The organism is Lacrimispora sphenoides (assembly GCF_900105215.1).
Classification (GTDB): Bacteria; Bacillota; Clostridia; order Lachnospirales; family Lachnospiraceae; genus Lacrimispora; species Lacrimispora sphenoides_A.
In genome coordinates this window covers 1153432-1211102 of sequence record NZ_FOIP01000002.1, presented here as the reverse complement: position 1 = coordinate 1211102, position 57671 = coordinate 1153432, and the positions used below count along the sequence as shown (strand labels likewise).

Genomic DNA, 57671 nt, shown 5'->3' with positions numbered 1-57671 from the left:
CATCACAAGTGGCGCAAACCGGTTTTCCAAACTGCTCACCCAGGCTTACGATCCTTTTGTTGATGTCGATTAAATCCTGTTCCGACTTTATTGAACTTTTCTCATCTCGAAGCATAAATGCATTATTTCCCAAAGGCTGTATTTCCAAATAGTCATAATAGTGAACCAGCTTTGCAACCTCTGCGTCGGAAACTCCCCGAAGGAGGGCCTGATACAATTCCCCTGCCTCACAGGCGGAGCCTATTATCAGTCCTTCCCGGTATTTATTAAGAACACTTTTGGGAATCCTGGGCCTTCTTGCATAGTAATTAATGTGGGAATAAGAGATCAAACGGTAAAGATTTACCCTCCCCACATCGTTGGCAGCCAATATGATCACATGATAGGTAGGAAGCTTTTTAATCATATCCGCCGTCATGGCGCTTAGACCATTAAGCTCGTCGAGAGTTTCCACGCCCCGTTCCCGGATCATTTTCACAAATGCCACGAATATTTCAGCTGTACAACCTGCATCGTCTACCGCTCTGTGATGGTTCTCCAGAGAAATATTAAGCGCCTTTGCAACTGTATCCAGCTTATAACGGTTAAGTTTCGGAAGGAGAAGCCTTGCAAGCGCCACCGTGTCAATGACTGTAGGATCAAAGGCCAGGTTAAGCCTGGATGCATTATAGGCGATAAAGCCCACATCAAAGGATGCATTATGAGCTACCAGGACGGAATCCCCGCAAAACTCAAGAAACTGCGGCAGTATTTCATCGATTTTGGGGTAAGGAAGAACCATATTGTCATTGATGCCTGTAAGCTGCTCGATCTCAAAAGGAATGGGCACGTCCGGATTCACAAAGGTGCTGAATTTATCCGTAATGATCCCATTAATTACCTTTACCGCTCCGATTTCGATGATCCGGTTCCTGGAAGAACTGAACCCAGTTGTCTCGATATCAAATACTACATAGGAGTCCGACAGGCCCTGGTTTCTGGATTTTTCCACAAGCTGCTTTAAATCATCTACCAGATACCCTTCCACGCCATAGATCAGTTTAAAGGAATCTCCCTTATCCAGAGCATGATTTGCATCCGGGAACGCCTGGACACATCCGTGATCGGTTATGGCAATCGCAGGCATTCCCCATCTCTTTGCCCGTTTTACGATATCCTTGACCTCTGATACGCCATCCATATCGCTCATCTTTGTATGGCAATGGAGCTCCACCCGCTTTTCAAGGCTGTTATCCACCCGCTTACCGGTAAAATCCTCGGATTTCTTGATTCCAACCACTGATCCGAGAGTCAGCTCACCGTCAAATTTATCAATGGTGGTAACGCCCTTGATGCGTATAAAGCTTCCCTGCACCACTGCAGCTTTTAAATCGTCAATCTGCTCTTCCCTGGCAAACATTTTCACCGTGATCGTATCTGTAAAATCCGTCACATCGAAGATCATAATGGTCTTCTGGCTCCTCAGCTCTCTGCTGTCCACAGTTAAAATCTTGCCTCTGATGGCAACTTCCCCGATCTCACCATCAATCTTTTCAATTTCTATGATTTCCTCGTCAAAGTCACGGCCGTATAATACATCCGGGTTATCTGAACGGCGTCCGTAGGAGCCGCCGCCCTTTTTATAATCCTTCCACTCCTTTTTCCCGGAATTTAAATCTCCGGTCTTAGCAGCTTCCTTCTTCCCTCCCATACGCAGTGCAGGCGCAGGAGCCTGGGAAGCCTGGCCTGCAGGAGCGAAAGCCGTATATTCTGCAGTCATAGCATCCAAAGAAATGCCATCTGCCATGGATGGACCGCCATCTCCCCCGCCGGACCCGGCACCATACTCTATCCGGTCTTCATCATTCTGTATCGCAAAGGAGGTACGGCTTACAATTTCCGCTACCTCCCGCTGCATCTGAAGCTCTTTTTGCTTTGCCAGCTCATTTTCCTTGGGTTCCACATATTCGTACTGGACTTCTACCGGCATGTTGCACCGTTCATGGAAAATCTTTTCCAGAACTCGTTTTAAGTCTCCGGCCTTTTCATGGGTAACTATGGTATCCTCCACCGTCATCTTAAGAAGATCCGGTTCAGGAAACTGGAATTCCGCCTTTCGGAACATGTTGTATTCAATAATGCTGTAATTTTTAAGTTCCATTAAAAGACTGTCCTTATAGGCCTTTAACAGCTTCTGTGGCGTGTACTGGCCCGATAAACGGAACCGTTCGATAATCTTTATGGTAATCCGCTTCGAGGGAAACAGCTGGTCCTTGATCCCCTTTTCCAGCCCGTAAATATTTTGTTTATGTATGAGCCTCGGGCTCATAAGGTAAATACGAATAGAGCTTCTATCCCTGCCTAAAGTGACCTTCTCCACTTCCACCAGATTTAAAAGCTCCCGTAATTCCTCTGTAATATGTAAACTTGGAAATACCTCCAAAAATCTTTTTGACATTCTATCACCTATTGCATCTTCATAAGCTCTTCCTTTAGGGCCTGAAGCAGTTCATCTTCCGGAACCTTACGGATAATCTCTCCTTTTTTCATCAAGAGGCCTTCTCCGATTCCTCCCGCAATTCCAAGATCCGCTTCCCTGGCTTCTCCAGGTCCATTTACCACGCAGCCCATAACAGCTACCTTAATATCCAGATGGTCGAATTCTGAAACCAGTTTTTCCACCTGGTTTGCCAAAGAGATCAGATCGATCCTGGTCCTTCCGCAGGTCGGGCAGGATACCACTTCTACACCGCCCTTTCTTAAACCAAGTGTCTTTAAAATCAGCTTTGCGGTCTTCACTTCCTCAACCGGGTCTCCTGTTAAAGATACACGGATGGTATCTCCGATTCCTTCATGAAGAATGATTCCCAGACCTACCGAGGATTTGATTGTCCCGGAGACATAAGTGCCTGCTTCGGTTATTCCCACATGTAGAGGATAATCAGACTGCCTGGCAATCAGTTCATGGGCTTTGACGCACATGAGCACATTGGAGGATTTAATGCTGATGACAAGATTTTCATATCCCAGTTCCTCAATCATCCGTACTTTTTGAAGTGCGCTTTCCACAATACCTTCTGCAGTCACCCCGCCGTATTTCTCTATCAGATTCTTTTCAAGGGAACCGCTGTTTACACCTACCCGGATGGGAATATCATACTCTCTGGCCTTTTCCACAACCGCCCGGACCCGGTCGGCCGATCCGATATTCCCTGGGTTAATCCGGATCTTATCCGCTCCGGATTCTATGGAAGCGATGGCCAGCCGGTAATCAAAATGAATATCCGCTACCAGTGGAATGGAGATCTGCTTCTTTATCTGCTTTAAGGCAGCCGCCGCTTCCATGTCCGGCACCGCAACCCGGATGATATCGCAGCCAGCCTCTGTCAGGGCTTTAATCTGACTTACTGTCGCATCCACATCCTGTGTTTTTGTATTGCACATAGACTGGATCAGGACCGGATTTCCTCCGCCGATTACCCTGTCTCCGATGCGGATTACTCTTGTTTTCTCTCTGCTCATACGTTCCTCCATTCTGCATATACCTCAAAACCGGAAGCAACCCACTGCGCGAGTTCCATCCGGTTATTGCGGCAGAAGTCAAGGGAACATGCATGCATATTCCTTTGACCCGCCGCCTGAGTAATTATGGTTTTCTCACGTAAACCTGCTGATATCATTAAACACCACAAAAATCATGAGGGCCATAAGGGCGGCCATGCTGATTAAATTAACCAGGCCCTCCTTCTCCGGATCCATACGCTTGCCTCTGATGGCTTCAATAATCAGAAACAATAGCCTCCCTCCATCAAGGGCAGGGATCGGAAGAAGATTCATAACGCCTAAGTTTGCGCTCAGAAGGATACACATGCTGATTACATTCATAAGTGCCGCTACAACACTGACCGTAAGTCCAGCCTTAACAGAATCATCAATCATAACTACAATGCCTACAGGGCCGCTTAAATCATTGACACTTGCCTTGCCGGTAAAGAGCATGCCAAGGCTTTTTACTGTCAGCTTTACATCGTATTCCATTTCCATGTAACCGTATTTAACCAGCTCGCCAATAGAGGCAGCCTTTTTATTCTCAGGAGCAATGATAATACCAATCAGATATTTCCCGCTTTCCTTTGAATACTGTGGATTAACAGAAACAGAATGAATGCTTTCAGTTCCGGTCGTTGGATCCATTCTGGAATATTCCACAAGATTCATCTTCTCTTCAGGCTTTAAAAGCTTATAAAGAATATAATCCCGATACATGGATACACTCTCCCCATTGATCCGGAGCAGCTTATCTCCAGGCTGGATCCCTGCCTCATAAGCAGGCGAATTTTCTGTTACTTCCTTTATATAGGTCGTATCATATCCGTTCATCCCTACCAGAAGTACAGCCAGGAAAAAAGCTAAAATAAAATTAAAGATAGGACCGGCTGCAATTACTGACATTCTGGCCGGAATCGATTTATTCTGGAACGCCCGCTCATCGGGATTTTCCTCATCTTCTCCCAGCATCATACAGGAACCGCCCAAGGGCAGCGCCTTTATGGAATAAATAGTCTCACCTTTCTTAAAACGGACCAATCTTGGTCCCATGCCGATTGAAAACTCAATCACCGCGATTCCGTTCATTTTTGCGAATAAAAAATGCCCTAATTCATGAATTAATACGATCAGCCCAAAAACCAGAATCGCTACGATAACGCTGGACAATTTACCACCTGCTTTCTATATATTCATAAGCTGCAGCCTCTGCTTCAAGAATTTCCTCTACTGTTGGATTCTCTTTTACAGTATGCCCGTTCATAGCTCCCTCTATCATATCAGTTATGGTTGGATATGAAATTTCTCTGTTCAAAAATTTGGCAACTGCCCGTTCATTGGCAGCATTGAATACTGTTGGAAGTGTTCCGCCTTCTTTCCCGGCAATATATGCCAATTTTAAACCAGGAAAATTTACCATATCCGGTTTTTCAAAAGTTATTTGATTAATGGTCCAGAAATCCAGACGATCTCCGGGAAGATATCTCCTCTCCGGATAGAAAAGTGCATACTGGATCGGAAGCTTCATATCCGGCGTTCCAAGCTGGGCCATGACTGCTCCATCCTCAAACTCCACCATGGAATGAATCACGCTCTTAGGCTGGATTACCACTTCTACCTGGTCCATTTCTACTCCAAAAAGCCATTTTGCTTCCATCACTTCAAGGCCTTTATTGACCATAGTGGAGGAATCTATGGTAATTTTCCTGCCCATAGACCAGTTGGGATGATTTAACGCATCCTCCACCTGGACTGACTCCATCTCTTTTCTGGTTTTTCCACGGAAAGGACCACCGGACGCTGTCAAAAGGATCTTATGTATGGCTTTTTTATCTTCTCCGTTTAAGCACTGATAAATGGCGCTGTGCTCGCTGTCCACAGGGAGAATCTTCACTCCCCGTTCCTTTGCTAAAGGCATAATGATGTGCCCGGCAGTTACAAGGGTTTCCTTGTTGGCAAGAGCAATGTCCTTTCCAGCCTCAATAGCTGCGATGGTAGGACGGATTCCAATCATACCAACGATGGCAGTGACCACAATTTCTGCAGAGCTTTCTGTGGCAGCTTCCATAAGGCCTTCCATTCCGGAAACAATGCGGACCGGCAAATCCTTTACCGATGCCGCCAGCTCCCTGGCCTTATCTTCACTCCATACACATGCGATCTTTGGATGAAATTTTCTTATTTGCTCCTCTAACAGGCGGATGTTACTGCCTGCCGCCAAGGCGGTCACTTCTATATCTTTTTGATTTTCAGCCACCTCCAGAGTTTGTTTCCCGACGGATCCCGTTGAACCCAGGATTGCTATTTTCCTCATCTTATGCTGCTAACTCCTTTTCTTTTCCAATTTACCAATTTTTAAGCCAAATAATCTTTTAACGTAAAAATGTTACTGCAAAATAAATGGCAGGTGCCGTAAAGAGCATGCTGTCAAAACGGTCCAGAATTCCCCCATGGCCCGGAATCAATTTTCCATAATCCTTTACCTGATGATTGCGTTTGATAGCAGATGCTGCCAGATCCCCAACCTGGGAGATTACCGCTCCAATGGCACAAGCCAGTCCACAGGCTGCCTGGGGATTGCGGATCTCTGTCATGGATCCTCCAAAAAGAGTTGCATAAAGAATACCCAGAAGAGCTGCGCCGGCCACTCCGCCGATTGCCCCTTCTATAGACTTTTTAGGACTGAGTACAGGAGCCAGCCTGTGCTTTCCTATAAGCATACCCACGCAATAAGCACAGGTATCACACCCCCATGAACTTAAAAATACCAGCCACACCAGATATTTCCCGTCTGCCATGGCACGGACCTGATAAAGATAAGACAACATGACTGTAACATAAAAAACTCCAAAAAAAGCCACCGTCACCTCTTCCATCTGATACCTTGGAAAGGCAAATACATAAATACTCATAAGGATCATCAAAAATGCAATGAACATGAGCATCATAAACTGCTCTCCATGAAACCACAGCAGCCCATAATAGGACAGGGCCGTTAAATATCCCATAAATCCCAACGGGTTTTTCTGTATCTTCATCACGCGATACAACTCAAACAAACCAATCATAGATATGGAAAGGGTTGTTGCAAAAAGCAATACTCCCCCGCTTCCAACTGTAAAAAGAGCTATGATAACGAGAATGACTCCGCTTATCAGTCTGGTTGTAAACATGGTGTTTCCTCCCTCCGAATCACTTCACTCCCCCAAATCTTCGTTCCCTACTATTGTACGCTGCAATTGCCTTTTTCATTTCTTCCATATTAAAATCAGGCCAAAGGCAATCCGTAACATAGAGTTCCGTATAGGCCAGCTGCCACAGCAGATAATTGGAAAGCCGCAACTCACCGCTGGTACGTATAAGAAGATCCGGGTCCGGAAGTCCTTCTGTATCCAGATAAGAAGAAAAAACTTCTTCCGTCATATCCTCCGGCAAAAGCTTTCCTTCTGCCGAATCCTTCATGAGTTTCCTGGTAGCACGAACAATCTCATCACGGCCGCCGTAATTAACAGCAATGATAAAGGTAAGACCTGTATTATCTTTCGTCTCTTCCACCAGTTTACCGATTCCCTCTATAATATCCTTGTCAAACCGATCCCTATCACCGATCATCTTTACACGCACATTATTGGCTTTGGCGATCTTCAAAAGCCTGACCATATAATAGCGGAAAAGCTGCATTAAGGCTCCAACTTCATCTGAAGTACGTTTCCAGTTTTCCGTTGAAAAACCATAAACTGTCAGATACTTAATTCCAAGCCTTGCTGCATCCTCTACCGTTCTTTCTACGGTCACGCATCCTTCCTTGTGGCCCACGCTTCTTGGAAGCCCACGCTTTTTTGCCCATCTGCCATTGCCATCCAATATAATAGCAACATGCTCCGGAATCACCATATTCTCATTCCTTTTGTCCATATAATGCCGCTCCTTTTAAAACAGAATAAAGAGTCTGCAAAGCAGACTCTTGCGCCGGAGCGCGGTTTCTTTAGCAACCATACTTCCTTAGCGCAGAGTGCGCATCCTAACGGAGCGCTGTTTTATAAACCTGGGAATTCCAATTCCAGATATATAAAACAGGACAGGCAAAATGCCTGCCCTTATTCAAGATTTTTATACTGTAAGAAGATCCTTTGACTTTTCTTCAATCATTTTGTCTACCTGGGCGATCATCTTGTCTGTCAGCTTCTGAATCTTGTCTTCAGCCTCTGCCTGCTCATCTTCAGAAATTTCCTCTGACTTTAACTGCTTTTTAAATAAGTCATTGGCATCACGGCGGATGTTACGGATAGCGACCTTGGAAGCCTCTCCTTTTTTCTTAACATCTTTAACCAGATCTTTTCTGCGTTCCTCAGTAAGCTCCGGAAATACAAGGCGGATTACATTGCCGTCATTGGTGGGGTTGATTCCCAGTTCAGAAGTGAGAATTGCCTTTTCAATTGCCTTTAACAGGCCCTTCTCCCATGGCTGGATCACAATCATACGGGCTTCCGGAATAGAAATGTTGCCGACCTGCTGGATAGGAGTCGGTGTACCATAATAATCCACTCTTATTTTATCCAGCACATGCGGGTTGGCACGTCCTGCGCGGATGGTCATATAGTCATTCTCCAGCGCTTTTAATGTCTTGTTCATCTTGTCTTCGTAAACCTGTAAACTCTCCTGCATATCGTCCTCCTGGTTTATGCGGTAACTATGGTACCGTTTATTTTTCCCTGCATTGCATTAGCAATGCCATCTTTTTCATTTAAGCTAAATACCGCAAGGGGCATTTTATTTTCCATACACATAATGGAAGCCGTTAAATCAATGACACCAAGCTGCTTCTCGATGACCTCCTGAATGGAAATCTCCTCATATTTAACAGCATTGGGATTTGTCTTCGGATCACTGTCATATACGCCGTCAATGGATTTTGCCAGTAAAATATAATCTGCCTCCATTTCAATGGCGCGAAGCGCAATGCCTGTATCGGTTGAAAAATAAGGATGGCCTGTTCCCCCGGCAAAAAATACAACTTTACCCTCATCAAAATACCGGTTAGCTCTGTCCTTGGAAAAAAGTTCTGTCATGGAACCACACTCAAACGGGGTCAGTATCTGTGTACTCATCCCGGCATTACGGAAAATCTCTGAAACATAAATGCAGTTCATTATTGTAGCAAGCATGCCAATCTGATCCGCCTTAGGGCGGTCAATGGCATCGCTGGTTCTGCCTCTCCAGAAGTTACCTCCGCCAATAACAATGCCTACTTCGACACCTGCATCCACGGATATTTTAACCTGCCGCGCGACCTCTTTAACAGTCGCTTCGTCAAAGCCCGTCTTATTCGCACCAGCAAGAGCTTCGCCACTGAGCTTTAATAATACACGTCTTGGATTCATAGCCTTAACTCTCCTGTACTTTTGTATTGTCTTAGGAGATTATAACATACTTTCCTAGGGTTGGAAAGAGGAAGTTTGCAGGCAGGGAATAAAGACCCGGCAAAAGCAAAGCACCCGGAAAATAATTCCCGGATGCTTTCTAAAAATTCAGATAATCCTTACTATTCCATGGTAGCATACTGGAAGAACCAGTATCCATATGGTGAATACCATGTACCCTTTAACTTAGGATCCTGTAACCATGGCTGGCTGTAATAAGCAACCGGAGCTATAGCGGAATCCTCTAAAATCATGTTCTCTGCTTCGTGCAACAATGCATAGTGCTTTGCAACATCAGAAGTGGAGTTTGCTTCATCAAGCTTCTTATCAACTTCAGGGTTATTGTACTTACCATCGTTATTACCGCTGGTGGACTTAAATAAGTTCAGCATATTGGATGGGTCGTCATAGTCTAATAACCAGCCGTTACGTGCGATCTGGAAATCTCCTGCACGACGGGTAGGTGTAAAGGTAGACCATTCAACGATCTTAATGTCCATATTAACTCCCAGTGCTTCCTTCCAGCAGCTCTGTAAATACTCAGCTAATGGTTTATGGAACAACTGGTCATTCGTCATGTATTCAATGGTTGGAAATCCCTGACCATCTGGATATCCGGCTTTTGCAAGAAGTTCTTTTGCCTTAGCAATATCAGCTTCATGATCAGCAACATTAAAGAAATCGCCGCCATTATTTTTACGAGTCACATCTTCAAAGGAAGAACCATTTTCAGCATCAGAGATGCCAGGTCCAACGAAATTTGTTGACGGAGCATAAATTCCCTGCATAACAGTATTGGCAACATAATCACGGTCAATGGCAAGGCTCAACGCTTTACGCACATCCGGGTTATTAAAAGGTTCCTTCTGGGTCTGGAAGCTTATATAATATGTACCCATGGTGGATCCTATCTGGAAATCATCGGTAGTTCTAAGGGTTGGAATTTCTTCCGTAGGAAGGGTTTTAATCATGGATACTTCACCAGCCTGGTATGCGCTGTAAGCTGCATTGGCATCTTCCATCAGGACGAATTTTAAGGTATTTAAAGTAACTTTGCTTGCATTCCAGTAATTTTCATTCTTACCAAAGGTAATATGAGAACCTGGTACCCATTCAACCATCTTTAAAGGACCATTGCTCACATAGGTCTCCGGCTTTAAGGTCCACTGGTCACCATTTGCCTCAATCGTAGCCTTCTGTACAGGAACCATGGATGCATGAGTGATCAGCTTTGAGAAATATACACAGGGAACAGACAGCTCAACCACAAAGGTTTTATCATCAGGTGCGGAAACAGCCAGAGCATCCAGATTGCCTGATGCTGCGTCTTCATATCCCTTTACATAGCCAAGCATATCTCCTGCATACGGAGCTGCCGTATTAGGATCAGCAAGTCTCTTCCATGAATATACAAAATCCTCGGCTGTCAGCGGTGTGCCATCGCTCCACTTTAAGCCATCACGAAGATGGAAGGTATAGGTAAGGCCATCCTCAGATACATCAAAAGATTCAGCCTGACCGCCCACAATCTTGTTCTCTGGATCAACGATCATCAGAGGTTCATACGCATGAACAATAATATTAGCACCATCTGCAGCGCTGTTCAGTGCCGGATCAATGGTCTCGGGATTTGGACCAACCTGCACTGCAAGATCAAGTGCTGTAGAAGTCCCATCCGCGGGTGCTGCAGTTTCGCCGTTAGCTGCCGCAGTTGTGTTTGTGTCAGAACCTGCTTTCGTGCCAGCGGTATTATTTCCGCCGCAAGCGGAAAGAATCATACCGGAGGTCATAACAGCAGCCAACACAAGTGACATTTTTTTCATAAACCGTCCTCCTAATAAAATTATATTCTATCAACGCAATAACGCTTTAATCAGTTACTGCAGCGACTTATTCTTTAATATAACATAAAAATAGTAAAATAGCAATGATAAAATGGTATATTAGAAAAGAATAAATGAAGGGTAAAAAAACACCCAGGAAATATTCCTGGGTGCAATTTATAAATAACAGTTTATTAGTCCATGGTAGCAAACTGGAAGAACCAGTATCCATATGGAGAATACCATGTTCCCTTTAACTTAGGATCCTGTAACCAGAATTCATTCCGGTAATTAAGCGGTGCAATGGCTGCATCGTTAAGGATCATGTTTTCTGCCTCATGAAGCTTCTCATAGTGCTCTTTAACATCAGCAGTGGAGTTGGCCTCATTGAGAAGCTTGTCAAGCTCCGGATTTTTGTACAAAGCATTATTATTGCCGCTTGTAGACATCATCAGGTTTAAAAGATTGGAAGGATCATCATAATCAAAACTCCAGGCATCGCGGGCAATCTGATAATCTCCTGCACGGCGGGTAGGTGTAAAGGTAGCCCACTCAAGGATCTTAATGTCTACGCTAATGCCAAGGTTTTCTTTCCAGCAGCTCTGCAGGTATTCTGCTACCGCTTTGTTATAGCCAGCATCATTGGTCATATACTCAGTAACAGGGAAGCCTTTTCCGTCAGGATATCCTGCCTTTGCAAGAAGCTCTTTCGCCTTTGCAATATCTGCTTCATGATCTTCAATATTAAAGAAGTCACCACCGTTATTCTTGCGTGTTACATCCTCAAAGAAGGTTCCGCCTTCTGCATCAGATACACCACGTGGAACAAAGTTAGCCGCAGGAGCGCCAATACCCTGCATAACGGTATTAGCCAGATAATCACGGTCAATGGCAAGACTTAAAGCTTTACGAACATCCGGATTGTTAAATGGCTCCTTCTGGTTCTGGAAATCTATATAGGAAATACCCATACCTGGCTCAACATGGAACTCTTCTTTGCCCTTAAGCGCCGGGATCTCCTCTGTAGGTACATCCTTAATCATGGATACTTCTCCGGTCTGATAAGCGCTGTAAGCCGCATTAGCATCTTCCATCAGGACGAATTTTAAAGTATTTAAAGTGATCTTATCTGCGTTCCAATAATTTTCATTTTTGGCAAAAGTAATATGAGAGCCTGGTACCCACTCAATCATCTTTAAAGGTCCGTTAGAGATATAGGTGTCAGGTTTTAAGCACCACTGATCTCCAGCTGCATCTACAACTGTCTGCTGCACCGGAACCATGGAGGCATGAGTAACCAGCTTTGAAAAATACACGCAGGGAGCGGATAATTCTACTACAAGAGTCTTGTCATCGGAAGCTGAAACACCAAGGGCATCCGGATCTCCAGCAGCTGCCTCTTCATAGCCCTTTACATAACCCAGCATGTCTGCCCCATAAGGAGCTGCTGTATTAGGATCAGCCAGTCTCCTCCATGAATACACAAAGTCATTGGCTGTCAGAGGAGTACCATCACTCCACTTCAAACCATCACGAAGGTGGAAGGTATAGGTAAGTCCATCATCAGATACATCGTAGGTTTCTGCCTGACCGCCTACAATCTTGTTCTCTGAATTTACGATCAGTAAAGGCTCAAAGGCATGTACGATCACGTTTGCACCATCAGCCGCACTATTTAAAGCGGGATCAATGGTTTCCGGGTTTGGACCGACCTGAACTGCAAGGTCAAGACCTCCAGATGATTCTCCTCCTGGGGTAGTTGCTTCCCCATTCGCTGCATTGGTAGTACCGCCTGCAGATGGACCAGCCGATTTATTACCGCCGCAAGCGGAAAGGATCATGCCGGTTGCCATAACAGCAGCCAATACAAGTGACATTTTTTTCATAAATTCCCTCCTATAGAATATATTTAAATCGGCACAGCAATACGTCCGACGTCTGTTGTGCCGATTTATTCTCAGCATAGCATAAAAACTATAAAATGGCAATGAAAATCAGTTTACCTTGTCCAGATGGTGACATGCAGCAAAATGACCGGAAGAAACCTCTCTCCACTCCGGTTCCTGGGCAGCACAAAGTTCATCCGCATAAGGACACCGTGTACGGAAACGGCAGCCGGATGGCGGATTTACCGGGCTTGGTACATCCCCTTCCAGAACAATTCTCTTAGATTTACGGCTGGTTTCGGGATCCGCAATCGGGATGGCAGAAATCAGGCTCTTGGTATATGGGTGCACGCTGTGGAAAGTCAGTTCATAGCTGTCTGCAAGCTCTACCATTTTTCCTAAGTACATAACTCCGATCCGGTTGGAAATATGCTTCACAATAGAAAGGTCATGGGCTATAAACAGATAGGTCAGTCCCAGTTCCTCCTGAAGCTGTTCAAACATATTGACAACCTGCGCCTGAATGGAAACATCCAGAGCCGATACCGGCTCGTCACAGACGATGAACTGAGGGTTCACTGCCAGAGCGCGGGCAATACCCACACGCTGACGCTGTCCGCCGGAAAATTCATGAGGGTAACGGTTTGCGTGCTCTGAATTAAGTCCTACTGTTGACAGAACAGAAATGATCTGGTCCTGTCGATCCTTTTTATTAGAAGCAAGATGATGGATGTCGATCGCTTCACCGATAATATCCCCAACGGTCATACGGGGATCCAGGCTGGCATAAGGATCCTGGAACACGATCTGCATCTTTCGGCGGTAAGGCAGCATGTTTACCTTGGTAATATCTTCTCCGTCAAAGAAAATCTTTCCTGCGGTAGGTTCATAAAGACGGAGCAAAGTACGGCCTGTGGTGGTTTTTCCGCAGCCGGATTCTCCAACCAGTCCCAGAGTCTCGCCCTTTTTTATTCCAAAAGAAACGTTATCTACTGCTTTTACGACCTTTTTCTCAAATAACTTGCCTCCGGCAACAGGGAAATACTGCTGTAAATTCTGCACCTCTACAAGATTTTTATTTTCCATCATGCATCTCCCTTCTGTGCCTGTTCATACTCCTGCTTCTGAAGCAGCCAGCAAGCACTATAATGAATATCGGATAAATCCGTATACGGCGGCATTTCACGCAGGCAAATCTTCATGCAGGCGCGGCATCTGGGCGCAAAAGGACATCCAGCCGGCGGATTTAACATATCCACAGGGCTTCCTTCAATAGGAACCAGCTTGTTGTGCTCTTTTTCCGTAAGCTTAGGAATGCTCCGGATCAGGCCTTTTGTATATTCATGGCTTGGATTATAAAAAATATCATCCGTATTGCCGTATTCTACTACTTTTCCTGCATACATAACTGCAATTCGGTCGCACATGTTTGCAACCACACCCAGGTCATGAGTGATCATGATGATCGCCATCCCAAGCTTTTCTTTCAGTTCCATCATCAGTTCCAGAATCTGTGCCTGAATGGTTACATCCAGAGCGGTAGTCGGCTCATCAGCGATCAAAAGCTTTGGCTCACATGCAAGAGCAATGGCAATCATGATGCGCTGACGCATACCACCGGACAGCTCGTGAGGATACTGCTTTAAACGCTTATCAGGCTCATTGATCCCTACAAGGGTCAGAAGCTCCCTTGCTCTTTCATTCGCCTGCTTTTTATTTTTATTTGTATGAAGCATGATCACTTCAGTGATCTGGTTTCCAACTGTGTAAACCGGATTTAAGCTGGTCATGGGATCCTGGAAAATAATAGAAATTTCATTTCCGCGGATCTTTCTCATTTCCTTCTCTGTCATCTTCTCAATCTGGTGGCCGTTAAACTGAAGGGATCCGCCAATCATGCGTCCAGGATAAGCTGTAAGTCCCATAAGGCTGTAGGCTGTTACTGACTTACCGGAACCGGACTCACCTACAATACCCAGAACTTCTCCTTCACGAAGATGAAGGGATACATCATTAAGAGCCTTCACTTCTCCAGCCGGGGTAAAGAAGGAAAGACGTTCATTTTCAATATTAACCAAATATTCGTTCATCGAATCTCTCCTCCTTAATCTTTCAGCTTTGGATCGAATGCGTCACGCAGACCATCGCCCAACAGGTTGAAACTTAGAATAATGATAGAAATCATAAGAGCCGGTGCAAACAAACGGTGCGGATAACTTTGCAGACCATTTAACGCAGCGCTTGCAAGACTTCCCAAAGAAGGCATGGGCGCAGCAACGCCAAGGCCAAGGAAGCTTAAAAAGCTCTCCGTAAAAATTGAAGATGGAATCTGCAGCGTAGTCGTAACAATTAAGGTACCTATACAGTTTGTAAGCAAATGTTTCTTAATGATATGACCGCTGGATGCTCCAAGGGCTCTTGCCGCAGTTACATATTCCTGCTCCTTTAAAATCAGGATCTGGCTTCGTACGATACGTGCCATACCTACCCAATAAAGCAGGGCAAATACAACAAAGATACTGATTAAGTTAACACCGATGACCTGGATCCACTGAAAACCGGGCCTTTGAGACAAGGCTTTTAGCGGTTGGTCAAATGCAACGGAAAGCAATACGATAATCAAAATATCTGGTACTGTATAAATCATATCTACAATACGCATCATAATCATATCCACCCAGCCGCCGAAGAAGCCTGCGACGGAACCGTAAAGGGATCCGATGAGTAAAATGATACAGGAAGCGATCAGACCGACCATCAGGGAAACACGGCTTCCCATCATGACACGGACCGCATAGTCACGACCCAGGTTATCCGTTCCTAAAATATGAGGAAATACTTTCTCTCCCGATTCTATAGCAGTCAGTTCTTTTTCAGAATACTGCATGGGAGCAAGATTTTCACTTCCACGGATCTGCTGTTCATACCTATATGGGTAGAATTGAGGGACTAAAAAGGACAAAATAAATACAACAATGATAATAGCAAGGCTGATCATTGAAATCTTATTCTTTTTAAGGCGTCTGATTCCATCCTTCCAAAATCCAACGCTCTTACGCATGACTGTCAGGCTTTCTTTTTCTGCATCACTTGCCGGGAGAAAGTCTTCTACATTTAGCTGTAATGATAATTTATTCTTTGGCATTTCTTTCTCCTTTCCCTTACTTCAGATTAATTCGCGGATCGATGAATTTATAAGCAACGTCGACCAACACATTCATGATAACCATTAAAGTAGCAAGGAAGATCGTAGTACCCATGATAAGAGGATAGTCACGTCCTGTAATGGAACCGATGAATTCAGATCCCAGGCCCGGAATCGTAAATATCTTTTCAACAATAAAACTTCCTGTTACGGTATAGGCCAAAAGCGGTCCTAAATATGTAACAACCGGAAGAATGGCGTTACGAAGTGCATGCTTAAAGATGCTGACCATCTGGGAAAGCCCTTTGGCACGGGCTGTTCTCATGTAATCCTGTCCCATAACATCCAACATGGAAGAACGCATCAGACGTGCGATATAAGAGGACGGATAAAATGAAAGAGCCATGACAGGCATAATGTAGTTTTTCCACGACGCAAGTCCAAACGTAGGCAAAAGTCCCAGCTTTAAGCTCAAAATATACATTAATATAGTACAGACAACAAAACTCGGTACTGCGATTCCGCATGTACTGAAGATAATGATAATATTATCAACTGCGGTTCCGCGCTTGAATGCAGCAATACTGCCTAATGGAACTCCAACAAGAACAGCGGTCAGAATTGCCATTCCGCCGATCCTTGCAGATACAGGAAATTTTGTTTCAATGATCATGTTCACCGTACGGCCGCGCTGTTTTACGCTTAATCCTAAATTGCCGTGAAGCAAATCCTTCATATAGGTGATATACTGTTCGCCTAACGGTTTGTCCAGGCCGTACTTTTCATTAAGGGCCGCCTGGGCCTGTGGGCTGATGGCCTTCTCTGACATGAAGGGGCCGCCTGGCACCATATTCATGACAAAGAAAGTAACCGTTGCAACAGCAAAGATGGTTACGATCGCCATAGCGATACGCTTTAAAATATATTTAGCCACTTTCCTCAACTCCTTTGGTATAGTGATGTCCGTCAGTTATGGAAACATTTGTCAATGGTAAACGGACACTGTTTTAAAAGAAAAATCCCATGGATACCCATGGGATTCCCCCCAGAATCCTGTTACAAGATTACTGCATCTGCCTAGCAACTTCTTCTGCAAAGTTCTCTTCCTTCTTTTCAAGACCTTCACCAGTCTCAAAGCGTACGAACTTTTTCACATCTACCTTACCGCCAACTTCCTTGGAAACCTGCTCCAAGTACTTTCCAACAGTTAAATCTCCATCTTTTACATAAGCCTGATCTACCAGACAGAATTCTTTTAATTCTTTGTTTAAACGACCTACAATCATCTTCTCAAGAATGTTATCTGGCTTATCCGGATTCTCATTCTTAGCCTGAACCTTTAAGATTTCCATCTCATGATCAATGAAATCCTGAGGAATTTCATCTCTCTTCACATACTTTGGTGTTAATGCAGCGATCTGCATGGCAATATTCTTTAAAGCTTCCTTTACCGTATCATTCACTACTTCTGCATCAGCTTCAATCAAAACACCGATTCTTCCGCCGCCGTGGATGTAATCAACAACGACTCCTTCGGTAACGATCTTCTCATATCTTCTGATGTTCATATTTTCCCCAATCACAGCGATCTGGCTGGATAATGCCTGAGCAACGGTTAAGGAGTTGTCCTGTGTCCAGGTCTCTGCAAGGAATCCTTCCATATCTGTTGCCTGGGAAGTAAGCACCTGAGTTGCAACATCAGCAACATAAGTCTGGAACTGAGCGTTCTTTGCAACAAAGTCTGTCTCACTGTTTACTTCAACGATTGCTGCAGATTTTCCGTCTTCTGATACAACCGTGGTAACGATACCTTCTGCTGCAATTCTTCCTGCCTTCTTAGAAGCAGCTGCAAGTCCTTTTTCTCTTAAGAACTCTACTGCTTTGTCCATATCACCGTCTGTTTCTGCAAGAGCTTTCTTGCAATCCATCATGCCCGCGCCGGTCATCTCTCTTAATTCTTTTACCATTCCAGCTGTAACTGCTGCCATTTGTTTTCCCTCCATCAATTGATTTCATTATTAATGCCCATGCTCTTTGGGAATAAAGGTATACCCGCAGGGCGTTCATTTCAATTTCGATATTTTCAAAGGCCGTATTATCACAGGAACCTTTTTCCAGTAAAAAAAGCTTCGACCCGCTTCTCAAAGCAGGTCGAAGCATTCAATCGCCTGAATAATTAAGCCTCTACAGTCTCTTCTGTTTCCTGAGCTGCTTCTGCTTCCTCTGCTACTGCCTCGCCCTGGTTTGCTTCGATTACTGCGTCTGCCATCTTGGCAACAATTAACTTAACGGCTCTTATCGCATCATCATTACCTGGAATCACGAAATCAAGTTCTTCAGGATCACAGTTTGTATCAGCGATACCAATTAACGGAATTCTCAGTGTATGAGCTTCCTGAACGCAGATTCTTTCTTTCTTTGGATCTACAACAAAAATCGCATCCGGAATCTTCTTCATATCCTTGATTCCGCCCAAGTTCTTCTCTAATTTCTCCCACTCTTTCTTAAGAGCAATAACTTCTTTCTTAGGAAGAACATCAAATGTGCCGTCCTGGGACATGGTCTCAATCTGCTTTAATCTTGCAACTCTGGACTGGATTGTCTTAAAGTTTGTAAGCATACCGCCAAGCCATCTCTCATTAATAAAATACATTCCGCAACGCTCTGCCTCAGATCTGATGGCATCCTGAGCCTGCTTCTTTGTTCCTACGAAAAGGATCTTGCCGCCTTCTGCAGCAATATCGGATACTGCCTTGTAAGCATCATCTACCATTACAACAGACTTCTGCAGATCAATGATATAGATACCGTTTCTCTCTGTGTAAATGTATGGAGCCATCTTAGGGTTCCATCTTCTTGTCTGATGACCGAAGTGTACGCCAGCTTCTAAAAGCTGCTTCATTGAAATAACGCTCATGTTATTACCTCCATTTGGTTTTACTTCCGCCCGCTTCTTATGCTTCCGGGGAGACCGGTATCCGGCACCTTCCTCAGGAATCCGCAGACGTGTTTTTTATCAGCTTAGCCAGTATAGCATATCTTTTTACACGATGCAAGTATTTTTTTACATTTTGTGTTCAAATTAAACATGTCCTACCATATTTTGTGTACAGATGAAACAACTGGATATGAAAGCATATTAGTCAGACATAAATTCAAATCTGAACGTTTTTCATTAACCTTCCATATAAAAAAGAGCAGTTTTTCACTCTGCTCCTTTTTCTCCTGACAATGGCTTTACATATCTTTAATTTCCCGGCGCTCCGGTATATTTTTTATGGTTCCGGCCTTTATGACTTTCAATTCATCAAACACCACATCGTTCAGTACCTTAATATAAGTTCCCTTCATACCAGAGGACCTGGATTCAATCACTCCGGCACTTTCAAACTTACGAAGGGCATTGACAATGACAGAACGGGTAATCCCTACTCGGTCAGCGATCTTGCTGGCTACCAGGATGCCCTCATTGCCATCCAATTCCTCAAAGATATGAGTAATGGCCTCTAATTCGGAAAAAGATAAGGTGCTGATTGCAGATTTAACAATCTGCACTTTTCTGGTCTCCTCCGCATTCTCTTCATTAACCGACCGCATCATTTCAAGTCCTACCACGGTGGTGCCATATTCACTTAAAATGATGTCATCGATATCGTATTGAGAATCGGATTTATAAATGAACAGGGTTCCTAATCTTTCCCCTGCAATATCAATCGGTGTGATGATAGCTTGGTATTTTCTGATATTGTCACCAGTGAAACCCAGCGTTTCCAGATTAACGTTCTCCTTTGTTGATAATATACTGAGCAAACGCTCATTTAACATGGTATCAACATAACCGCCAACCTGGTCCGCGATCAGCTCCTGAATCTCCTCGATGTCCGGTGTCAGACCTATGCCCAGCACCTTTCCCTTCTTGCTGATCACAAGAATATTCGAATTCAGGATCTCGGTCAGCACTTCACAGATATCGTTAAATACAACCTTATGCGAATTATTGTTATGCAATAATTTGTTAATTTTTCTAGTTTTGTCCAACAACTGTACGCTCATAGCCGAAAACCTCCTTAAGAATTTATGTGAAAAACTAAAATACACCTCTAATGATTAAATATTAACATTATTATTTTCAAATAACAATAGTTTTTTGAAGATTTTCGATTTTCTTAATAATTATTCTTTTTCCTATTTGTCAGCGCTATATCCACATTGCTCATTTGAGCATAGTAATTTGTTTCCCTTTTCAACCATATAAGCACCGCACTTTGGACAGGCTTTGGTAGAAGGCTTCTGCCAGGACATGAAATCACACTCAGGATTTGCCTCACAGCCATAATAAATTCTGCCCTTTTTGGTTTTCTTTATTACTACCTCTTTTCCGCATTTCGGACAAGGTACACCGACTTTTTCAAGATAAGGCTTTGTATTCTTGCATTCCGGAAATCCGGGACAAGCCAGGAATTTGCCATGAGGACCGTACTTTATAACCATGTTCCGTCCGCACACTTCGCAAATCTCATCCGTCACTTCATCAGCGATGGTCACAGATTCCAATTCCACAAGAGCTTTGTCTACCGCTTCTTTTAAATCCGGATAGAAGTTTTTCACAACAGTCTTCCATGGAACAGACCCATCTCCCACTTTATCAAGAAGGTACTCCAAATTGGCAGTGAACGTAATATCCACGATACTTGGGAAGCTTTGCTTCATCATGCTGTTAACTACTTCACCAAGCTCCGTCACGTAAAGATTTTTACTTTCCTTTGCCACATACCTTCTGGCGATAATGGTTGTGATGGTAGGAGCATAAGTACTTGGGCGTCCTATCCCCTGTTCTTCCATAGCCTTTACAAGGGAGGCCTCCGTAAAGTGCGCCGGCGGCTGGGTGAAATGCTGTCCGCTCTCAAGTTTTTCCAGTTTAAGGATGCTGCCCTTTTCCAGATTTCCAAGCAATACATTGTTATCTTCCTTTTCATCTTCCTGAACATATACGGACATAAAACCATCAAAGGACAGTTTGGAAGCGGAAAGTGTGAAGACATAGTTTCCTGCCCCCACTTTGACTGAAGTGGTAGCATAAACGGCAGACTGCATTCTGCTGGCTGTAAAACGTTTCCAGATCAACTGGTAAAGCCTGAATAAATCCCGCTGCAGGGATTCTTTTACAATAACCGGCGTAAGGGCAATATCCGTAGGACGGATCGCCTCGTGGGCATCCTGGATCTTTGCATTGCTTTTTTTCGCCTGTTCCCCAATTGCTACGTACTGGCTGCCGTACTGCTTTCCGATATATTCTCTTGCCGCAGTATCTGCTTCCTCTGCGATCCTGGTGGAATCGGTTCTCAAATAGGTGATAAGACCCACGGTCCCATGTCCTGCTACCTCCACACCTTCATACAGCTGCTGGGCAAGACGCATGGTCTTCTGGGTTGAAAAATTAAGTACCTTAGATGCTTCCTGCTGGAGGGTACTGGTAGTAAATGGTATGGGAGCCTTTTTAACTCTTTCTCCATTTTTAACTTCCTCTACCTGATACGTCTGATTTTTTAGACCTTTCAGTATCTTATCCAGTTCTTCCTTTTTTCCAATGGCAATCTTGCCGTCTTTATCACCGTAAAATTTTGCGGTTAAAGGCTTTTTGCTTCCTTCCTGCTTTAAAACGGCTTCCAGATTCCAGTACTCTTCCGGAATAAATGCATTGATTTCTTCCTCCCGGTCACTGATCAGACGCAATGCCACTGACTGGACCCTGCCGGCACTTAAGCCTCTCTTTACCTTAGCCCAAAGGAGGGGACTGATCATATATCCAACCATACGGTCCAAAACCCTTCTGGCCTGCTGGGCATCTACCAGATCCATATCAATTGTTCTCGGGGTTTTTAAGGAAGCCTTTATCGCATTCTTTGTAATCTCGTTAAAGCTGATCCGGTACACCTGCTTATCCTTCACTTCATCCAGCTTTAAAGCCTTCATCAGATGCCAGGAAATCGCTTCTCCTTCCCGGTCAGGGTCAGTCGCAAGATAAATCTTATCGGCCTTTTTCACTTCTTTCCTAAGTTTGGCCAGGATATCTCCTTTTCCTCTGATTGTTATATATTTGGGATCAAAATCATGCTCCACATCAATTCCCATCTGGCTTTTCGGAAGATCCCTCACATGTCCGTTAGAGGCATCCACTTCATAATTCGCTCCCAGGAACTTTTTTATCGTTTTTACCTTTGCCGGTGATTCCACAATTACTAAACAGTTCGCCATACCAAACTCCTCGCCTATAGTTTCTTACCATAATATTGATGGGATGTCTGTACAACACAGCCTTTGAGCTCTAATTCCAGAAGAGTGCTCAAACAATCACTGACAGACAATCCGCTTAAAGATATAATCTCTTCCAGATTCTTCGGTTGCAAATCTAGGCAACTATACACCATTTTTTCTTTTTTGACAAGTCCGTTCACGTTTTTTTCATGAACTCTTAATATATTACCACTCTGCAATTTGAAATATTCCAGCACAGAATCAGGACCTAACAAAATTTCTGCGCCTTCTGAAATAAGCCGATTGCAGCCTACACTTAAGGGATCTGTGACCCTTCCGGGAAGAGAAAAAATTTCTTTTCCCTGCTCAAGTCCCAAGTTTACCGTGATCAGAGAACCACTCTTCTCCCGCGCCTCAATAACTAAAATTCCATCTGACAACCCGCTGATGATCCGGTTCCTCATGGGAAAATTACAAGGTCTTGGCGCCTCACCCGGCATAAACTCCGTAATGATTCCGCCCCTGAGCGGCATCTGTTCATATAATCCATAATTCTCCTTAGGATAACAAATATTGATCCCGCAGCCTAAAACCCCATAGGTGTCTCCACCGGCTTCCAGCGCTCCCTGATGCCCTGCACCGTCAATTCCCAATGCCAATCCGCTTATGATCTGAATTCCTGCTCTGGAAAGCTCCCTGGCCAGGCAGGATGCCATTTGCTTCCCGTAATTCGTACAGTTTCGGGCTCCGATTATGGAAACCGCCGGCCTTTCATCATCAGGCAGCTTTCCTTTAAAAAAGATTCCCATAGGATATCCATAAATTGAAAGAAGCCGTTTCGGATATTCTATGTCATAAGGTGTAACAAAATGAATTCCTCTATTTTCCAGCTTTTCCAGCTCTGCTATACAAGCATCTTTTTTACGTTTCATCTCCTCAAGAATGGAAGCTTCCGTCTGTTTTAAAAGTCCTGACTGTTCCAGTTCTTTTCCTTCTATATTATATATTCCTTTATAGCTTCCGGTGTAATCATAAAGTCGTTTTATTTTTACCGCTCCCAGAGCGGGAACATGACAAAGCCAGTATAAATACTCCCGTTCCTCATGACCGTCCATAAATTCCTCCCCAATATTTCCCTTCCATGCTGCGCAGTCCTACCGCTTCTGCCAGATGGTTTTTTCTTATCCGTTCAGAGCCGTCTAAATCCGCAATCGTTCTTGATACTTTTAGGATCTTCTCATAGCCTCTCACACTGAGTCCCAGATTTTCATATACCTTCTTTAAAAACTTCTGCTCCTCGTTTCCAAGACTGCAGGACTCCTCAATCTGGGGCTTTTTCATGGAACTGTTAAAGTATATCCCACAGCCTTTAAACCGCTTTTTTTGAATCTTTCTTGCGTCCTCAATCCGTCTCCGTATGGCCGCAGAGGATTCACCGCCTTTTTTCTCCTGCAGTTCTTCGTATGTGACGGCCCCGGATTCTGCACAGATATCGATCCGGTCCAACATAGGTTTTGATATCCTGCTTAAATATTTGCGTACCTGCAGTTCAGAACATCTGCATCTTGTCCGATCCGGGAAAAAGCCGCAGGGACAGGGATTTAGAGCCGCTGCCATCATAAAGTCCGCCGGGAATTCATAGGCACCGAATATTCTGGTAACAGTTATTTTCCTCTCCTCAAGAGGCTGCCTTAGAAGCTCTATGGTAGTTCTTTGAAATTCGGGTAGTTCATCAAGAAACAGAACGCCTCCGGATGCCAGGGAGATCTCGCCTGGTTTTGGTATTCGTCCTCCCCCGGCAAGAGCCGTTGGACTGATGGTATGATGAGGGCTTCGGAAGGGCCTTTTTACCACCAAAGGCTCTTCTTTGGAAAGCAGCCCGCATACACTGTATATCTTTGATATATCCACGGCCTCCTCCATTGACAGAGACGGCATGATCGTTGGAATCCTCTTCGCAAGCATCGTCTTTCCGGTCCCTGCAGGGCCGATATAAAGAATGTTGTGCATACCTGCCACTGCCACTTCTGTGGCCCGTCTAAGAAAAAGCTGGCCCCCAATCTCTGAAAAATCAACGTCATAAGCTTCCTGCCGCCCCATCAGTTCCCCATTTCCATAGGAGCCTGTTTTTTGCTTCTCCGGGTCGTTTAACTGATCCGTTAAATCTTTCAGATGATCCACTCCAATAACTTCTATTCCTTCTATTACTAAGCCCTCCCTGACGTTCTCTCTGGGAAGAAAACACTGGATCTTTCCGTCCTTTTTTGCAGCGGCAGTAATGGAAAGGGCTCCTCTTACAGGCTTAATTTCTCCATCTAGCCCCAATTCCCCGGAAATCACACAACTGCGTAAAGCGGCAGGTTTAACCATGCCGGAAGCAGCCAGTATGGCCACCGCAATGGGCAAATCAAAAGCAGTTCCCTCCTTGCGTATGTCGGCCGGGGAGAGATTGATAGTGACTTTTCTTGCAGGCAGCCGGAAGCCGGAATTTCTTAACGCCGTTCTTACACGATCCTGGGCTTCCCTTACCTCAGAGGAGAGATAACCAACCATGGAAAAACCCGGAAGCCCATCACTGACATCCGCCTCCACCAAGATAGGGACCCCTTCCACTCCCTTAATACCCACACTATGAACTTTACTATACAAAAATTGCCTCTCCTTTCACTCTTCCTGCCCACGCATTTGGGGCAGGGTATTTTAATTCTGTTTCATTAAAACAAGCTTGGAAAACATGCAGAAACGCATCTGGAATGTTCCTGAACCGGAACCTGATTTTATGATAACCGAAAAATAGGAAAATGGCAATGTTTTTCTCACTCATCCGCCTGATTCAGAAAGAATCAGGAATCCTTTAAACTATGGGAAAATTCAGGCATATAGGCCCGGTAACGGAGCGGCATGTGATTACGCTGACAGACCGGATTTGTCCGTTCTTTTATGGAAACGCTTTTTCTAAAGCGCTGAAAAAGCTCCTCATATTCGTCTTCATCCGACGCTTTTTTCATTCGTCTTTCCCATTCCGGCGAAATTAAATCCACCAAAAACCAAGGCCGCATTGCCGGATGCAAAACTGCCTTTTTCCTGTTTTCATCATAGATAACCCAATTCTCTCCTGACAGGCGGTCCATAAAATGAGGAGCAAGAAGAACAAGTACATCATTCTTTGGTCCGATCCTGCTTACCAGAAGATCGCCCTCCATCTCCACAAACCGCACAAAGCCCGTGAGCAGATGAGTCTCATTATCAATATTACGGCACATCTGAAATATTTCGTATACCTCTTGAACCTGAAGCATATGAACAATTTTTGCACCAAAATGAAAACCGTAAATTAGAAAACGGTATATTTTATCCCCTCGGTCTCTTTCCTTACTTAACGCAGCCTTGTATACGGCAATATAGGCTTCCTCTGAAATCTTCCCTCTGATAGCCTGTACCACCTTATCAACACTCTGGGCATTGACCGGAACCTCTTCATACTGGCAGAACAGCTCCATAGTGTCCTCATCCCCTATAAGCCCAAGTTTCACATTCCCATGTCCCTTTCTGCTGGTCCATGCCGCGTACACACCGCTGAGAATGCCTTCCACGCTGTTCTCACACAAATAGACTGTCTTCATAGCCGGACTCCTCCCCAATCTGTCAAAGCAGGTACATTCATGTCATCAAACAAAGAAAGCTGCCGGAAGGTTCCTGATGAACCGATGTCCCATACTTTTTTATGTTCCTCTCCCACGAGGTGACTGGTAATAAAGTCCTCCTCAATCTTAACGGGATACATCATCCTGCCGGAACAGGTGATAAAGTAAAGCGCACGCTTCAATACAACACCAATCTTCTTTAAAGCATCAAAATCAAGCGGACCATTCCTTCTGGCTGCAACGATACGCTTCACCGACTTCACTCCCATTCCGGGAACTCTCAGGAGGGTATAATAGTCTGCCCGATTCACTTCCACTGGAAATAATTCCAGATGGCGCAAAGCCCAATCACACTTTGGATCCAGAAATACATTGAAATTAGGGCGAGCTTCGGAAAGCAGCTCTCCCGCCTGAAATCCATAGAAACGCATGAGCCAGTCTGCCTGGTACAGCCGGTGTTCCCGCAAAAGGGGAGGCCCCCCAGGTAGGGCCGGCAGACTGCTGTCCTGATTGACTGGAACAAATGCAGAATAAAAAACCCGTTTTAAATCATAATTCTGATAAAGCGCCTCTGCTACCATCATCATCTGGAAATCATTTTCCCCAGTGGCTCCCACGATCATCTGTGTGCTCTGACCGGCGGGCACAAAGGACGGAGCCTTTTTATATTCCATCAGCTCGTAACGATTAGCCGTAATTCCTTTCTGAATCTGCTTCATGGGAGTAAGAATCTTGCTCCTGCTTTTGCCGGGAGCCAGCTTCTTAAGTCCGTCGGCAGTAGGAAGCTCCAGATTGATACTCATACGATCTGCCAGAAATCCTGTTTTTTCGATCAATACCGGATCTGCACCCGGAATAGCCTTTACATGGATATAACCGTGAAAATGGTATTCCTCCCGCAGCTTTTTAAGGGTCTGATAAATCAGGTCCATGGTATAGTCCGCACTGTGAAGGACTCCCGAGCTGAGGAACAGCCCTTCAATATAATTGCGGCGGTAAAACTGGATCGTCAGCTGGCACACCTCCTCAGGTGTGAACGCTGTTCTCACAACATCGTTAGAGCATCGGTTGATGCAGTACTTGCAGTCATAGATGCACTGGTTAGTAAACAAAATTTTCAAAAGAGATATACATCTGCCATCTGCAGAAAAGCTATGGCAGATTCCGCATGCCGTCGCATTCCCGAGCGTCCCTGCTTTTCCCTTTCGGTCCACTCCGCTGGAGGTACAGGCAACATCATATTTTGCGGCATCTGATAATATTTCAAGCTTTTCCTGTACACTTAATTCTTCCTGAATCAGCATTTCATCACCTCGAACACACGTTCTTTTCTTTTATTGTAGCATAGGCAAATCTTTTTTTCAAGTGTTTTCGAATGTATGTTCTAAATTTTATATATTTAATAGAGTCCGGTGTTTATGAGATCTCTAAATGTGATATAGAATATGGAGGATCTTTTAAATAAGGAAAAATATGCATATTAAAAAGCAGCAGAAAAAGAGGCGGAAATACATAATCTCTCTCTTTCTGCTGCTAATTCATAAACCTGAAATCTTAAAGCCCCGCCCCCCTTGCGGTTGATCCATCTGCTGTTCCGGCACATATCCATAAAATTCCGCTCCGTCATCCGCCATCTGATTGAAGCAATCGGCTGGAGCTTAGAAACCTAGCAAAGCTGGATACAATGATAGATAGAACGATGGATACAATGATTGCTTCAATGATGGATACAATGATGGATACAATAATGGATAAAATGCTCCTTCCCATGGTTTCTCTTCAAGTTCAAAATGGGACAGGTTCTTTTATACAGTTATTTAAAAACAGAAGTAATTGTTCTCCAAATATATTTGAAAACATTCCCGACGCGGTGGAAAAAATTTCCTTCAGGATGAAAGTCTTCATCCACTTTTACGTCATCACTGTCCTGTTTATCTTTTATCTCCTCAGTACGCAGAATCATCTGAATACTTCTGGGAGACGGATTTTTTGCCGAGGTCATGGACATCGGAGAGGCTTCCAAATCAATGTTTAAAATGGTCGTATCTTCTATCGTATATTCATCCCATTTGTCATCAATCATATCCTTAATGGTATTTTTGGCGTTTCTCAATACCTCGGTCTGATTCAGTCCATTCCCTGCCTCATCTAACGTACCGGCAAGGCCGTTTAAGGTTTTCTCCGTACTGCTGTTTAAGGAATCGCCTACTACTTTCATCTGATTTTCAAGGGACCGGAAAAATACGTTCATGGAATCAATGCCTCTGGAGGCGCTGTCTGTCATTTTTCCTATATCATTTAAGGTCGTGATCATTTCATCATGATGGCGGTTTAAGATACCATTTAACCCATCCACAGAGTTGATCAGATCATCAGCCGTATCACAGATATTCCCTGTAGCTGTGGCTATGTCAATTACTCCGTTAATCGTTCCGTTTATCGGGCCTCTTAAGGAATGTAAGTCTGCCATCAGCATCTCGGTCATCCCCAGCATTTTTCCCAGATCTCCGGTCAGCCCCGCACCGCTGTTAACGATCTGCGGAAGAAGCGCTGCTAAAGGTGCGGATGCCTCCAGCATTTCCTTGGATCCATTGCTTGGGGTGGCCTTACGTCCGGTTTCCAAAGCGGAAGACAGATAACCGGTAAGAGCATTGATTTCCGGAATAGAGTAATCTTTTTCGTTAAACAAATAGGAAGATATCTCGTCTTCGTCCATCAGACCTTCATCCTGGATCTCCTGGATCAGATCCTGTAAGTCAGTATTTTTCATCCCTGCCGCCGATGTACTTAAGGTATTGCTAAGAGCCGCAAGCTTAGGAAGCGACTGCCCAAGGGATGCAAGTTCCCTTGCCAGCTGCTGCTGCTCCGTTGTCAGGGTATTTAAATGTCCTTCTATTTTTTTAACCTGCCCCATAAAAGCCTGGGATTTCATATCCGTCTGAGAATCCTTCGCCATTCTACGCAGGTCATCCACTTCATTCCTTAAATACCGGACACTATCCTGCAGATCTCCAAGATCCGGTGACAGGTCATCAAGAATTCCCACCATATGATTTGTCTGGGTCCTGATCTCATTTAAAGCATTTCCGGCATTCTGCGTATGGTTATAAAATGGCCGCATAGTCTGGGACAAATTGTCAAGAGCTGCCAGAGCCTCATCCGCATTCTCATACACCTTACCCTTGGAATCGGCAAATATCTGCCTGGTCCTGTCAAGTCCCCTGAGACCATCCGCCGTATCTGCGATGCCTTTTTGCATGTTTCCCATGGAGTCTAAAACCACATCCAGACTGTCGCTGATTGCATCTGCCGAATCCTCCATGGTTTCCTTGGCATCTCTTAAATCTTCAATTTTATCAAGCTGGCTAACTGTCAAAGGGACCATGGTAAAGATTAAGCCGGAAAATTTAAAATCATCTGTACCGATGTGGATGGAATAATGGCCTTCCTCTCCAGGCAGTTGAAAGAAAACAACCATATTTAAATTACCGATGGACTGCACCTGAGCGCCTTCCGCTTCCAGGCTTAAGTTTTTATCCATATCTACAACTGTGCTGGCCATTAAGGCCATGTTATTCCGGTAATAATCGGAAATTCCTTGATTGGGAACCAGATCTACATTGACTTCGATCAGGCCCTTCTCACCGGCCAGCTCTTCTGCCTTTTTTTCTACCCCGTTTAAACGATAACTTACTTTAATATCCCATGGAAGCTGGGATTTCTCTGTTTGGGTCCGGCCTTCAAAATAAAACCGGGTTCCTGTCTCTTCCGGAGAAAAGGTGATAGAGCCGTCTTCCCCTATCACGGGCTCCGAATGGTCCGTTAAATTCATTACCTTATCGTAAACACCGTAATCCACTACCATGCTGTTTCCATTCATCTGGTAATTCTTTACGATACTGCTTTCCTTGATCTCCCCATAAGGGTCCATGGTCACATAAAGCGTTTCATCATACTGGGGCACATCAGGCGAGGCCAGGGCCGGCAGTACGGACTCAAGGGAGACTATGATAGCCAGGCCCATACTTAAGATTCTATTATACTTCTTCATGATCGTTCTCTCCTTTGATTTTCACTTTTCCATATCTTAAACGTCGTTTTTCTCTTCTCTTTGCCGCACGGAACTGCTGATTCTGGATCTGCTTGTCAAAGGTGCTAAGCAAGGCAGGAAGAAGGGAAAGTACCAAAATCATGCTTAAAAGCGCGCCCCTTCCCACCAGGCGTCCCACCTGGGAAATTGCTTGTATGGACGACGTAAAATACAAAAGATAACCGACTACTGTAAGAATACCACCTGACGTCAGAATGGAAAGGGTACTTTTCGAAATAGCAGCCTTGGCGGAGTCCGTATTGTTCATGGTTTTTCGGAAGCCCAGATAATTATTGGTCATCAGGATGGAATAATCAATGGTAGCTCCCAGCTGCAGGCAGCTTACGATGATATATCCGATGTATACCAAGTAGTCTCCCAATACATAAGGTAACGTCATGTTTAAATAAATGGCCACTTCAATCGGTATAATTACAAGGATCGGTACCAGAACAGACCGGAAGGTTGCAAAAACAACCAAAGCCACTCCCGCCAAAGATAACAGTGAAACCTTATTGTAGTCATCCGTTAAAATGTCACGGATATCTATCGTCGTGGGGGTCATGCCTATTACATAGGCATCTTCCGGATAGTACTCCCTGATCAATTGTTCCAGTTTTTGACTGCATTCAAAGGCATACGGACTCTCCTGGACCGTGTTTAGGGAAATCAAAAGCCTGGCGTACTTTTCACTCCGAAGCTGTTCCGACACTTTTTCCGGAAGAAAGCTTTCCGGAATTCCCTTCGGTATGGTCCCTGCCATGGACATGGCATAATTCACAAAATCTAAGTCCTCCAAAGCTTCTGTCAGCTGCCGTTCAGTCACAACAGATCCATTGGGAACAATTCCAATGATCATATTTGATTTTCCGAATTCCTCATTGATTGCCCTGGTATCCTCATAAACTCTGGTTCCAGGTCCGGCTCCGATGGCATCATCCCCGTAGTAGAAAACGTTCATGCTCTGTCCGAAATAACAGGGAACAGCCAGGAAAATGGCAATTACAAAAACAGGCTTCCGGATCTGGTTCATCAATACTGCAAACCGGTCAAAAGAAGGTAGGAATGGTTTATGAGCTGTTTTTTCAATCTTATCATTAAAGTGCAGGATCAAGGTCGGCATAAGGAACAGTACGGTAGCCAGGCTGCAGAGAATTCCCTTCGTCAGCACAAAACCCACGTCCTTACCGATGGTAAAACGCATGAACGCAATCACAAGAAATCCTACAATAGTAGTAGCGCCACTTGCCAGAATAGAACTGCAGGATTCCTTTACTGCCAATTCCATGGCTTCGTGTATCTCAATGCCGGTATTCTTAATTGCTGTAAAAGTATGTAAAAGGAAAATGGAATAATCCATAGACACTGCCAATTGCAAAATGGCTGCCGTGGAAAAGGTAAAAAATGATATGCTGCCAAACATCAGGTTGGATCCCATATTCATAACGATGGCCACTATCATAACGAAAATGAACAAAAACGGCTCCATCCAGGATGTTGTGGTAAGGGTTAAGATCACCCAGATGATTACTAACGCCATTCCAATAGCCATGGTAATCTCTTTTGTTATGGACTCTTCCCGCTCTTTACTGGATACGGCGCTTCCTGCAAAATAGCCTCTGTCTTTTCCTACAATTTCATAAATCCCGTCTACCGCTTTCCGGGTCACCGGACTATCATCACCATTTTCAAATATTACATCCATCTGAGCATACCCATCATGATAATAGTCTTCCATGGAAAAGGCATCCACAGACATCATATCGGTGATCCCCTGATCCAAAAATGAGGCTCCCATATAGACATTTGTTGTCATATCAGGACCTATGACCAGGTCCACCCCTTCCAGATCCGATATCTGCTGCCTTATTTTTTGAGCTTCCGGAAGGCTTACATCCTCTACCATGATCCGTGCCATTCCAGGATATCCAAACTCATCCTCCATCACATCAAGGGCCTGTTTCGTCTGGGCAAACTGCGGCAGGTATTTACTTAAATCGTAATTGACCTTTACAAAAGGAAAACAGATTGCACAGATGATGGCCGTAAGAAAGAAAAAAATCTCTATTTCCTTTCCCTTAAACACAATGATATGTACGATTCTATCAAATAAACTTTTGTCTTTTTTCATATCTTCCTCCATTACCCATCATTTTTCTTTTAACGGATCCTTAATTGACTTTTGAACACGTGTACATTATAATACTCTTGTAAATAAGTTTCAATAATCAATGAACGAAGAAAAATCCATTAATAAACAAAAAATCTTTTTTCATGCAATACTCAACACTCTTTGATATAGCGTTCATGATTTTCAGAGATTCAGGCTCTGAAATGAGAAACAAGTCCAGAAACACAATTGGAGGAATCATATGGAAACTCAAAAACAGGATCGCCGCATCCGAAAAACTCAGAAGTTATTGAAAGAAAGCCTTCTTGAACTCATGGAAAAAAAGGACTTTAAGAATATTTCCGTGAAAGACATCACGGAACTGGCAGATTTAAACCGGGGTACATTTTATCTTCACTATGCAGATACTTACAGCCTGTTACAGGAAATGGAATCCGAAGTCTTAGATGATTTTCAGGATATGGTAAGTAACTGCCGCTATGCCTTTAAAAAGGGGTCACTCCTGCCCGTTGTTATACCAATCATTCATTATATTGAAGAGAACAAAAAGATATGTAAAATCCTTTTTGAGAATAGCTCCTCCAATGATTTTGTAAACCGCTTCCATACCCTTGTCTTAAAAAACGGTACAACAATCATCAGGGAGCAGTATCCTGCTGCCAGGGAAGTACCCCTGAACTACTACCTTGAATTTATCACTTATGGACTAACCGGTGTCCTGAAACAATGGCTTGATACGGATATGCAGCAGCCAAAGGAAGAGGTAGCCGAATTTGTGGATAAGATGATCATGGGAACTGCACAAAAGCTCCTTGCTGTTTAAACAAATCATTTTTTGTCCGAAATCCTTATTTTTTGTCTGGAATCAACCGATATATGGGTAGCGATGTCATACAGCCATTTAACTGTATGTTGCATCAATAATTACACAAGGATGAACTTTATGCTAAAAAATATAAAATCCAAAAACGAGAAGATACCCAAGACAACCTCAAAAAAAGGGAATGCAGTAAAAAACAAACAAAATAAAGCAAAACCGGCCAAAGTTCCAAAAGACAAAGGAAAAAGTCTATTACCTAAAAATAAAAGAGTTCTCGTATTGATGGGAGCCGCCCTGCTGATCGTTATTATGGGATCTGTTCAGGCCATTATTCTGCTTACTTCCCAAAAGAAGGGGGAGCCGGAAGAAAAGGCAGGAGTTGCGCCAACCTACTACTTTTCGAAAGAAGAAGATATTTCTTCGGTTACTGAAATTGTTGGTGAACGCGATTTTGAAAAATTGGAGGCTTCCGAAACCAGCCCTGATACAGAAACGAAGGAACCCGTTGATCAGAACAATATACCTGAGGAATCTTCTGCCGGCACTGCTTCACGAACCTCCGGCCTTGGGGCGAGTTACAAGTATATTCATGTGGAAGATACCTCCGCTGATATAAAAAGCTACATGGATTATCTGGAAGGAAAAAAGAATTTCATTAACGTAACGGATAAACCCGAACAGTCAGAGTCCGGACAGCCTTCTGCAGACGAGACCCTTAAGACAAGCTCAGAGTTTTATCAGCTTGCCGGGCCGTCTAAAGATTCCGCTTCCTATCTTTCCATTACCCTGGAATCCGAAGCAGACAGCTATACCGTAACCACAAGTAAAGAAAACCAGCCCTGGAGCACCTATTTTAAAGACCAGTGGAATCAGCAGAAAAAGATAATCGCGGATTTTGAAAAACAGCCAAAAGCGACCAATACCATAGAGCAGGCAGAGGATGCCGTCCGCTCCCTAAGTCAGGAAAAGCTTGGCCTGGCGGAAGCTGCCGACTCTTACGAATTTATCGCATCTCCTGGAATATCTAAAATCGACGGAAAAAATTACTATACAGTCAGGACATACAAACGACTGCCTGACAGTACCCTGATTTATATTGCCACCTATTTATTTGACTATGAAACCAGCAATGTGGCCTTTCAGTACGATGAAGTAACAGGAAATGCAACTCCGCTTGGATGATATCACACGAAAAAGACGGACAGTCCTTACGGACCGGTTCCGTCTTTTCCTATTTTTCTTTTTATGCTATAGTAAGCTTATTAAAAACAGAAGGAGATGTTATTATGGAATTTTTACAATTGGCAAAAGAACGTTACTCAATGAGAAAATTCAGCGACCGGAAAATAGAAAAGGAAAAACTGGATTTGATCCTGGAAGCAGGAAGAATCGCTCCTACTGCTGTGAATTATCAACCCCAGCGGATTCTTGTCATTGACAGTGAAGAAAATCTTGCTAAATTAAAATCCTGCACCACCTATCATTTTCATGCTCCTCTGGCTTTGCTGGTATGTTATGATTCCACAGTCAGCTGGAAAAGGTCTTATGACAATAAGGATATGGGAGAAGTTGACGCAAGCATAGTTGCCACGCAGATGATGCTTGAAGCGGTTGATTTAGGATTAGGCAGTACCTGGGTAGGTCATTTTAACCCTGTATGCATCCGTTCGTCATTTGATATTCCGGAACATTTAATTCCCGTTGCTCTGCTTCCCATGGGTTATCCCGGAGAAAACTGCGCTCCTCACCCTCTTCATGAGAAACGGTTTGCTATAGACCATACTGTTTTCTACAACTCCTTTAGCGGCATTGACTCCCCCAAAGAACGGTAACCTTTCATGAACCCCCATATGCATGCATAAGATAACTATATACTGCGTTTAAAATAGCAGGTTGGGGGCATTAGCATGAATAAAATATTGGATAACGAATATTATGACTTGATCATTAGTAATTCTTTAGTTCCCAGTTTTGATACCGGTAATAATCTTACGGTTTTAAATGATAAATATTCATTGATGCATATATGGAAAAACAATATGGACGCCTGTGACCTGGGACGGTACCCTTACGATAATTTCCCCTCTCTTTTTACACTTACTTCTAAAGTGAGCATAGATAAATCAGGCATTACCAATGTCCGGAGGCATCCCGATTTAAGCCTGATGGGGCTTGGGGTAGCCATCGGCATCATAGACACCGGCATCGACTACCAGCACCCCGCATTCAAATATCATGACGGTACCACCCGTATTCTTTCCATATGGGACCAGACCGACCAGACCGGCAAACCTCCCAAGGACTTTAGTTTCGGCTCAGAATATACGAAAAAACACATCAATACTGCATTGAAATCCAAGAACCCCTTATCCATGGTGCCTACTGCTGATAACAATGGACATGGTACAGCAATCGCCAGTGTAATCGCAGGCAGCCCCGATGAAAAAAACTCTTTTACCGGTGTTGCTCCCCAAACCGAGCTTATCATAGTAAAATTAAAAGAAGCGAAGCAAAATTTAAAAAAGCTGTTCTTTGCTCCGGATAATGCCCTGTGCTATCAGGAATCAGATATTATGCTGGGAATCCGTTACCTGCTCTCCGTCTCGCAAGAAAAAGAGCTTCCTCTCGTTATATGCATCGCATTGGGAAGCAATCAAGGAGGCCATGATGGATTGGGAGTTATCAGCTCTTATTTAGAACACATCGTACAAATGCCCAAAATTGACGTATTGGTAGCCGCAGGGAATGAAGGAGACAGCCGCAGACATTATTTCCACCATTCGGCGGCTACTCCTTTCCGCAATGGCTTTAACCTAAAAATAGGAAGAAATGATAAAAAATTTACGATGGAAATCTGGCCCTTTCCTCCTGGGAAAGTAAGCATTGAAATATTCCCGCCTAACCAGGAATTCATTCAGAGCATATCTCCCCCTGCCGGTGTTTGCCAAAAATTCAGCCTTTCCATGGGCCAAACTACCATTTGGATCAACAATATCCTTTTGGAAGGTTCAACAGGGGATCAGGTTATTTTATTGCGGTTTGACAATCCAACTCCAGGAATCTGGTATTTCCAGGTCACAAGCATAGAAAATGAACCTTTTTCCTTCCATTCCTGGCTGCCGTCAGGGAACTTGATTTCAAACGAAACATATTTCTATCAGGCAAACCCCAGCACCACCATTACAGCCCCGGGAAATGCCAGAAATCCTCTGACCGTTGCCGCCTATAACCAGTTTGATGGCAGTATTCTGGGTGAATCAGGAAAAGGTTATTCCAGATTCGGGGAAATCAATCCTAATATCGCCGCTCCCGGATACTTAATTCCCTGCGCACTCCCAGGAAATCAATATGGCAGCCTTACAGGTACAGGAGCCGCTGCCGCACACGCAGCGGGAGCCTCTGCCATGGTCATGGAATGGGGGTACTGCAAAGGCAACCACACTACCGTCACCGGCGTCCAGATCAACCATATGATCATGCGGGGGGCACAGAGAGACAGCACCTATTCTTTTCCCAATGAGAATTGTGGATATGGGCAGATAGACATATACAAACTGTTTCAAAGGATATCTGTGATTTGATGAATCTGGAATTAAGAATGTGAAAACTAGCTTTAGCTGCCTAACCCATGGTTGGCAGCTACTTTTTTATAATACACCACTGCCCCAATTCCACCCAGGCAGGCAATCCCTGCCAGCAGCAAATACCCGGTCTGTATTCCTGCCCTGGCAGCCAGCGACCCGGTAAAGATCGGGAAGGTTGTCATTCCCAGCGCATAAACAGCCTGGTACATTCCCATGGCCGTAGATTTGCTGCCGGCCGGTATGCCCTGCATAGCTTCCGAGGTTGCAAAAGAGAACAAGATGCCGGTGGACATCCCAGGTAAAATTTGCAGCAGTAAAAGCACAGGTATGTTCCCGGCGGCCGGAACCAGGATACAATAGAAAGCCACAACAGCAAATACCAGCGGAATCCAGAACCTTGGACCTTTGCGGCTGCAGGTCCCGGAAGAAGCGAAAGCTGCAAATCCTACGGATGATATCATATAGATCACAGAGGATATCCCTACAATCCCATCCGATGCGCCCAATTCTTTTAATATCTGGTTGGTAAACGACATGGCAGTTGTCAGCTGGATCCCTTGCTGAATCAGAGCTATGAAAGAGAACAGCCACAAGTGCCTGATGTTACAGACAGAAAGCAGTTCTCTGGTCTTATGTATGCCGGGTTTAACATCTGTTTCTTTAATTCCAATTGAAAGAAGAAAAGCCATCAGGCCCGCGCACATGCTTAACATGCAGATTCCTGCCATGCCGATACGATGATAGCTGATTGTACTGCACAGAAAGCCAAGAAGCATTCCAAAATTATTAAACAGTACGATCCGGCTGGTGGCAGCCTGCTGATCTCCGGCAGAAAAATGATTGGTGTAGAACACCATATAAGAAATCCACATGGCAGAAGCCAGTCCGGAGAAGAAATTGGCAACCAGAAACCCTGTGCCATTGCACCAGAATACCCGGAAAACAGAGGCGGTTCCGGAGGCAATTGCTCCTGCCATTATAAAATATTTATGTCTGCCAACAGAATCCGCACAAAGGCCTATGGGAAACCTTAACACCATTTGGGAAATTCCATAAGCCCCCACAACCATTCCGGTAAATGCGCTGCTGGCTCCACTGGCAGTTAAAAAAGTCGTCTGGTATGGAATGTATACATATTGTGCAAACCAGAACAGCGATACCATAGCAAGGTAATGGATTTCCTGTCTGCGCGTAAACGTAAGCTGGTTTAAAGTCTGTTCTTTCATGTTTTTTCCCTTTGAGCGTATTCCTCTAAAATTCTGTGGATGTGGACAGCTAAGTACATCTCTTCCTGTTTGGACAGCTTTGATTCAAATTTTTCTCTGATAAACACACCGATTTTCTTTACACATTCATATTCCCTGGGACAGCTCTCAAGAACATGAGTGTAAAAGGAATCTTCATAATCATATAAATCCTGACTTCCGTTTACAAGCCTTTGTGCAAAGAGGCGCAGATGAGTCACAAAGCGGGTGTAGCCGATTCCGTCCTCATCGTAGAGTATGGAAAAGTTGTATTTTACAATATCCAAAATACCCTTGACTGTCTCAAATATCTTCTGGTTATCCGTACTGTTTAAGTTATTTGTCTGTGCATTAATAAAATGAAAGGCAATATTTCCAGCCTCATCTTCAGGCAGTTCCACCTGCAGCCGCTCCCTCACAAGCTGCAGGGCATATAAGCCAACTTTAAATTCCTTTGGATTGAAACGTTTTAAGGTCTGTGTGTAGAAATTTTGTATTAAAATCCCCTCATTGTTCCTTTTTACAGCAAAAGACAAATGGTCTGTAAGTCCCAGATAAATATGCTCCATCAGTACCATTCCATAGGTGTCAATGGCATAATCAATAACCTGTTTGGCCAGTTCAAAATAGGTACTGTCTATTTCTGAGGCAAGCCGGATGATATTCTTTGATATTGACCGGTCCTTTAAGACAAATACCTTTTCAATGTCTTCACTTTTTAAGTGATGCCCAATGGACTTATTAAATCCAATTCCCTTTCCCATCAGGATCACTTCCCTGCCGCTGTCATCAAGTGCCAGCAGCAGGGAATTATTCATTACTTTTACAACCCTCATTACCCAACCCCATTTCTGTTATTCTCACGAAATCAAACTCAGAGTTCGTCTCCATTGGTTTCAATCACCCGCTTATACCAGAAATAACTGTCCTTTTTCACACGGCTCATATCCTTTAAGTCATGGTCATCCCGATTGACATAGACAAAACCATACCGCTTGCGAAAGCCCTCATGGGAACTGAGAAGATCCATAAACGACCAGGGAGAATATCCCATAACCGAAACCCCGTCTTCGATTGCCTGGCTTATCGCCTTAATGTGTGCCTTTAAATAGCTGATCCGGTACTCATCATGGACTTTGCCGTCCTCTGTCAGGGTATCGGCGGCTCCCAGGCCATTTTCCGTAATGATGAGGGGAAGGTGGTATTTCTGATAATAGCTGTTTAATACGGTCCGAAGGCCCAGCGGATCGATCTGGGCTCCATATTCACTGGAAACCAGATGCTCATTTTTTATATGATGAAAATAACCGTATTGGTCAAAATCCACTTCATTGATGGGGAATGCCCTCTCCCCTGCCAGATGCCCCTCATCAGTCGGAAGGTACCGGACACACAGGGTCCGGTAATAATTCAGGGCAATAAAATCCATCGCCCCGCCTTTTAAAATCTCCTCGTCTTCCGGCTCCATAACCGGTACGATATTCCTTTCTTCCAGATAGCGCATGTAATATCCGGGATAACGGCCGTAGTAATGCATATCCAGGCAGTAATCCGTCTTAAACCAGTCGTTCATCCGGGCCGCCCAAACATCTTCCGGTCTGTTGCTTTCCGGATAGGTACAGGTGGAGGATACCGCAGGACCGATCTTTCCATCCGGTATGATGGAATGGCAGGCTTTCACCGCCAGGGCATGAGCCAGGAACATGTGGTAATCCATCTGGGCTCTCTGGCGGTCGGCTTCCCATGCGTCATCCGTTGTGATGTTCATCCGTTCGTTTACTCTCACCATAAGATTCTGCTCGTTGTGGACCTGCCAGTAGGTGACTCTGTCTCCAAAGGCTTTAAAACATATTTTTGCATAACGCTCAAAGGCCTTTACACATTCTCTGGATTCCCAGCCGTTATATTTCCTGGCAAGGGCATAGGGAAGGTCAAAGTGATATAAGGTGATAAAGGGCTGAATGCCCTGTTCTAACAGACGATCGATGATCTTATGATAGAAATCAATTCCTGCCTGGTTTATCTCTCCATCTCCATCCGGTATGATTCTGGCCCATGAAATTGAGAACCGGTAAATCTGCATTCCCAGTTCCTTCATTAACCGGATATCCTCCTCCCAATGATGGTAGAAGTCACTGGCGACCTTGCTGTCAGCCTGGATATCCGAGCGCTTAAAGGAATTGACATCAGCAACTGTAATGCCCTTTCCTCCTTCATCCCATCCGCCTTCAATCTGGAATGCCGAAGAGGAAGCTCCCCATAAAAAGTTTTTTGGGAAATTTGTTTTTGTCATTTCCATATCTATATTTCCTTTACTAATTATTTTTAATTGCGATCACTGGCTTTTGAAGAGAAGCTCCTGATCCGGTAATTCCTGTTACCTCGCTAAAAGCAGCAGTATTGCTGATGATGATAGGAACAACCGTATCATATCCTTCCTTCTTTAAGGCATCTAAGTCAAAGGATAAAAGCCTGGTTCCCTTCGTGACATGGGTACCTTCTTCCACATGTTTTTTAAAATGCTTTCCTTCCAATTGGACCGTATTGATTCCAACGTGAATAATCATTTCAGCACCGCTGTCCAGCATAAGCCCCAAGGCATGAAGCGTGGGATAAACCATGGTCACGGTACAGTCTTCCGGAGCGACAACTTCACCCTTTTCCGGGACAATCGCAACTCCGTTCCCTAACGCCATAGAGGAAAAAACCTCATCGTTTACCGATGTCATGGGCACTGCAGTACCTTCCACCGGTGAGCTGATCAATATGTCAGCCCCAGAAGTAATACCCAAAACATCCTGGAATTCGGCAGCTCCTTCATCTGAACCGGAAACTCGTTCGCCTTTTCCGCTGATGTCATCAAAACCGAACAGGAATGTAAGTCCCATTGCTCCAAAGAAGGATACTGCAACACCGATCAGATAATAAATAAAGGTCTTCATACCGAAAGCCGCATAAGTTGCAAAGGTAAGCACCCCGTTATTGGCAAAGGAATCGCCGTATACGCCTCCCACACCCATGATCGCACCGCCGATGGCACCACAGATAATTGCATAGATCATAGGCTTTTTTAACCGCAGGTTACAACCGTAAATAGCAGGCTCCGTAATGCCGCAAACAGAAGCGGATATGGCTGCAGAAGCGGCAACTGTTTTTAAGTCCTTGCTCTTTGTTTTTAACATGACTCCAAGAGCTGCACCGCCCTGAGAGAAATTTGCTGCACCGGCAAAAGCCAGCAGGTTTTGGTGGCCGAACTGGGCCACATCATTGATACCAATGGGAAGCAGAGCTCTGTGTGCTCCGAAAATAACAAATACGCACCACATGCCGCCCACAAAAGCTCCGCACAAAGCAGGGCTTAAATTCATCATTCCAGTGTAGATAAAGTTAATGCCATTACCGATGTAGATGCCAATGGGACCAAACACCATAAAGGTCGCAGGAATCATAACCAGCAGGGATATGCCTGGAACCAGTATGATTTTTAATACTTCAGGAATTATCTTTTCTAAAAACTTCTGTATATATGCAAGAATAAATACTCCGATGATAATGGGAATCACGGATGACGCATAGCTTGCCTTTGTAATTGCAATGCCGAACATGCTGACAGCCTCACTCCCAGTCATCAGGGAAACAACCGCCGGGTAGCACATGGTACCGCCAAGTGCCATGGCAATAAATTCATTTGCCTTAAATACCTTTGCACTAGTATAAGCAAGTATGATTGGCATGAAATAAAACAATGCGTCTGTGGCAGCCATAATGAGAATATAAGTCTGGTTGACGGTAATATCCAGCCCGTGATTGGAGGCTGTAATTCTTGCGATGGTCAAAAGACCTTTTAAAAGTCCGGAGGCTGCAATCGCCGGAACCATGGGAGTAAACATGGAGGAAATGGCAATCAGAATCCGGTTCCAGACAGAACCCTTTTCTTCGCTGTCTGCTGTATTTTCCTCTAATGATATCATGGGAAGGATCGCTTCGTAAACCTTTGTGACTTTTGTTCCCAGAACGACCTGGAACTGCCCGCCGCTTTCCACTACGGAGATAACACCTTCCAGATGTTCAATTACTTCTTTCTTTGCCTTCTTTGTATCTCTTAACTCAAACCTTAATCTGGTAAAACAATGGGTGAGTCCCCTTATGTTATCGGAACCGCCGACATTTGTTATAATGTCTTTGGCTATTTGATTATAATTCATTTTCCAAACCCCTTTCAAGTGTTATCATATCTCATCACCCGGCCGGAATGACAAAATAAAAAAGACCCGACCAAGCGATATAAATCATAAGACTAAAAATAATAAGCCTTATAACTCTTTGCTCAATCCGATCTTGCCTGCATTACCAGTAACACGTCTTCCTGTTTTGCTATTTAGTTGTACTCAACTGGATACAATATAACACCGTTTGCAAATTGATGCAACTAATTTTAGATTTTTCTACATTTTTCCCAATTTTTCAACATGAAAATCGTCTAATTTTAACAAAAAACAGTGGTTTTATATTTATGGGAGCAGATTGTTTCCCTTATCTGCTCCCTTATTCTTAAAACTTACGTTTCATTTTTCGTCCTGACCGCAAATGTTCTGATCTGTCCAGGTTCAATGAGCATGCAGCTTCATGTTTAAGCCCCCTTAGTCATCATCTTATCTGTCTGCAACTGCCTTCATGATAAGAGCTGCAACAGCAGCCCCAGGATCTTTTAAAGATCGGGACGCTTCTCCTCTTGTTGCCGCTCTTCCATGAACGGCAATCATAGTCGTTGTTTGTTCAAAACCATTCCATGCAGCCGCTGCCGCTTTCCCAAAAGCTTCTTCAAGGGACACTCCGGCTTCCACTTCAGCCTTAAGTACCTGCACTCCGGGATGAAATCCATCCAGAAAGGTCTTATCCCCTAATTTCGCTTTACCAAGATCGGCAACACCTGCTTCATAAGCTTCAAACAAGGAAACAGCATCTGCACCGGACAATTCTGTCTTTCCTTTTAGTGTCTTCCCGGCACGCATCAGACCTGCTGCCATCAATGTCCCCATGGTAGAAGGAACTTTATTTCCCATGGTCTTTCCTGCCTTGTACAATAGCTTGCCCAGATCCGGCTCCGATCCATCTGAAACCGCGTCGTAAGCCGCCTGGAATCCATCCGTCATCGTAAGTCCCAGATCACTGTCTCCCACAACACTGTCCAGTTCAATTAAGTAGTTTCGGTTTTCCACCATGATCTTACTTATTCTGCCAAGTATGGCTATCAGTTCCTGCTGGTTCATATCAGCCTCCATTCTGCCGCTGATGCCGGCGGCATAAATAATCGTGACAAACGTTATGCTCTTATGCCACCTACTCCAATAGGATCTTTAGACAATTCCCTGCTTAAAGAATGGTGTATCAGCCGGAGCATCCAGATAGCCCTTCAGTTCCTCATCCATTTTCAGAAGGGAAATGGATAAGCCTGCCATCTCAATAGAGGTTACATATTCACCTACATAATAACGGTGCACCTTGATTCCCTTCTCTTCCAGAATCATATTGACCTTTCTTGCCACAATATACTGCTCGTCAAGAGGAGTAGCGCCCAGTCCGTTTACCAGAACCGCAACCTCATCTCCGGCACAGTATGGAATATCTTCAAGGATTTTTTCCATCATTTCCAATGTGATCTCATCTGCTGTTTCCAGTTTCCCACGGCGGATTCCGGACTCTCCATGGATTCCCATGCCGATTTCCATCTCATCCTCTCCTATCTCAAATCCCGGATGACCGACTCTCGGTACTGTACAGGGAGTAAGTGCCACTCCCATGGTCCTTACATTGGCCGCCGCTTTCTCTGCGATCCGTTTTACCTCTTGTAAATCCTTACCGGCTGCAGCAGCTGCTCCGGCACACTTATATACAAAAAAGATACCGGCTACTCCTCTTCTGGTATTCTTCTCTCCTGGAGCTGCCTTGGGAGATGCCACATCTTCCCCTGCAACAACACTTTCCACATGGATATCCTCTTCCATATCTGCCATCTCTGCGGCCATATCAAAATTAAAGATATCCCCGTTATAATTGCCGTAAATATAAAGAACACCGGCTCCGGAGTCAATGCGTTTCGTTACGTTAAGCATCTGCTCCGCGCTGGGAGACTGGAAAACATCTCCCACCGAACAGCCGTCTAACATTCCTTTTCCTACATAACCTAGAAACAGAGGAAGATGCCCCGAACCCCCTCCGGTTGCAATTCCTACTTTTCCCTCCACCTTATTGGAGGTAACCAGGCAGCGCAAGTCGCCTTCCGTATAAGTAACATAGTCCGGATGCGCAAGGTAGATTCCCTCCAGCATCTCATTTACATAGTTTTCCGGTACATTAATCAGTTTTTTCATTTATTCCTTCTCCTTCCCACAATTTATTGCAGTTCAACCATATGCGTTCCGATACACTTCTATAACCTGCCCAAGTGTTGGTTTAAAGGGATTGTCCTCCATACAGGTATCCTTAAGTGCAATTTCCGCCAGAGCCTTAAAATCCTCAGGATTTACCTTAAGCTCTTTAAGACTTTGTGTAATCCCTACCTCCCTTGACAGCCGCCTGATACAGGCCACAGTTTCCTTCACAGCCTGTTCCCCTGTCATGGCAGACGCCCCGGGAATCTTAAGTCCCTCTGCCACCTTCTTATACCGCTCTGCGGCTTCCGGCCTGCTTCCGTTAAATTCCATGACAAAAGGCAGCAAAACCGCATTGCAGATGCCGTGAGGCAGGTTCATGAGCCCTCCAAGAGAATGGGCCATAGCATGCACCATGCCAAGACCTGCATTGGAAAATGCCATGCCCGCACTGTATTCCGCATAAGCCATCATCTCCCTGGCTTTCTCATTACTTCCGTCAGCCACCGCTTCCGGAAGGTATGTACCAATCACACCCATTGCCCAAAGGGCATCCTTATCCGTATATGGAGTAGCTCGTTTTGCCACAGCCGCTTCAATGGCATGGGTCATGGCATCCATTCCTGTGGAAGCCGTGAGGGCTTTTGGCATGCTCATCATGAAGTCTACATCATTAACGGCAATGGTGACCATACAGTTCGAGTCTACCATACACATTTTGGAATGTCTCACCGGATCGGTCACGATATAGAACGACGTAACCTCTGATCCGGTACCTGCAGTAGTATTCACCGCCACAATGGGCATTCCCGGATCAAGAGAGCGTTCTACCCCTTCATAGTCCTCCACCTTACCGCCGTTTGCCATCACAATGCTGACTGCCTTTGCCGTATCTATGGCAGAGCCTCCGCCCACTGCCACCAAAAGATCCACTTCCAGGGCCTTAGCAGCCTCCAGGCAGTCACCCACAACCATGGTGGTGGGATTGGGCTCAACCAGGTAATAAATAGCGTATTCCACACCGGCTTTTAATAGGCAGGCTCCCACTTTGTCTCCGGTACCGTTTTTATACAGGAAGGGGTCCGTGACGATAAGTGCCCGTTTAAATCCCCGTTTCTTAAACTCATCCGGCAGCAACCCAATGGAACCGCGGCCAAAAAAGCTGGTCCCTACTGCATTGATCCTTTCAAGTGCCATAAATGGCCTCCTTAGAATTCTATATTTCTGAAATCTCCCGGATCGATCCGTTTCAGCACGCTCAGCTCTTCCTTTGTAGGAAGGGGCGTATAGGCGATATGGGAGGATTTTATGGGAAATCCGGTATTTTCCTGTACCTCTTCTAAGCTGGAAGTTGGGTGAATGGTATCCAGAACCATTTCCCCGTTTTCCATTTTAAATATGCATAAGGGGGTGATGATCCGTTCCACATTTCCCCTGGTAGTTACAAAATCCACCTGGTTCACAAAGGTGCGCTTGTCATGCTTTGTCCTCCAGAGAATCGCCCTCTTTGCCGTTGGTATGAGAACGGCACTGCCTGCTCCTCCCGGCATCCTCACCTTTGGTTTTTTATAATCTCCAATAACCGACGCATTGACATTGCCGTGGGAATCAAACTGGATTCCGCTTAAGAATGCTACATCTAACTCCCCTCTCATGGCCAGGTCAAATACTTCCATTAAAGGAAAATAGGCTGTGGCACGTTCCAAAAGCTCCGGGCCTGCACTGGTATACTTTTTAAGTCTCACCGGATCCGGGTCTGTCCCGCCCGGAATATTCAAATGCACTGCTCCCGGCGCATGAAGCGCTTTTGCAAGCAGCAGCGCAATCATAGGCATATGGGAGGACACTCCGTGAAACACCTTGCTGCCGTCAGGTATGAGGCGGGCCATGGCGCAGACCATAATATCGCTGACTCTGTATTTTTCTTCCATCATGCCATGCCCCCTTATCCTTTGTAATCGGACTTTTCAAATGCTTTTAAATAGGCATTCAGGCCGTCCAAATCTTTCAGCCCTTTAAATTCTTTTAAATTCTTTCCGTCAATATCATAAGAACCCGGACAGGAACAGGGTGCAGCCCCTTTGGGAACTCTGACAACTGCTTCTACCAGAAAATGAGGAATATCCGCCTTTTTTGAACTGCCAGTAAATGCAGATCCATGGACGATATTCTCTGCTGTCAGGATGACTCTTTTGGCCGCCCTGGAAAACAGAACATCCTCGAATAACGGTCCTGTGATCCTGGCGTTCCCATCTTCATCCGCCTCCTGCACATGGATGACCGCAACATCCGGCCTTATGGCCTTTACCACTGTCACCGGCTCCTTTGTAAACGGATCCTCGACCCGTATAAAATAATCATTGGCATCGATTAAGTCACTGATCACAAGTCCTTTTACAGGCATAAATCCCACTCCGTAGCTGGCGGCACGGAGCGCGGAGATCACCGTATAACAGGCATGCTCATTTCCTTTCACAGCTCCGCTTTCAACGGCCTTACGGTAATGTCCGGCCAGAGAATATTCACTTTCATAACTGATAAAGCCGGCATCTACACTGGAAACACAGCCTCCGAAGCAAAGCATGTCGACATCCATGGCTCCAGCCGTCTTTACCAGCTTTAAGTCCCTTTTTTTCTGACGCACCAGCTCCCGGACCATTGCCATGGGCGCCCTATGGAGCACATTGCCGCCAAGACCAAGGATATCCCCGTCATGGATCCGGGCTGCTGCCTCCTGCAAAGTCATTATTTTACTCATGGTCTGACCTCACTTTCTATCCTGCACTCCTTTATTTCGCTGCATTGCAGGCAATCTGGATGGCATCCCATACCCCGGAAAATGGAGGTGCGTAAATGAGATCCGTCATTCCAAGCTCTGCCGTTGTCATCCTGCAATGAATTGCCACAGCGAATACATCTGCCCGCAAAACAGCCCCCTTTTGCCCGCAGGTCTGTGCGCCAAGCAGCCTTTTTGTTCCTTTTTCATAGATCAGCTTTATGGTAATTGGCGTTGGATCCGGATAGTACGCCGGATGGTCGTTTGCCTGGATTATCAAAGTCTTATAATCCTTAGAAAGACGTATGGCATCTCCTTCTCCCATACCCGTACGTCCAAGTTCCAGCCCGCACACCTTGATCGCCGCAGACCCAAGGGCACCGATAAACGATTCATGGCCCCCTGCTAAATTGGCACCTGCGATTCTGCCGCATTTGTTCGCAACTGTTCCGAGAGCCAGAAAGCTGTCTTCCTCTAATACTTCGTTATAGACTAAAATACAGTCTCCCGCCGCATACACATCCGGAATAGAAGTTCTCATTTCCCGGTCCACGATGAGACCGCCGTTTTTCCCCATGGAGATTCCTGTGTTCTTCAAAAATTCCGTACAGGGACGGACACCCACGGCAACGATCACCAGATCCGCATCGTAGGTTCCCTTATCTGTTTTCACACCTTTTACATAAAGACCGTCTCCATAAAACCCTTCCACCTTTTCTCCGGTGTTAAGCAGAACCCCTGACTTTACCAGCTCATCATGGGCCAGGGCGGCGATTTCTTCGTCAAAGGGCATAAGAATTCTGGGAGCTGCCTCAAGCATGCGGACATTCTTTCCCAGATTCAAAAATGCTTCCGCACACTCCACTCCGATATATCCACCTCCAACGATGACGATGTTCCGGATTTCCGGCATTTTTGCATATTCCTTTAAAAAGATCCCGTCTTCCATGGACTTTAATACATGGACTCCCATAAGCTCCCTGCCCGGAAAAGGAGGAACAACAGCCGATGCCCCCACAGCTATCATTAATTTATCGTAAGAATCCGTAAATTCCTGACCATTTTCAAGGTTCTTTACAAGGACTTCTTTCCTATCCACGTCAACGGATTGTACCTCGTGGCGGAGGAAGGTTTCTATGCCCATCTTGGTAAAGGTCTCCCGTGAACGGGCGATCATCTTGCGGTAATCATCGTTATAATCTCCCACATAGTAGGGAAGTCCGCACGCTCCATAAGAGAGAAAACCTCCCTTTTCATAGACCGTTACTTTCGCGTCCGGGTCGACCCTGCGGATCTTGGAGGCGGCACTCATTCCTGCCGCTACTCCTCCAATTATAATAATCTTCATGTTTTCTCCCTGATCATATTGTTACAGCTCGGTTATGCCACTCATCATTTTCCCGGCTTCCCTCATGGCTTCTTCTGCTGTCTTTTTTCCGGAAAAAGCCTCAAAGATTTTCTCATAAAGGACTCCGTTTTTCTCCCCTGCCTTTGACAGATCGGGAAGGGGTCTTGCAAGTTCCATCATCTTCTGCTGTACCGGAAACCAGGGGCAGTCACCGGCTCCTTCCAGATAGCTTCCTCTTCTTACAGGAGCACCACTCATTCTTCCCACCTTCTGATCCACCTCCGGTGACCGAAGGTACGAAAGAAATTTCTCAGCAGCTTCTTTTTTCCTGCAGCTTGAGCAGATTCCAAAGGACCAGGTCACGTTCCAGGCCGTGGAAAAAGTGGAGAATCCCAGATCCTCTGGTTCCATACAGCCTTCCTTAAACACTTCTCCCATCTGACCGCTCCAGGTAACTGCCATAGCAGCTCTTTTTTGGCGGATAGTTTCTGCAATTTCCCCGTTGCCGAAGCTATCCGTACCACTAACTGCACAAGCTCTCAGTTCCACATAGGATTTCAGACCCTTTACCGCATCTTCCTTTCCGCAGGCCGCAGATCCATCGGGATCATAAGCATCTCCTCCGTACATGCGCAGGAAGGGAAGGGCATCGGTAAATATCTCAGACTTATCAGCCTTCATGGCTACTGCCTGTTCCCCACAGGCCGCCTTGTAAGCTTTTGCCGTTTCTATGTATTCCCGGGGAGTGATGACGCTTCCAAGTTCTTTTCCCAACACCTGTTCAAGGAGGCTTTTACGGTAGACGATCATATGTCCGTCACAGAATGAGGGAGATAAATACGCCTTTCCCTTATACTTCATTTCTTCTGCAATGACCGGAAGGATGTCTTCTTCCTCAAGCGCAAGTTCCGAAAGGTATCCGTTTTCTACAAAGTCACGAAGCCATAAATGGCCTGCAACCATGACAATGTCATAATCTGCTTCCCCTGTAAATGCTTTCATCATCATCGGATAGTAATCCGCCCAGGGCACGATATGAAAATCCACGTTTCCTCCATATCCGTCTATAATCCCCAGTTCTTTATCCAGATAACCTTCCACCGCCGGATCTGCCACTGCCAAAATCTTAAGCGTTTCCTGTTCCATAAGCACTACCTCTCCTACTACGTTAAGCCTTACCTTCCCGGCTGCGGCGGCGCATCTACGATGCCAACGATATAGGCATCTATAGGTGCCGAACGGTCCAGTGCATACTGAGTCGTATTGTCAGTGGTTACTAGTACCAGTTCCCCAATCCCTGCACCAATGGTATCGGCCGCTACAAAAATATCCTTCTGATCCCCATAATATGGTTCTACCAAAAGTAGCTTGAATCCAACCAGATTCCTGCATTTTCTTGTGGAAACCACAGTTCCCATGATTGTTCCTAATATCACCTGGCCTCTTCCTTTCTAATGGTTACCCATTGTCCCTGCTTTAACTGAAACGCATTGGCATCGTCTGTATCCACATGGAAATCCAGCCTGCTGTCACGGGTAACACGAATAAGTACATGGCCGAGCACACCGCCCTTTGGCCCATCGACTGAAACACTTACCCGATCCTGATCCGATACTCCAAACCACTGGGCGTCTTCCGGCGTCATATGGATATGACGGTCCGCGATGATGACGCCCTCTGTCAGAAGGACCTCTCCCTTTGGTCCTTTCAACATGATCCCGGGAGTTCTCTTTAAATCTCCTGATGATCTTACCTGTGGCTGTATTCCAAGGATCCTGCAGTCACCGGAGGCCATTTCCACCTGGCTTTGTTTTCTCTCCGGTCCTAGAATCCGTACCTTAGGAAGCGTTCCGGCCGGACCAGAAACAGCAACCTGTTCCTCACAGGCAAACTGTCCCGGCTGGCTTAAAGCCTTCATTGGAGTCAGCCGGTAGCCGGCTCCAAAAAGCGCTTCCACATGTTCCTTTGACAGATGCACATGCCTTGCCGAGATTCCAACAGGAACCTGGTAAGGCTGTGTGCTGAGCCTCTTCCAGTTATCCAGGACCAGTGCGGTTACCTTCTGAATCAGTTCTTCCCTGTTTTCCATTGTAAGCCTCCGCCTCTAAACTCTTTCCTGTTCTTTTTATTTAAGGAATGGAAGAATTCCGCCTATGGAATTATGGGGTCTTGGGATCACATGAACTGCTACTACCTCTCCCACTCTGGAGGCTGCTTCCTCTCCTGCTTCCACTGCCGCCTTGACAGCTCCCACGTCTCCCTGAACCATAACCGACACCAAACCGGAGCCGATTTTCTCGGTTCCCACCATTTCAACGTCTGCTGCCTTTAACATGGCATCTGCTGCCTCGATCGATGCGGTAAGGCCTCTTGTCTCAATCATTCCAAGTGCTAACATTCCCTTTTTTACTGCTGTCTCTGCCATTTACTTTTCCTCCTTGATTTTGTGCTCTTCTTCCTCTGGTTTTACAGAATTCTTTTCGTTTTCATGCCTGTCAATCATATTTAAAAGCTTCAATACCTCCGGATGAGGGTTTTCAATGGACACGGATACTTTTACATTGTCGTCTCCCACGATCCGTCCTGCCTCTTTAGCCGCCTCCACGGCGGCACGAACCGCCGAGGTCTCACCCGCTAATACCGTGTGGCACATCCTTCCTCCCAGCTTCTTGTGGCAGCTTACAATTTCCACTTCAGCCGCCTTTAAGGCCTGGTCGACCACCACAACGGTATTGGCATAATAATTGATTTCTAAAACCCCTATGGCGTTTCGGTTTGTTTTCATGACGCCCACCTTTGCTGATGTCTATTTGATCCTTGGCAAAATTTTATCAATGTCCTGGTGCGGCCTTGGAATCACATGAACTGCTACCAGTTCCCCAACTCTGGAAGCTGCCGCCTCTCCTGCCTCGGTGGCTGCCTTTACCGCGCCTACCTCTCCGGTTACAATGACGGTTACCAGACCGGAGCCGATTTTCTCGGTTCCCACAAGCTCAACATCTGCCGCCTTTAACATCGCATCTGCTGCTTCGATGGATGCCGTCAAACCCCTTGTTTCAACTAACCCAATTGATGTGGATGCCATATCCTGCTACCTCCTGAAATTTATAATGTTTTCTTCCTCAAACGATACCTTTGTTATATGAGATAACGCCTTGGTTCCCTCATATGGTTTTTCGATCATCTCTACCAAAACCTCTTCCGGACTGTTAAACTTAAGAGCTGCTCTTTTTGCTGCCTCACAGGCCTCTTTCACATCATCGATTCCGCCTTCAAATTTCACCTGGACCGTAAGGGGAATGAATGCAGTCGCATCCTTTGGATTGATGGTGTCGATCCCGATGATCCTCACATTTGCTGCCTTACAGGCCTTATCCATAGCATAAAGAACTGCGCCATATCCTGCACATTCCAAAAAGCCGATTGCCATATGTACCTTCCCCTCTCTAGATGATCCGCAGGCCTCCTTCTGCCAGCATACACCTGCGTCTTCTGGTAAAGCTTCTTGCACAGGTAAGACCCTCTCCGGTAGGACCTGCGATTGTCATGGTCGTATGGCCCTCTCCGCCGATTCCTACCCCTTTTAAGGTTGAGCCGTTCTTCGTAAAAATGGTTGTCTCAATGATTTTTCCAAATTTGGTCATGTTCTCAACATTTCTGGAAAACATGGATGCCGTATGGCGGTTGCCTGACTCTGCCGCCACTGCACACTCCACGCATTCCTCAAAAGTCCTTAAGCGTACAATGGGAAGTATGGGCATCAGCTGCTCTACCATTACAAAGGGATGGCTTCTGTCTGTCTCGCAGATCAGAAGGCGGACATCCTTGTGCCCGGAAACCCCTATGGCTTCTAAAAACAGGGTCGCATCCTTTCCTACCCATTTTTTATTCACTTCATAGCTGCCGTCTTTTTCAATCATGGCAAACTTAAGGATTTCATTTAACTCCCTGGAATTAAGGAGGTACGCACCTTCCTTTTCCATCTTATTCACAAGCTCATCCGCAACACGTTCCATGACGAAGACTTCCTTTTCCGCCAGGCACAGAATGTTGTTATCAAAGGAAGCTCCACGGTAGATCTCTTTTGCTGCAAGATCTATATCCGCCGTATCGTCTACAATGACCGGCGGGTTTCCCGCGCCTGCTCCGATGGTCTTCTTTCCGGAGCGAAGCAGGGCATTAACCATGGGCATTCCTCCGGTACCAACCATGAGGCGGATTCTGGGATCAGCCGTCATTTTGCTCACGGCCTCCATGGTAGGCTCTTTCTGCATGGTGATTAAATTTGCCGGTCCTCCGTTTTCCACAATGGTCTGATGAAGAAGCTCCAGACAATGGGCGCAGCATCTCTTCGCTCCCGGATGGACATTAAATACAACGGAATTTCCTCCGGCTATCATACTGATGGTATTATTGATCAGGGTTTCTGTAGGATTGGTGGACGGCGTAATGGCTCCGATTACCCCAAAAGGAGCACACTCCTCTATCATCAATCCTTCATCACCTGAAATGGCATCCGTGGTCAGACATTCCACGCCAGGGGTCTTTTCAATAACAGCCATATGCTTCTGGATCTTATCCTCAAAGCGTCCCATGCCAGTTTCTTCCCAAACCATCTTTGCTAGGGTTTTCGCATGGCTTTTTGCAGTTATTCGTATGGCTTCAATGATTCTCCGCCTGTCTTCTATCCTGTAATGCTCTACCCATTCACGCTGGGCCGTGTGGGCCGCTGCAATGGCATCCTCTACCTGTTCAAATACCCCATTTTCACTTTGAGAGGAAAAGTAAGAAGGCTTTACACCCCTGCTTTCTATGCCAGCAAGCACTTCCTTTACAATCAGTTCTATCTCTTTTGCCCCAATTTCCATGATTGCCTCCTAGTTTAGCTGCTCTATCACTCTTCTCACTACTTCGGCTATGATTTCCTTCTTTGCCTTACCTAAAGCTTCCGCCTCCACAGGCTTTTGTTCCTCTAAGGTCAAGCTCTTCTGCGTTACGCCGGTACAGCCGCAACCGGAAACTGGCAGACTCTCTCCCGGCCTTACAATGGATGTTACCCCTTTTAGTACCGGTCCTGTTCCTGTCTGTTCTGCCGGGCGGACATCTGCTGCAGTAACCACATCCTTCATATTCGTTACTTCTACGGAACACGGTGGAATTCCGCCTGCCGTGATGCCAAGCTTATGCCGGATATCCAGCAGCTTATCTACCTGATCGCAGGAAAGCAGATTCTGGCGTCCGATGATATTGCCTGTATACATCAATATAGTCGCATAATATTCGATGGATTCCAGCCTGTAAAACGCCTGATGAATATCTTTTCCCCAGGTCAGCGCTCCATGGTTTGCAAGGAGCACACCATTGTGAGATTTCACAAAGGGCGCTATGGAATCAGGAACTTCCTCTGTACCCGGTGTTGCGTATTTTGCAACCGGGATAGACCCAAGCCCCAGTACTGCTTCCGTAAGGATTGCAGCATCCAGACTGATCCCGGCAATGGCAAAGCTGGTCGCCACCAAAGGATGGGCGTGGGTAACTGCCTGCACATCCGGATTTTCCTTATAAACCCTTAAATGCATCTTTACTTCTGAGGAGGGCTTCCATCTTCCCATCAGCACTTTTCCGTTCAAATCCATCTTTACCAGCATATCCTGAGTCATAAATCCCTTTGATACCCCGGTCGGCGTCGTCCAGATGGTGTTCGGCCCTACCTTACAGCTGATGTTTCCATCATTCGAGGCTACAAAGCCCTTTTCGTACATACGTCTGCCGATATCCAAAATTGCCTTTTTGGCCTCAAAATCAGACATGTACTTTACGCCTTGAACTGTCATCATATCTTTACCTCCAAAGTCCAAACAATTACATGTTCTCTCTGTCCGAACTTTCCTCTTTTATACTGTATTTTTACCATTTTTGTGTCTGTTTGTCAATGTTTTATGTTGTTTTATTTCTGTTTTTACTGTTTTATTTTTATTTCAACTATTTCTCCTTTACATTTAAACAAAATAATTATACAATATACTTATATACCACATGATTTCTATGGTTTTGTATTGCATTTTATTTTAATTAACATTTATCGCCATAAAGAAAGGAATATACTTATGTTAGCAGTAACAAGGAAAGCCAAGATCAAAGATATTATTTTAGAAAAGAAAAGCGTTACGGTGACCGAACTTTCCAAAATTTTTTCCGTGACCGAAGAAACCATCCGGCGGGATTTAAAGCAATTGGAGGATGACGGGTTCCTGACCAGAACATACGGCGGTGCATTCATACAAGATGGGGTTGAGAATAACGTAGAATTAACGATCCGGGAAACCGCATATATGGAAAGCAAGCAGGCTATCGCAAAAAAGTGCCTGTCCGTCATTCACAACGGCGACTCCATTTTCTTAGATGCCTCTACCACATCCCTGCAGCTGGCAAAAGCTCTCCAGGGAATGCGCCTTACCGTGGTGACAAACTCCCTGCTGATCATCAATGAACTTTATGATAAAGAAGATATCCGCCTCATTTCCATCGGAGGCTCCTATACCCCCCGGGACAAAGCCTTTGTAGGAAATACAGCAATCCGGAACTTGGAATCCTTTTACTTAGACAAGACCTTTATGTCCTGCAGAAGCGTTTCCATAGAACACGGGATCACCGATTCCAACGAAGCCATTGCCGCCATACGCCAGACACTGATGACCCGGAGCAATCATGTGTATCTGATCGCTGACCACTCCAAGTTCGATAAAACCTCATTCATCCGGATATCCGGTTTTGAAACCATCAAAGGACTGGTCACAGATAAGCAGATGAATGAACAATGGAGAGAATATCTTTTAAAAAACAACGTAGAGCTTCTTGAAGCTACGGAAGCATGATCTGATTTTGGCAAGAGGATGTCCCAGTTCCTATGAGACATCCTCTTTTCCTATGTAAGGTTCAGACAACAACCGCTTACATTTCCTTTGCTTTCAGGGCTTCTTCCTTTTTCCTGAATATTTCTTTTAATGATTCTGTATAGGGTGCTCTGGCGATCCCGTATTCCGTCACGATCCCTGCAATTAAATCATTATCAGTCACATCAAATGCAGGATTAAATACCTTTACGCCTTCCGGTGCCATCCGTTTTTTATACCACATTTCCACAACTTCCTCTGCCGGACGTTCCTCAATGTGGATCTCCTTGCCGGTAAGAGTGTTCATATCAATGGTGGAGGTTGGGGCGCAGATATACATGGGCACACCGTAGCGTTTGGCCGCCAGTGCTACCATGGAGGTTCCGATCTTATTTGCAGTATCCCCGTTGGCAGCCACCCGGTCGCAGCCTACAAATACGGCATCGACCCAGCCATTTCTCATGACGGTCGCTGACATGTTGTCGCAAATCACTGTAACATCAAGACCAGACTCCTTTAATTCGAAAGAGGTCAGTCTCGCTCCCTGAAGAAGCGGTCTTGTCTCGTCCGAAAAGATGCGGAAGTTATAGCCTTTTTCGTGTCCCAAATACATGGGAGCTGTTGCAGTTCCGTACTTTACCGTTGCCAGCTGCCCGGCATTGCAGTGGGTCAGAAGGCCGTCGCCAGGCTTTACAAGAGACAGACCATATTCCCCGATCATCTTGCAGACCCAGATATCTTCTTCCCGGATCTCTATCGCCTCTTTATGAAGAATCTCAACGATCTCAGGAACGGTTTTCTCTTTATTTTTCAAAACCACCTGTTCCATCCGTTTAAGTGCCCATGATAAATTGACGGCAGTGGGACGTGCGGAATCAAGATAGTCCTTTGCTTTTTGAAATTCTGCATAAAAGTCATCAAAACCATCTGCTTTGATCTCTCTTGCAGCCATATAGATGCCAATGGCTGCCGCCACACCGATGGCAGGTGCCCCTCTTACCTGAAGAAGATAGATTGCATTCCAGATATCCTCCTGTTTTGTCAGGGAAAGGATTTCCGTATGATACGGAAGCTGCGTCTGGTCTATGATGACCAGGGCATTGTTCTCATCATCAAGGGCAACAGTATCATAGTCCATGATGGATTTTTTTGTTTCTTCGCTCATTTTTGCCTCCTAATGAATCAAGCGGATATGCGAGCATATCCAGTTGATTCACAAACTCAAGGTTGAAGGACGTTTTTTCTTCAACCTTATCCCTTTTTTGTTACCGGCTTTCAACCCCGTATTACCGGCTTTCAAACTTACCTATTGCCTCTTTTATTGCATTCAAGTAATCCGCTCCACTCCGGAAGCTGCGGCGGTTCATGATATAATTCTTTGCCAGCGAAATGACGATCTTTTCGGCCCTGGCCCGTTTTTCCTCATCGGGAATTGTGGTAATATCAATGACATTAGCCATTCCTACGGTCCGGCGGATGGATTCAAGTCCAGCCACACCTGCAGTATCAGAAAGGATGCCTTCCAGATACCACTCCTTAAACCCTGGGACCTTTGCCATGGTTTCCGTTACGTGCTCATCAAAAACCTTATTGTATTTTTCAATGAATAAGTCCACAATGTCGGAAATCGTACTTAGGCACCAGCCGCAGAACTCCTCTTTTTCCTTTTCATCTTCAATGGTAGCATCGCCGTTGCACCATGCAAAAAACATATTAGCAATGACATTGCCGATATCATAGCCCATGGGGCCGAAGAAGGCAAATTCCGGATCAAAAATATAAGTGTGCTCTTTATTGATAAACACAGAGCCAGTATGTAAGTCTCCATGAATCAGAGACTGGGCATTGTTCATGAACTCAAATTTCAGCTTGGCCGCTTCCAGATGCAAAGCCTGATCCTCATACAGTTCCTTCTTTACAAATTCTGCATTGGGCGGAAATACATTGTTCCTGTGGTTGTAATCAATAAAGGGTTCGCTGTATACTAAGTCCTCTGAAATCTCGCACAGGTCCGGATTGATAAAGCTTTTAACCAGCTCTTTTTTCTCTTTGTGTCCCAGGACAACATCCGTTGTACGTAGAAGGGAATTAACCATAAAAGTGGTCACATGATCTGCAAATTTAGGATAAGTCTCATGCTTTAACAGACCGGTACGCATCATGGTATGACCGATCATATCCTCCATGACCATGGCACACATGGTTCCGTCATACAGGTAAACCTTTGGAACCAGCCCCGGTGCATAAGAATCCTGGATTCCAAGAATCTTTGCTTCAATTCTTCCGCGGTCGGTGGAAACATGCATTTCTGCTGAAATACGAAGCGCTTCTCCTGCCTGCTTCACGATGATGGTTTTCCCGCTTGCAGGATCCTTTACACGAAATACGTAGTTTAAGTTTCCGTCTCCGATTTCCTTACATTCCAGCCTGGCATCCGCATCAAAATAGGTAAGCTTCTCCTTAACATAATCCGGTACCTCTTCCGCTTTCATCAAAAAATAACTGTCGTATTTAGACATTCCTGTCACCTTCCCCTGATCAATATAACGTTTTTAGTTTACATTTTTTGTCTTGCCGCTTGCATAGGTCATGGCAAGGGCAATTGCAAGGACTGCACCCTTAATGATGTTCATAGCATAATAAGGCACGGACATCATGATTAGACCGTTTTCCAGCATACCCACAAGCACCGCTCCCGCAAAGGTACCAAAAGCAT

At 45.1% G+C, this 57671-nt stretch carries 52 protein-coding genes (2 of these 52 only partly in view); 5 read left to right on the top strand and 47 right to left on the bottom strand.

What is annotated here, in order from left to right:
• The 25 genes from BMW45_RS22305 to BMW45_RS22185 form a co-directional block, all read right to left on the bottom strand.
• Positions 1–2437 carry the 5' portion of a PolC-type DNA polymerase III gene (locus tag BMW45_RS22305; RefSeq protein WP_092249134.1) on the bottom strand. Its footprint begins 2123 nt before the window's first position, so 2437 of the gene's 4560 nt are visible here — the first part of the coding sequence; it begins with the start codon at positions 2435–2437; its stop codon lies off the left edge, out of view.
• A gap of 8 nt (positions 2438–2445) precedes the next feature.
• The gene (gene ispG / locus BMW45_RS22300) at positions 2446–3501 is read right to left on the bottom strand and encodes a flavodoxin-dependent (E)-4-hydroxy-3-methylbut-2-enyl-diphosphate synthase (RefSeq protein ID WP_092249131.1); all 1056 of its coding nucleotides are present in this window, start codon (positions 3499–3501) and stop codon (positions 2446–2448) included.
• Positions 3502–3636: 135 nt separating this feature from the next.
• Positions 3637–4695 carry an RIP metalloprotease RseP gene (gene rseP / locus BMW45_RS22295; protein ID WP_025232853.1) on the bottom strand — a complete coding sequence of 353 codons (1059 nt, stop codon included), beginning with the start codon at positions 4693–4695 and terminating at the stop codon, positions 3637–3639.
• Between the two features lies 1 nt (position 4696).
• Positions 4697–5839, bottom strand: a complete 1143-nt coding sequence (locus BMW45_RS22290; RefSeq protein WP_092249128.1) for a 1-deoxy-D-xylulose-5-phosphate reductoisomerase — start codon at positions 5837–5839, stop codon at positions 4697–4699.
• A 58-nt stretch (positions 5840–5897) separates the two neighbouring features.
• Positions 5898–6698 carry a phosphatidate cytidylyltransferase gene (locus BMW45_RS22285; protein ID WP_025232851.1) on the bottom strand — a complete coding sequence of 267 codons (801 nt, stop codon included), beginning with the start codon at positions 6696–6698 and terminating at the stop codon, positions 5898–5900.
• A gap of 19 nt (positions 6699–6717) precedes the next feature.
• Positions 6718–7440: an isoprenyl transferase gene (locus BMW45_RS22280; RefSeq protein WP_092249125.1), complete on the bottom strand. Its 723-nt coding sequence runs from the start codon at positions 7438–7440 to the stop codon at positions 6718–6720.
• Between the two features lie 195 nt (positions 7441–7635).
• Positions 7636–8190 carry a ribosome recycling factor gene (gene frr, locus BMW45_RS22275; RefSeq protein WP_092249122.1) on the bottom strand — a complete coding sequence of 185 codons (555 nt, stop codon included), beginning with the start codon at positions 8188–8190 and terminating at the stop codon, positions 7636–7638.
• A gap of 14 nt (positions 8191–8204) precedes the next feature.
• Positions 8205–8906 (bottom strand): UMP kinase, encoded by a 702-nt coding sequence (gene pyrH, locus BMW45_RS22270; RefSeq protein WP_025232848.1) that lies wholly within the window; start codon positions 8904–8906, stop codon positions 8205–8207.
• 161 nt (positions 8907–9067) lie between these two features.
• Complete coding sequence (locus BMW45_RS22265; RefSeq protein ID WP_092249119.1) at positions 9068–10768, bottom strand: peptide ABC transporter substrate-binding protein; 1701 nt, start codon at positions 10766–10768, stop codon at positions 9068–9070.
• A 194-nt stretch (positions 10769–10962) separates the two neighbouring features.
• A complete protein-coding gene (locus BMW45_RS22260; RefSeq protein ID WP_092249116.1) occupies positions 10963–12654 on the bottom strand; it encodes a peptide ABC transporter substrate-binding protein in 1692 nt (563 codons plus the stop codon).
• Positions 12655–12762: 108 nt separating this feature from the next.
• Complete coding sequence (locus BMW45_RS22255) at positions 12763–13740, bottom strand: ABC transporter ATP-binding protein (protein ID WP_334292479.1); 978 nt, start codon at positions 13738–13740, stop codon at positions 12763–12765.
• On the bottom strand, positions 13740–14744 hold the full coding sequence (locus BMW45_RS22250) for an ABC transporter ATP-binding protein (RefSeq protein WP_092249113.1): 1005 nt from the start codon (positions 14742–14744) through the stop codon (positions 13740–13742). Before BMW45_RS22250 ends, BMW45_RS22255 begins: the two co-directional genes overlap by 1 nt.
• A gap of 14 nt (positions 14745–14758) precedes the next feature.
• Complete coding sequence (locus BMW45_RS22245; RefSeq protein WP_025232843.1) at positions 14759–15799, bottom strand: ABC transporter permease; 1041 nt, start codon at positions 15797–15799, stop codon at positions 14759–14761.
• 16 nt (positions 15800–15815) lie between these two features.
• Positions 15816–16733 carry an ABC transporter permease gene (locus BMW45_RS22240; RefSeq protein WP_025232842.1) on the bottom strand — a complete coding sequence of 306 codons (918 nt, stop codon included), beginning with the start codon at positions 16731–16733 and terminating at the stop codon, positions 15816–15818.
• Between the two features lie 130 nt (positions 16734–16863).
• Positions 16864–17787 carry a translation elongation factor Ts gene (gene tsf / locus BMW45_RS22235; RefSeq protein WP_025232841.1) on the bottom strand — a complete coding sequence of 308 codons (924 nt, stop codon included), beginning with the start codon at positions 17785–17787 and terminating at the stop codon, positions 16864–16866.
• 188 nt (positions 17788–17975) lie between these two features.
• A complete protein-coding gene (rpsB, locus tag BMW45_RS22230) occupies positions 17976–18716 on the bottom strand; it encodes a 30S ribosomal protein S2 (protein ID WP_025232840.1) in 741 nt (246 codons plus the stop codon).
• A 320-nt stretch (positions 18717–19036) separates the two neighbouring features.
• The gene (gene codY / locus BMW45_RS22225) at positions 19037–19852 is read right to left on the bottom strand and encodes a GTP-sensing pleiotropic transcriptional regulator CodY (RefSeq protein WP_025232839.1); all 816 of its coding nucleotides are present in this window, start codon (positions 19850–19852) and stop codon (positions 19037–19039) included.
• Between the two features lie 132 nt (positions 19853–19984).
• Positions 19985–22054: a type I DNA topoisomerase gene (gene topA / locus BMW45_RS22220; RefSeq protein ID WP_092249110.1), complete on the bottom strand. Its 2070-nt coding sequence runs from the start codon at positions 22052–22054 to the stop codon at positions 19985–19987.
• 14 nt (positions 22055–22068) lie between these two features.
• Positions 22069–23169 (bottom strand): DNA-processing protein DprA, encoded by a 1101-nt coding sequence (dprA, locus tag BMW45_RS22215; protein WP_092249107.1) that lies wholly within the window; start codon positions 23167–23169, stop codon positions 22069–22071.
• Entirely contained in the window at positions 23156–24703 is a 1548-nt protein-coding gene (locus tag BMW45_RS22210; RefSeq protein WP_092249104.1) for a YifB family Mg chelatase-like AAA ATPase, read from the bottom strand. The genes dprA and BMW45_RS22210 overlap by 14 nt, the downstream gene beginning before the upstream one ends.
• A 194-nt stretch (positions 24704–24897) precedes the next feature.
• On the bottom strand, positions 24898–25677 hold the full coding sequence (locus BMW45_RS22200; RefSeq protein WP_092249099.1) for a TIGR03915 family putative DNA repair protein: 780 nt from the start codon (positions 25675–25677) through the stop codon (positions 24898–24900).
• Complete coding sequence (locus BMW45_RS22195) at positions 25674–27002, bottom strand: putative DNA modification/repair radical SAM protein (protein ID WP_025232835.1); 1329 nt, start codon at positions 27000–27002, stop codon at positions 25674–25676. Before BMW45_RS22195 ends, BMW45_RS22200 begins: the two co-directional genes overlap by 4 nt.
• Before the next feature lie 319 nt (positions 27003–27321).
• Entirely contained in the window at positions 27322–27468 is a 147-nt protein-coding gene (locus BMW45_RS28075) for a hypothetical protein (RefSeq protein ID WP_166433443.1), read from the bottom strand.
• 43 nt (positions 27469–27511) lie between these two features.
• Entirely contained in the window at positions 27512–29749 is a 2238-nt protein-coding gene (locus tag BMW45_RS22190) for a hypothetical protein (protein ID WP_092249096.1), read from the bottom strand.
• Entirely contained in the window at positions 29736–31919 is a 2184-nt protein-coding gene (locus BMW45_RS22185) for an efflux RND transporter permease subunit (RefSeq protein ID WP_092249094.1), read from the bottom strand. Before BMW45_RS22185 ends, BMW45_RS22190 begins: the two co-directional genes overlap by 14 nt.
• Positions 31920–32160: 241 nt before the next feature.
• Here BMW45_RS22185 and BMW45_RS22180 point away from each other — a divergent pair, with 241 nt between their 5' ends.
• The 4 genes from BMW45_RS22180 to BMW45_RS22165 all read left to right on the top strand — a co-directional run bounded on the left by BMW45_RS22180 (position 32161) and on the right by BMW45_RS22165 (position 36320).
• Positions 32161–32742: a TetR/AcrR family transcriptional regulator gene (locus BMW45_RS22180; RefSeq protein WP_025232832.1), complete on the top strand. Its 582-nt coding sequence runs from the start codon at positions 32161–32163 to the stop codon at positions 32740–32742.
• A gap of 120 nt (positions 32743–32862) precedes the next feature.
• Positions 32863–33921 (top strand): hypothetical protein, encoded by a 1059-nt coding sequence (locus BMW45_RS22175; protein WP_092249092.1) that lies wholly within the window; start codon positions 32863–32865, stop codon positions 33919–33921.
• 104 nt (positions 33922–34025) lie between these two features.
• Positions 34026–34571 carry a nitroreductase family protein gene (locus tag BMW45_RS22170; protein ID WP_092251159.1) on the top strand — a complete coding sequence of 182 codons (546 nt, stop codon included), beginning with the start codon at positions 34026–34028 and terminating at the stop codon, positions 34569–34571.
• Between the two features lie 75 nt (positions 34572–34646).
• Entirely contained in the window at positions 34647–36320 is a 1674-nt protein-coding gene (locus tag BMW45_RS22165; protein ID WP_092249091.1) for a S8 family peptidase, read from the top strand.
• Between the two features lie 32 nt (positions 36321–36352).
• Here the strand turns inward: BMW45_RS22165 and BMW45_RS22160 are convergent, their stop codons facing one another.
• From BMW45_RS22160 to BMW45_RS22070, 19 genes are all read right to left on the bottom strand, one after another.
• Positions 36353–37549, bottom strand: a complete 1197-nt coding sequence (locus BMW45_RS22160; RefSeq protein WP_092249089.1) for an MFS transporter — start codon at positions 37547–37549, stop codon at positions 36353–36355.
• Entirely contained in the window at positions 37546–38403 is an 858-nt protein-coding gene (locus tag BMW45_RS22155) for a PRD domain-containing protein (RefSeq protein WP_092249087.1), read from the bottom strand. Before BMW45_RS22155 ends, BMW45_RS22160 begins: the two co-directional genes overlap by 4 nt.
• Before the next feature lie 38 nt (positions 38404–38441).
• Positions 38442–39866, bottom strand: coding sequence for a glycoside hydrolase family 1 protein (locus BMW45_RS22150; protein ID WP_242883210.1), 1425 nt, complete (start codon positions 39864–39866; stop codon positions 38442–38444).
• Between the two features lie 16 nt (positions 39867–39882).
• Positions 39883–41772: a beta-glucoside-specific PTS transporter subunit IIABC gene (locus BMW45_RS22145; RefSeq protein WP_092249085.1), complete on the bottom strand. Its 1890-nt coding sequence runs from the start codon at positions 41770–41772 to the stop codon at positions 39883–39885.
• A gap of 447 nt (positions 41773–42219) precedes the next feature.
• Complete coding sequence (locus tag BMW45_RS22140) at positions 42220–42837, bottom strand: dihydroxyacetone kinase family protein (RefSeq protein ID WP_092249083.1); 618 nt, start codon at positions 42835–42837, stop codon at positions 42220–42222.
• Between the two features lie 87 nt (positions 42838–42924).
• Positions 42925–43938, bottom strand: coding sequence for a dihydroxyacetone kinase subunit DhaK (locus tag BMW45_RS22135; RefSeq protein ID WP_092249081.1), 1014 nt, complete (start codon positions 43936–43938; stop codon positions 42925–42927).
• A gap of 33 nt (positions 43939–43971) precedes the next feature.
• Positions 43972–45135 carry an iron-containing alcohol dehydrogenase gene (locus BMW45_RS22130; RefSeq protein WP_092249079.1) on the bottom strand — a complete coding sequence of 388 codons (1164 nt, stop codon included), beginning with the start codon at positions 45133–45135 and terminating at the stop codon, positions 43972–43974.
• Between the two features lie 11 nt (positions 45136–45146).
• Positions 45147–45872 (bottom strand): CoA-transferase subunit beta, encoded by a 726-nt coding sequence (locus tag BMW45_RS22125; RefSeq protein ID WP_092249077.1) that lies wholly within the window; start codon positions 45870–45872, stop codon positions 45147–45149.
• An 11-nt stretch (positions 45873–45883) separates the two neighbouring features.
• A complete protein-coding gene (locus BMW45_RS22120) occupies positions 45884–46696 on the bottom strand; it encodes a CoA transferase subunit A (protein WP_092249075.1) in 813 nt (270 codons plus the stop codon).
• 31 nt (positions 46697–46727) lie between these two features.
• Positions 46728–48062, bottom strand: coding sequence for a CoA-disulfide reductase (locus BMW45_RS22115; protein WP_092249073.1), 1335 nt, complete (start codon positions 48060–48062; stop codon positions 46728–46730).
• A gap of 21 nt (positions 48063–48083) precedes the next feature.
• Positions 48084–49208 (bottom strand): extracellular solute-binding protein, encoded by a 1125-nt coding sequence (locus BMW45_RS22110; RefSeq protein WP_092249071.1) that lies wholly within the window; start codon positions 49206–49208, stop codon positions 48084–48086.
• A 29-nt stretch (positions 49209–49237) separates the two neighbouring features.
• Positions 49238–49498, bottom strand: a complete 261-nt coding sequence (locus tag BMW45_RS22105) for a EutN/CcmL family microcompartment protein (protein ID WP_025232814.1) — start codon at positions 49496–49498, stop codon at positions 49238–49240.
• Positions 49495–50151, bottom strand: a complete 657-nt coding sequence (locus tag BMW45_RS22100; RefSeq protein ID WP_092249069.1) for a phosphate propanoyltransferase — start codon at positions 50149–50151, stop codon at positions 49495–49497. Before BMW45_RS22100 ends, BMW45_RS22105 begins: the two co-directional genes overlap by 4 nt.
• Before the next feature lie 36 nt (positions 50152–50187).
• Entirely contained in the window at positions 50188–50487 is a 300-nt protein-coding gene (locus tag BMW45_RS22095; protein WP_025232812.1) for a BMC domain-containing protein, read from the bottom strand.
• Complete coding sequence (locus BMW45_RS22090; RefSeq protein ID WP_025232811.1) at positions 50488–50847, bottom strand: BMC domain-containing protein; 360 nt, start codon at positions 50845–50847, stop codon at positions 50488–50490.
• Positions 50848–50868: 21 nt separating this feature from the next.
• On the bottom strand, positions 50869–51147 hold the full coding sequence (locus BMW45_RS22085; RefSeq protein WP_025232810.1) for a BMC domain-containing protein: 279 nt from the start codon (positions 51145–51147) through the stop codon (positions 50869–50871).
• Positions 51148–51153: 6 nt separating this feature from the next.
• The gene (locus tag BMW45_RS22080) at positions 51154–51492 is read right to left on the bottom strand and encodes a BMC domain-containing protein (RefSeq protein WP_025232809.1); all 339 of its coding nucleotides are present in this window, start codon (positions 51490–51492) and stop codon (positions 51154–51156) included.
• Positions 51493–51508: 16 nt separating this feature from the next.
• Positions 51509–52930 (bottom strand): aldehyde dehydrogenase family protein, encoded by a 1422-nt coding sequence (locus BMW45_RS22075; protein ID WP_092249067.1) that lies wholly within the window; start codon positions 52928–52930, stop codon positions 51509–51511.
• Between the two features lie 9 nt (positions 52931–52939).
• Entirely contained in the window at positions 52940–53899 is a 960-nt protein-coding gene (locus BMW45_RS22070; RefSeq protein WP_092249065.1) for a class II aldolase/adducin family protein, read from the bottom strand.
• A gap of 270 nt (positions 53900–54169) precedes the next feature.
• Between BMW45_RS22070 and BMW45_RS22065 the strand changes: the two genes are divergently transcribed.
• A complete protein-coding gene (locus tag BMW45_RS22065) occupies positions 54170–54937 on the top strand; it encodes a DeoR/GlpR family DNA-binding transcription regulator (protein WP_025232806.1) in 768 nt (255 codons plus the stop codon).
• Positions 54938–55013: 76 nt separating this feature from the next.
• Here the strand turns inward: BMW45_RS22065 and mtnA are convergent, their stop codons facing one another.
• The 3 genes from mtnA to BMW45_RS22050 form a co-directional block, all read right to left on the bottom strand.
• Positions 55014–56120, bottom strand: coding sequence for an S-methyl-5-thioribose-1-phosphate isomerase (mtnA, locus tag BMW45_RS22060; RefSeq protein ID WP_092249063.1), 1107 nt, complete (start codon positions 56118–56120; stop codon positions 55014–55016).
• A 121-nt stretch (positions 56121–56241) separates the two neighbouring features.
• Positions 56242–57474: an S-methyl-5-thioribose kinase gene (gene mtnK / locus BMW45_RS22055; RefSeq protein WP_092249061.1), complete on the bottom strand. Its 1233-nt coding sequence runs from the start codon at positions 57472–57474 to the stop codon at positions 56242–56244.
• Between the two features lie 33 nt (positions 57475–57507).
• Positions 57508–57671 carry the final stretch of an ABC transporter permease gene (locus tag BMW45_RS22050; RefSeq protein ID WP_092249059.1) on the bottom strand. It continues 856 nt past the right edge of the window, so the window shows 164 of its 1020 coding nt (coding positions 857–1020); its start codon lies beyond the right edge, outside the window; the stop codon is at positions 57508–57510.

Coding starts and splice junctions, on each gene's coding strand:
- pyrH (WP_025232848.1), bottom strand. CDS start 8,906: ATGAATCCAAGACGTGTATTATTAAAGCTCAGTGGCGAAGCTCTTGCT.
- BMW45_RS22160 (WP_092249089.1), bottom strand. CDS start 37,549: ATGAAAGAACAGACTTTAAACCAGCTTACGTTTACGCGCAGACAGGAA.
- BMW45_RS22195 (WP_025232835.1), bottom strand. CDS start 27,002: ATGCTGATTCAGGAAGAATTAAGTGTACAGGAAAAGCTTGAAATATTA.
- BMW45_RS22135 (WP_092249081.1), bottom strand. CDS start 43,938: ATGAAAAAACTGATTAATGTACCGGAAAACTATGTAAATGAGATGCTG.
- BMW45_RS22075 (WP_092249067.1), bottom strand. CDS start 52,930: ATGGAAATTGGGGCAAAAGAGATAGAACTGATTGTAAAGGAAGTGCTT.
- BMW45_RS22175 (WP_092249092.1), top strand. CDS start 32,863: ATGCTAAAAAATATAAAATCCAAAAACGAGAAGATACCCAAGACAACC.
- BMW45_RS22165 (WP_092249091.1), top strand. CDS start 34,647: ATGAATAAAATATTGGATAACGAATATTATGACTTGATCATTAGTAAT.
- BMW45_RS22065 (WP_025232806.1), top strand. CDS start 54,170: ATGTTAGCAGTAACAAGGAAAGCCAAGATCAAAGATATTATTTTAGAA.
- BMW45_RS22185 (WP_092249094.1), bottom strand. CDS start 31,919: ATGAAAAAAGACAAAAGTTTATTTGATAGAATCGTACATATCATTGTG.
- BMW45_RS22115 (WP_092249073.1), bottom strand. CDS start 48,062: ATGAAGATTATTATAATTGGAGGAGTAGCGGCAGGAATGAGTGCCGCC.
- topA (WP_092249110.1), bottom strand. CDS start 22,054: ATGGCGAACTGTTTAGTAATTGTGGAATCACCGGCAAAGGTAAAAACG.
- ispG (WP_092249131.1), bottom strand. CDS start 3,501: ATGAGCAGAGAGAAAACAAGAGTAATCCGCATCGGAGACAGGGTAATC.
- BMW45_RS22080 (WP_025232809.1), bottom strand. CDS start 51,492: ATGGCAATCGGCTTTTTGGAATGTGCAGGATATGGCGCAGTTCTTTAT.
- BMW45_RS22140 (WP_092249083.1), bottom strand. CDS start 42,837: ATGAACCAGCAGGAACTGATAGCCATACTTGGCAGAATAAGTAAGATC.
- BMW45_RS22285 (WP_025232851.1), bottom strand. CDS start 6,698: ATGTTTACAACCAGACTGATAAGCGGAGTCATTCTCGTTATCATAGCT.
- BMW45_RS22170 (WP_092251159.1), top strand. CDS start 34,026: ATGGAATTTTTACAATTGGCAAAAGAACGTTACTCAATGAGAAAATTC.
- BMW45_RS28075 (WP_166433443.1), bottom strand. CDS start 27,468: ATGGGAAGGAGCATTTTATCCATTATTGTATCCATCATTGTATCCATC.
- BMW45_RS22090 (WP_025232811.1), bottom strand. CDS start 50,847: ATGAAAACAAACCGAAACGCCATAGGGGTTTTAGAAATCAATTATTAT.
- BMW45_RS22145 (WP_092249085.1), bottom strand. CDS start 41,772: ATGAATTATAATCAAATAGCCAAAGACATTATAACAAATGTCGGCGGT.
- BMW45_RS22255 (WP_334292479.1), bottom strand. CDS start 13,740: ATGGAAAATAAAAATCTTGTAGAGGTGCAGAATTTACAGCAGTATTTC.
- BMW45_RS22180 (WP_025232832.1), top strand. CDS start 32,161: ATGGAAACTCAAAAACAGGATCGCCGCATCCGAAAAACTCAGAAGTTA.
- BMW45_RS22200 (WP_092249099.1), bottom strand. CDS start 25,677: ATGAAGACAGTCTATTTGTGTGAGAACAGCGTGGAAGGCATTCTCAGC.
- mtnK (WP_092249061.1), bottom strand. CDS start 57,474: ATGTCTAAATACGACAGTTATTTTTTGATGAAAGCGGAAGAGGTACCG.
- frr (WP_092249122.1), bottom strand. CDS start 8,190: ATGCAGGAGAGTTTACAGGTTTACGAAGACAAGATGAACAAGACATTA.
- BMW45_RS22070 (WP_092249065.1), bottom strand. CDS start 53,899: ATGATGACAGTTCAAGGCGTAAAGTACATGTCTGATTTTGAGGCCAAA.
- BMW45_RS22290 (WP_092249128.1), bottom strand. CDS start 5,839: ATGAGGAAAATAGCAATCCTGGGTTCAACGGGATCCGTCGGGAAACAA.
- tsf (WP_025232841.1), bottom strand. CDS start 17,787: ATGGCAGCAGTTACAGCTGGAATGGTAAAAGAATTAAGAGAGATGACC.
- BMW45_RS22130 (WP_092249079.1), bottom strand. CDS start 45,135: ATGGCACTTGAAAGGATCAATGCAGTAGGGACCAGCTTTTTTGGCCGC.
- BMW45_RS22120 (WP_092249075.1), bottom strand. CDS start 46,696: ATGAGTAAAATAATGACTTTGCAGGAGGCAGCAGCCCGGATCCATGAC.
- codY (WP_025232839.1), bottom strand. CDS start 19,852: ATGAGCGTACAGTTGTTGGACAAAACTAGAAAAATTAACAAATTATTG.
- BMW45_RS22260 (WP_092249116.1), bottom strand. CDS start 12,654: ATGAAAAAAATGTCACTTGTATTGGCTGCTGTTATGGCAACCGGCATG.
- BMW45_RS22265 (WP_092249119.1), bottom strand. CDS start 10,768: ATGAAAAAAATGTCACTTGTGTTGGCTGCTGTTATGACCTCCGGTATG.
- BMW45_RS22150 (WP_242883210.1), bottom strand. CDS start 39,866: ATGGAAATGACAAAAACAAATTTCCCAAAAAACTTTTTATGGGGAGCT.
- BMW45_RS22095 (WP_025232812.1), bottom strand. CDS start 50,487: ATGGCAGAGACAGCAGTAAAAAAGGGAATGTTAGCACTTGGAATGATT.
- BMW45_RS22250 (WP_092249113.1), bottom strand. CDS start 14,744: ATGAACGAATATTTGGTTAATATTGAAAATGAACGTCTTTCCTTCTTT.
- BMW45_RS22085 (WP_025232810.1), bottom strand. CDS start 51,147: ATGGCATCCACATCAATTGGGTTAGTTGAAACAAGGGGTTTGACGGCA.
- rpsB (WP_025232840.1), bottom strand. CDS start 18,716: ATGAGCGTTATTTCAATGAAGCAGCTTTTAGAAGCTGGCGTACACTTC.
- BMW45_RS22190 (WP_092249096.1), bottom strand. CDS start 29,749: ATGAAGAAGTATAATAGAATCTTAAGTATGGGCCTGGCTATCATAGTC.
- BMW45_RS22155 (WP_092249087.1), bottom strand. CDS start 38,403: ATGAGGGTTGTAAAAGTAATGAATAATTCCCTGCTGCTGGCACTTGAT.
- BMW45_RS22100 (WP_092249069.1), bottom strand. CDS start 50,151: ATGGAAAACAGGGAAGAACTGATTCAGAAGGTAACCGCACTGGTCCTG.
- BMW45_RS22125 (WP_092249077.1), bottom strand. CDS start 45,872: ATGATGGAAGAAAAATACAGAGTCAGCGATATTATGGTCTGCGCCATG.
- dprA (WP_092249107.1), bottom strand. CDS start 23,169: ATGGACGGTCATGAGGAACGGGAGTATTTATACTGGCTTTGTCATGTT.
- BMW45_RS22245 (WP_025232843.1), bottom strand. CDS start 15,799: ATGCCAAAGAATAAATTATCATTACAGCTAAATGTAGAAGACTTTCTC.
- BMW45_RS22110 (WP_092249071.1), bottom strand. CDS start 49,208: ATGGAACAGGAAACGCTTAAGATTTTGGCAGTGGCAGATCCGGCGGTG.
- mtnA (WP_092249063.1), bottom strand. CDS start 56,120: ATGAGCGAAGAAACAAAAAAATCCATCATGGACTATGATACTGTTGCC.
- BMW45_RS22280 (WP_092249125.1), bottom strand. CDS start 7,440: ATGGACAAAAGGAATGAGAATATGGTGATTCCGGAGCATGTTGCTATT.